Below are 54422 nucleotides of genomic sequence, written 5' to 3'. Positions count from 1 at the left end.
AAGCCGGTGGCCACCGAGAACACCAGGCTGCCTGCCACCGCCACGCCCAGAAAGCCCAGCGCCACCTTGCGCGGCCCATGCTGGTCCAGCCACGCGCCCAGCGGCAGCTGCGTGGCCGCAAAGCCCAGGAAATACCCGCCCGCCAGCAGCCCCAGGTCGCTGGCCTGCAGCGAAAACTCCTGTGCCAGCGTGGGCGCCAGCGTGGCCGTGACGGCACGCACCAGCGCCGACAGAAAGTACGCAAAGGCGAACGCCAGAAAGACCACCACGGCCGCGCGGCGCGGCAGCACGGCGTGCACGGCCGCGCTCATCGCGCCAGCTCCAGGCCCGCGAAGAACGGGTCCGCAAGCTCCGGCCGGGGCGTGCGGGTGTAGACCACTGCGTGGTACAGGCGCAGCTGCGCGCCGGCGGTGCGGGCAAACCACACGCCCTGCAGGAACACCGGCTTGCCGTCCGGGTGCGGCCCCTGGGCCACCGTGCGCACGGCCTCGGGCAGCACCAGCGTACCGGGCGGTGCATAGGGCGTGTCGGTGGCGGCCGCGGCCGCGCTGGCGCCCAGGTGGTCGAGCACGGCCGCGCGCCAGTGCCGCAGCGCCTGCCCCGCCCGCGCCGGGTCGGCCAGCGCGGCGTGCGAGACGGCGAACGTGGCGCCGTCGGCCTCGCAGCCGGCCATCGCCAGCTCGGCGGGCATCCCCGCCAGTTCGACCGTGCGCGTTGCATGGTCGGGCTTGCAGGGCAGGGTCACGGAGAGGTCCGCCCCGGGCAGGGGCACGGTTCGCCAGTTCAGCGCAGGGCTGCACCCCGCCAGCCACAGCAGCAGGGCCAGCGCCCCGGTGAAGGTCCAGTTCATCGGGCCATTATCGGCACAGCGGCGCTCCCGCCGTCGCGGGGGGCCGGGCCGTGCAGGCGGGCGTGGCCGCCCTCATCCGCCCTGCGGGCCTACTTTTGCGGCGAACTTTTGCGCCGCTGCCGAGTCCACCCTGCTGCAGCCTGGGCTGGCTTGCCCCAGGTCAAGACGCAACGCCCCCGCTCCGGCACAATGTCCGGCGGGGTGCAAGCTCCGGTTTCAGGACCTTTCTCGGATCAGTAGTCATGGCAATCAAACATTGGGCAGCGGGTGTGGCAGTGGCGGCTTTTGCGGCCGTGGGCGCCTACGTGTACCTGGGCACGGGCCGCTCCACAGCGCCTGAATCCACCTTCGTGCTGCTGGACGGCTCCAGCAAGACCACCGCCGACCTGCGGGGCAAGGTGACCCTGGTGAACTTCTGGGCTACCAGCTGCACCACCTGCGTGGCGGAGATGCCGGAGATCATCGCCACGTACAAGAAGTACCAGGGCAAGGGCTTTGACACCCTGGCCGTGGCCATGAGCTACGACCCGCCCAGCTACGTCGTCAACTTCGCCCAGACGCGCCAGCTGCCGTTCCAGGTGGCCATCGACAACACCGGCAACGTCGCCAAGGCCTGGGGCGACGTGCGCCTCACGCCCTCGACCTTCATCGTGAACAAGCGTGGCGAGATCGTGAAGAGCTACGTGGGCGCGCCCGACTTCCCCGAGCTGCACCAGCTCATCGAAAAGCTGCTGGCCGAGACCTGAGCCACCGCAACGCCACCCAAAAACAAAAGGCCGATTTCGTAAGAAGTCGGCCTTTTGCGTAGATGGGGCAAGCGCTGGCAGCTATGAAATTTGCAGATCCGCCAGGGCCACCGCGGCGGCCCTGATCGGCGGCGCAGCGCTGACGCTGCCCCAGCCCAGCCCAGCCCAGCCCGGGCTGGGCTGGGCGCCCCTTATTTGGCGCGGAAGTCGTCGTGGCAGGCCTTGCAGGAGCTTGCCGCGGCGCCGAAGGCGGTCTTCAGGTTGTCCAGGCTGCCGGTCTTGGCGGCGGCCGCCAGCTTCACCGACTCGGCCTCCAGCTTGTCCGCGTGGGCCTTGAACTTGGCCTGCTCCGTCCAGATGGCCGGCTGGGCCTTCGTGGGCGCGCCCTTGTCGGTGCCGGCGCCGAAGCCCGCCCAGGGCAGCTTGGCCATGGCGGCCACGATGTCTGCGTTCTCCTGCGCGGCCTTGGCGTCGAACGGGACGCGGCCGTTGGCCATGGCGCCGATGCGGCCGAAGTGCTGGCCCATCACGAACAGGGTGCTCTGGCGGTACTTGATGGCGTCTTCGGGCTTGGCAAACTGGGCCGAAGCCGGAGCTGCGGCGGCAAGGGTCAGGGCCGCGAGGGCGAATGTGGCAAGTGCTTTCATGGCGTGGTTCCTTCCTTCTTTCTCTTAGAACGTGTTGACGATCTTGGGCGAACGGTCACCGGACAGGACGGTGCCGGGCCGGCCGGGTGTCCGCCACGGGCGCGGCGGCCACGGCCGCGCTGCGGCCGGCTGCGCGCAAGTATGCCCGTTTGTCTTTGGGCCCGCCGGACCGCTGTGCCGCGCTCCCACCCGCCCCACACCCGCCGGCAGCGCCCCGGTGCTGGCGGGCGGGCACCGCGTGCCGCACAATGGCGCCCACCCTTTCACCCACCGTTTAGTCCACCCGCCCGGCACCGGCAAGGTGCCGGGCGGTGTGGGATTCCCCCCGTTCATTCCACGCCCCGTTTGCCATGACCTCCGCTCCCACACCCTCGCAACCGCAGCAGCTCGTCCGCGTCTGGGACCTGCCCACCCGCCTGTTCCACTGGACGCTCGCCGCCAGCGTGGTGGGCCTGGTGGTCACGGCCAAGGTGGGCGGCAATGCCATGGTCTGGCACTTCCGCCTGGGCTACGTGGTGCTGGCGCTGCTGGTGTTCCGGCTGGTGTGGGGGCTGGTGGGCGGGCGCTGGTCGCGCTTTGGCGCCTTCCTGTACTCGCCCGCCCGGCTGCTGCGCTACCTGCGCGGCACGGGAACGCCCGAGGACGCCGTCGGCCACAGCCCCCTGGGCGCGCTGTCGGTCTTCGGCCTCCTGGCCGTGCTGCTGGCGCAAGTGGGCACCGGCCTGCTCAGCGACGACGAAATCGCCTTTGCCGGCCCCCTCACCCGCTTTGTCTCCAATGCCGTGGTCAGCACCGCCACCACGTACCACAAGGACCTGGGCCAGTTCCTGGTCCTGGGCCTGGTGGCCCTGCACGTGCTGGCCATCATGTTCTACGCTGTGGCCCGCAAGCAGCGCCTGGTTCCCGCGATGTGGCATGGCCACAAGCCCGCCGCGCCCGGCACGCCCGCGGCTCGCGACGACATCGCCACACGGCTCGCTGCCCTGGGGGTGGGGCTGCTGTGCGGCGCGCTGGCCTGGTGGGTGTCCACGCTGGGCGCGCCAGCGTTCTGACGCGGGCAGGCGCTCAGGGCAGGCCACGGCCTTCGGCGCCGCACCGCACCGCACCGCATTTCACAGTCGCTACACTCCGGCTTCCGCGACGCCCCTCTGGAATCTTTCTTTTGGACAAGCCCTCTGTCACCCTGCGCTCGCCCTCGTCGTCCGACGAGATGCATGCGGTGCGCGACATCTTCCGCGAATATGCCGAGACGCTCGGCATCGACCTGTGCTTTCAGAACTTTGAAGCCGAGCTGGCCGGCCTGCCGGGCGAATACGCCCCGCCGCGCGGCGCCCTGCTGCTGGCCGAGGTGGAGGGCGCCGTGGCCGGCTGCTGTGCGCTGCGGCCCCTGGACAGCGCCGACTACCCCAACGCCAGCGAGATGAAGCGCCTGTACGTGCGCAAGGCGTTCCGCGGCTTCGGGCTGGGCCGCGAGCTGGCCGAAGCCATGCTCGACCGCGCCCGCCAGGCCGGCTATGCCTGCGTGCTGCTGGACACACTGGACGACATGGAGTCCGCCCGCGCCCTGTACACGGACCTCGGGTTCGAGGAAATCCCGCCCTACTACCACAACCCCATTGCGGGGGCGCACTACCTCAAGGTGGATATTTCTTGAGGCTTTTTGGGCTGCGGCGCCCGCCGGGCCAGCGCAAGCAGCTCCTTTTTTTATAGCAAATCAGAGACGCAGCCGGCGGCACCGGCTGCGGGAAGGTCTCAGCGCTCTCAGAACGTGCTTATGCCTTCTGCGCCTGTTGCAGCAGCGTGTCCGCGTCGCTCACTTCGAACTTGCCGGGGGCCTCGACGTTGAGGGTGACCACCTTGCCGTCCTTGACGAGCATCGAATAGCGGTTGCTGCGCAGGCCCATGCCCTTGCCGGTGAGGTCCAGGGTCAGGCCCGTGGCCTTGGCGAACGCCGCATCGCCGTCGGCCAGCATGCGCACCTTGCCATCGGTCTTCTGGTCGCGCGCCCAGGCGCCCATCACGAAAGCGTCGTTCACGCTCAGGCACCAGATCTCGTCAACGCCCGCGGCCTGGAAAGCCTCGGCCTGGTCGCGAAAGCCCGGCACGTGCTTGGCCGAGCAGGTGGGCGTGAAAGCGCCCGGCAGGGCAAACAGGGCAATCGTCTTGCCGGCAGCGGCCTTCTCCACAGGCACCGGGTTGGGGCCGATGCTGCAGCCCCCGCCCTCCACTTCCGAATATTCCATCAGGGTGGTGGCGGGCAGGGTATCTCCAACTTTGATCATGGCGGTGGCTCCTCAGGTCATGGTGAAAAAGAACAGGCCGGAAACCGCAGCGCAGGCACTCTGCCTGCACGGGGGGGTTTCCGGCCTACGTTGTCTTGGGGGGCGTTCCGCCCGCTTCCCGGTGCGGCGGTCCCGGGTTCTGCACGCAGCCCAGGGGCCGCTCCGCACGGCCTGCGGTCCAGGAACCGGCGCCGCGGCGGCGGAAACACCGCCCCAAAAACAAAAACGACCCACATTGTGGGTCGTTTTGAATGGGCCTTGCAGCCCAGGGGCTTGGCGGCCCGGCAGGCCGGCGCGGGTGCCGCACCGGATCGCCGAACCGGGCCGGTGCATCAGACCAGGCTGGCCTTTTGCACCAGGCGGGTCGCCACCCAGTTCTTGGTCTTGGACAGCGGACGGCTTTCCGTGATCTCGACCACGTCGCCCAGCTTGTACTCGCCGTTCTCATCGTGGGCGTGGTACTTGCTCGACTTGGCAACGATCTTGCCGTAGAGCTCGTGCTTCACACGGCGCTCGACCAGCACGGTCACAGTCTTGGCACGCTTGTCGCTGACCACCTTGCCAATCAAGGTGCGCTTGAGGGATTTTTTAGGTTCCGTCATGTGGGCTCCTTACTTGGCGGCTTGCTTTTCAGCAAGAATGGTCTTGGCACGGGCGATATCGCGGCGGGTGGTGCGCAGCGTGTTGGTGTTAGCCAGTTGCTGCGTAGCCTTCTGCATGCGCAGGCCGAAGTGGGCCTTTTGCAGAGCCTTGATTTCGGCTTGAATGCCGGCGACGTCTTTTTGGCGCAGTTCAGTAGTCTTCATTGCTTGTTCTCCTGAATTACGAGCCAAGGTGACGGCTGACGAACGTGGTGCGCAGCGGCAGCTTGGCGGCAGCCAGGCGGAACGCTTCACGGGCCAGTTCTTCGGGCACGCCGACGATTTCGAACACGATCTTGCCGGGCTGGATTTCGGCCACGTAGTACTCGGGGTTGCCCTTACCGTTACCCATACGCACTTCTGCGGGCTTGGTAGAGATTGGCTTGTCCGGGAACACGCGGATCCAGATACGGCCACCACGCTTGACGTGGCGCGAGATCGCACGGCGGGCAGCTTCGATCTGACGGGCAGTCAGGCGGCCACGGTCCGTGCACTTCAGGCCGAAGTCACCGAACGCAACGGAGGCACCCCGCGTTGCGACGCCGGTGTTACGGCCCTTTTGCTCCTTGCGGTATTTGCGGCGAGCAGGTTGCAGCATAGTTATTCTCCTTTACCGTCCGCTGCTGTAGCGGGCGCGGCGACCTTGCGTACGCGCTTAACGGCGGTGTTATCGGCGCCACCGGCTTCGGCGGGCTTGTCGCTGCCATCGGCCGGAGCGGCATTGCCACCCATCGGACGGCGGGCGCCACGGCCTGCACCGGCACGGTCGCCACCCGGGCGGCCGTCACGGCGAGGACCGCGAGGACGGCGCTCTTCGTCCGGGCGGGGGGTTTCCACGGCGGGCAGGTCATTGCGGCCCAGCGTGTCGCCCTTGTAGACCCACACCTTCACGCCGATCACACCGTAGGTGGTCTTGGCTTCGGAGGTGCCGTAGTCGATGTCGGCGCGCAGGGTGTGCAGGGGCACACGGCCTTCGCGGTACCACTCGGTACGTGCGATTTCGATGCCGTTCAGGCGGCCGGACGACATGATCTTGATGCCCTGGGCACCCAGACGCATGGCGTTCTGCATGGCGCGCTTCATGGCACGGCGGAACATGATCCGCTTTTCGAGCTGCTGCGTGATGCTGTCGGCGATCAGCTTGGCATCGATTTCGGGCTTGCGCACTTCTTCGATGTTCACTGCGACGGGCACGCCCAGGCGCGACGCGAGTTCCTTCTTCAGGTTCTCGATGTCCTCGCCCTTCTTGCCGATCACGACACCAGGACGTGCCGAGAAGATCGTGATGCGGGCGTTCTTGGCAGGACGCTCGATCAGGATGCGCGACACGGCGGCGTTCTTGAGCTTGGCCTTCAGGTACTCGCGCACCTTGATGTCTTCGGCCAGCATGCCGGCGAAGTCACGGTTGCTCGCGTACCAGCGGCTGGACCAGTTGCGGCTCACGGCCAGGCGGAAGCCGGTAGGATGGATTTTCTGTCCCATATTCTTCCCTATTGGCCTCAGTTGCCCACCGTCACGTACACATGGCACGTGGGCTTGCTGATGCGGTTGCCGCGGCCTTTGGCGCGCGCGGTGAAGCGCTTGAGCGTGGTGCCTTGCTCAACGTAGATGGTCTTGACGCGGAGTTCGTCAATGTCGGCACCGTCGTTGTGCTCGGCGTTGGCAATGGCCGACTCCAGCACCTTCTTGACGATACCGGCAGCTTTTTTCTGCGTGAACGTCAGGATGTTCAGGGCTTGGTCCACTTTCTTGCCGCGGATCAGATCGGCGACCAGACGGCCCTTGTCGACCGACAGACGAACGCCCCGGAGGACTGCACGTGTTTCAGACATGGTCGTTCCTTACTTCTTCGCTTTTTTGTCAGCGGGGTGACCCTTGAAGGTGCGCGTCAGGGCGAATTCGCCCAGCTTGTGGCCCACCATCTGGTCGGTAACGTAGACCGGCACGTGCTGCTTGCCGTTGTGCACGGCGATGGTCAGACCGATGAACTCGGGCAGAACCATGGAACGGCGCGACCAGGTCTTGACTGGCTTCTTGTCCTTGGTGGCGATGGCCTTCTCGACCTTGGCCAGCAAGTGATGGTCAACAAACGGACCCTTTTTGAGAGAACGAGTCATTTGCTACCCCTTACTTCTTGCGACGCGACACGATCATCGTCTGTGTGCGCTTGTTGTTACGGGTACGGTAGCCCTTCGTCAGGTTGCCCCATGGGTCAACAGCATGACGACCTTCACCGGTACGACCTTCACCACCACCGTGCGGGTGGTCGATCGGGTTCATGGCAACGCCGCGAACGGTCGGGCGGATACCCATCCAGCGCTTCACACCGGCCTTGCCCAGTTGGCGCAGGCTGTGTTCTTCGTTGGCGACTTCACCAATGGTGGCGCGGCACTCGATGTGGATCTTGCGCACTTCGCCGGAGCGCATACGCACCTGGGCGTACGTGCCTTCGCGGGCCAGCAGCGTGGCCGACGTGCCAGCGGAACGGGCGATCTGGGCACCGGCACCGGGCTTGAGCTCGATGCAGTGGATCGTCGAACCCACGGGAATGTTGCGGATCGGCAGCGTGTTGCCAGCGCGGATCGGGGCTTCCGAACCGGACAGCAGCGTTGCGCCGACTTCCAGGCCACGGGGAGCGATGATGTAGCGGCGCTCGCCGTCGGCATAGCACACCAGGGCGATGTGGGCCGTACGGTTCGGGTCGTACTCGATGCGCTCGACTTTCGCGGGGATGCCGTCCTTGTTGCGACGGAAATCCACCACGCGGTAGTGGTGCTTGTGGCCACCGCCCTTGTGGCGGGTGGTGATGTGACCGTTGTTGTTGCGGCCAGACTTCTGGTGCTGGGGTTCCAGCAGCGCAGCGTAGGCTTCGCCCTTGTACAGGTGGTCACGGGTAACCTTCACCACGGCACGTTGGCCGGGCGAGGTCGGTTTCATCTTGATAACGGCCATGATTAAGCAGCCTCCCCGGACAGGTTCAGCTCTTGACCTTCCTTCAGCGTCACATAGGCCTTGCGCACGTTGTCGCGGCGGCCCATGGTCTTGCCAAAGCGCTTGGTCTTGCCTTTGGTGTTCACCACAGAAACGCCCTTGACCTCAACCTTGAACATCAATTCCACGGCGGCCTTGATTTCGGGCTTGGTTGCGTTCTGCAGCACCTTGAACGTCACAGCATTGGACTTTTCGGCAACCATGGTGGCCTTTTCGGACACGATGGGAGCGACCAGCACTTGCATCAGACGGCCTTCGTCAAACTTGAGCGTGCTCATGCGAACATCTCCTTGAGTTTGTCGATCGCGCCCTTGGTGACGAGCACTTTCTTGTAACGCACCAGCGACACGGGATCGGCGTAACGCGGCTCGACGACGAGCACGTTCACCAGATTGCGCGAGGCCAGGTACAGGTTTTCGTCCACTTCATCGGCAATCACCATCACCGATTGCAGGTTCATCGCCTTGAACTTGTCGGCGAGCACCTTGGTCTTGGGCGAGTCGACCTTCAGGGAATCCACCACGGCCAGACGGCCTTCGCGGGCCAGCTGCGACAGGATCGCAGACATGCCGGCGCGGTACATCTTCTTGTTGATCTTCTGGCTGAAGTTTTCGTCAGGCAGGTTCGGGAAGATGCGGCCGCCCCCACGCCACAGCGGGGAGGACGTCATACCGGCACGTGCGTTACCCGTACCCTTTTGCTTGAAAGGCTTCTTGGTCGAGTGACGGACTTGCTCGCGGTCCTTCTGGGCGCGAGTGCCTTGGCGGGCGTTGGCCTGGTAGGCCACCACGATCTGGTGCACCAGATCTTCGTTGTATTCACGACCGAACACGGTCTCAGGAACATCCAGCTTGGACGCGCCCTGGCCCTGGTCATTCAGGAGTTCGAGCTGCATTAGTTCGCTCCCTTGGAAGCTTTGGCCTTGACGGCGGGACGCACGGTCACGAACCCACCCTTGGAGCCCGGAATCGCGCCCTTGATCAAGAGCAGTTGACGCGCTTCGTCGACGCGGATCACGTCGAGGTTTTGCGTGGTCTTGGTAACGTCGCCCAGGTGGCCCGTCATGCGCTTGCCGGGGAACACGCGACCGGGGTCTTGTGCCATACCAATCGAGCCGGGGACATTGTGCGAACGGCTGTTACCGTGCGATGCGCGCTGCGAGGACATGTTGTGGCGCTTGATCGTGCCGGCGTAGCCTTTACCGATCGAGGTACCTTGCACGTCGACCTTCTGGCCCACGGCGAACACGTCTGCCACGGGCACGGCGCTACCAGCGGCGTACTTGCCGGCGGTTTCAGCAGTGACGCGGAATTCCTGGATGATTTCACCGGCTTCCACACCTGCCTTGGCAAGGTGGCCGGCCTCGGGCTTGGTCACGCGCGATGCCTTGCGCGAACCGAACGTGACCTGCAGGGCCACGTAGCCATCGTTCTCTTGGGTTTTGACCTGGGTAACGCGGTTGTTGGACACATCCACCACCGTGACGGGCACTGCGTCCCCGTCATCGGTGAACAGACGCATCATGCCCACCTTGCGACCCAGCAACCCGAGGGAGTTGCTCAGACTCATTGGTTTTCTCCAAAACTCCCACCGCTGCGACTTCAATTGGCCTCAGCGTTTGCGCGCCAGCGCGTGAGAGAAGGTTGATATAAAACTCCACCCTCCGGTGTGCCTGCAGGCAGGCGCAAAGAAGGCGAAGCCCTAAAGTATAACGCGGACTGCTTTTTCAAGCAAGTCCGCGTTATGAACCCTGAAGGCGACCCTGGCGAGCCGGTCTTCAGGGGGTTGCCACAGAATTACTGCAGCTTGATTTCCACGTCGACGCCGGCGGGCAGGTCGAGCTTCATCAGGGCGTCCACCGTCTTGTCGGTAGGGTCCACGATGTCCATCAGGCGCTGGTGCGTGCGGATTTCGAACTGGTCGCGGCTGGTCTTGTTGACGTGCGGCGAACGCAGGATGTCGAAACGCTTCATGCGCGTGGGCAGGGGCACGGGGCCCTTGACGATGGCGCCGGTGCGCTTGGCGGTGTCGACGATCTCGGCAGCGGACTGGTCGATCAGCTTGTAGTCAAACGCCTTCAGGCGGATGCGGATTTTTTGCTTGGACATGGCGAGTTCCTTTTCTGCTTAAGAATTAAGCAATGATCTTGGCCACGACGCCAGCGCCCACGGTACGGCCGCCTTCGCGGATAGCGAAGCGCAGGCCTTCTTCCATGGCGATGGGGTTGATCAGCTTCACCGTGATGGACACGTTGTCGCCAGGCATCACCATTTCCTTGTCGGCCGGCAGCTCGATGGCACCCGTCACGTCGGTCGTGCGGAAGTAGAACTGGGGACGGTAGTTGTTGAAGAAGGGCGTGTGGCGGCCGCCTTCGTCCTTGCTCAGCACGTACACCTCAGCCGTGAAGTGGGTGTGGGGCTTGATGGAGCCGGGCTTGCACAGCACTTGGCCGCGCTCGACTTCTTCGCGCTTGGTGCCGCGCAGCAGCAGGCCCACGTTGTCGCCAGCCTGGCCTTGGTCCAGCAGCTTGCGGAACATTTCCACGCCGGTGCAGGTGGTCTTTTGCGTGTCGCGGATACCGACGATTTCAATTTCTTCGCCGACCTTGATGATGCCGCGTTCCACACGGCCCGTCACCACGGTGCCGCGGCCGGAGATGGAGAACACGTCTTCCACGGGCATCAGGAAGGCGCCGTCCACAGCGCGCTCGGGCGTGGGGATGTAGGTGTCCAGGGCTTCAGCCAGCTTCATGATGGCTTCTTCGCCCAGCTTGCCCTTGTCGCCTTCCAGGGCGAGCTTGGCGGAGCCGCGGATGATGGGGGTGGCGTCGCCAGGGAAGTCGTACTTGTCCAGCAGTTCGCGCACTTCCATTTCGACGAGTTCCAGCAGTTCTTCGTCGTCCACCATGTCGCACTTGTTCAGGAACACGATGATGTAGGGCACGCCCACTTGGCGGGCCAGCAGGATGTGCTCGCGGGTCTGGGGCATGGGGCCGTCAGCGGCGGAGCAGACCAGGATAGCGCCGTCCATCTGGGCAGCGCCGGTGATCATGTTCTTCACATAGTCGGCGTGGCCGGGGCAGTCCACGTGGGCGTAGTGGCGGTTTTGCGTTTCGTACTCGACGTGGGCGGTGTTGATGGTGATACCGCGGGCCTTTTCTTCAGGGGCCGCATCGATTTCGTCGTACTTCTTGGCTTCGCCGCCGAACTTGGCGGACAGCACCGTGGCGATCGCTGCCGTCAGCGTCGTCTTGCCATGGTCCACGTGGCCGATCGTGCCCACGTTCACGTGGGGCTTGGTACGTTCGAACTTACCTTTTGCCATTTCAATTCTCCAAAGAGCAATGCCTGTGTAGTGGTTTTACGTCTGCATCTGGTTGCTGATTCACTCCGCACAGGGAACAGAGTGGCACCGGATCGCAGACAAAACAAAGCCCGGGCCGCGAGGACCCGGGCAGAGCGTCAGCTTACTTGGCGCGGGCCGCCACGATGGCTTCGGCCACGTTCCGGGGAGCTTCGGCGTAGTGCTTGAACTCCATCGTGTACGTGGCACGGCCTTGCGACATGGAGCGCAGCGTGGTCGAGTAGCCAAACATTTCCGACAGCGGAACTTCAGCCTTGATGACCTTGCCGCCGCCGACCATGTCGTCCATGCCCTGCACCATGCCGCGACGGCTCGACAGGTCGCCCATCACGTTGCCGGCGTAGTCTTCGGGCGTTTCCACTTCCACGGCCATCATGGGCTCCAGGATCACGGGGTTCGCCTTGCGGGCGGCTTCCTTGAAACCGAAGATGGCGGCCATCTTGAACGCCTGTTCGGAAGAGTCCACATCGTGGTACGAACCGAAGGTCAGCGCGACCTTCACATCCACCACAGGGTAGCCGGCCAGCACGCCGCTGTTCAGCGCTTCTTCCACACCCTTTTGCACGGCAGGGATGTACTCGCGGGGCACCACCCCACCCTTGATTTCGTCCAGGAACTCGAAGCCCTTGCCGGCTTCGTTGGGCTCCAGGCGGAACACCACGTGACCGTACTGACCCTTACCACCGGACTGGCGCACGAACTTGCCGTCCACATCGGACACCGACTTGCGCACGGTTTCGCGGTACGCCACCTGGGGCTTGCCCACGTTGGCTTCCACGCCGAACTCGCGCTTCATGCGGTCCACGATGATTTCCAGGTGCAGCTCGCCCATGCCGGCGATGATGGTCTGGCCCGATTCTTCGTCGGTGTTCACGCGGAACGACGGATCTTCCGAAGCCAGGCGCTGCAGGGCGATGCCCATCTTTTCCTGGTCGGCCTTGGTCTTGGGCTCCACGGCCTGACGGATCACGGGCTCAGGGAACACCATGCGCTCCAGCGTCACGATGGCATCGGGATCGCACAGGGTTTCACCCGTGGTCACTTCCTTCAGACCCACGCAGGCGGCGATGTCGCCGGCGCGGATTTCGTCCACTTCCTGGCGCTCGTTGGCGTGCATCTGCACGATACGGCCGATACGCTCCTTCTTGCCCTTCACCGGGTTGTACACGGTGTCGCCCTTGGAGAGCACGCCGGAGTACACACGCACGAAGGTCAGCTGGCCCACGAACGGGTCGGTCATCAGCTTGAACGCGAGGGCGGAGAACTTCTCGTTGTCGTCGGCCTTGCGGCTGGTTTCCTTCTCGTCTTCGTCCGTGCCGGCCACGGGAGGAATGTCCACGGGCGAAGGCAGGTAGTCGATCACCGCGTCCAGCATGCGCTGTACACCCTTGTTCTTGAACGCCGTACCGCACAGCATGGGCTGGATTTCGGTGGCGATGGTGCGCGTACGCAGGCCGAGCTTGATCTCTTCCTCGGAGAGGTCGCCCTCTTCCAGGTACTTGTTCATCAGCTCTTCAGAGGCTTCAGCCGCAGCTTCCACCATCTTTTCGCGCCATTCCTTGGCCGATTCCACCAGGTCTGCAGGGATGTCCTGGTAGTCGAACTTCATGCCTTGCGAGGCTTCGTCCCAGATGATGGCCTTCATCTTGAGCAGGTCGACCACGCCCTTGAAGTTGTCTTCGGCACCGATAGGGATCACCACGGGCACGGGATTGGCCTTCAGGCGCAGCTTCATCTGGTCCACGACCTTGAAGAAGTTGGCACCGGTACGGTCCATCTTGTTCACGAAGGCCAGGCGGGGCACCTTGTACTTGTTGGCTTGGCGCCAGACGGTTTCCGATTGGGGCTGCACGCCACCCACGGCGCAGTACACCATGCAGGCGCCGTCCAGCACGCGCATGGAACGCTCCACTTCAATGGTGAAGTCCACGTGGCCGGGGGTGTCGATGATGTTGAAGCGGTGCTCGGGGTAGGACATGTCCATGCCCTTCCAGAAGCAGGTCGTGGCAGCCGACGTGATCGTGATGCCGCGCTCTTGCTCTTGCTCCATCCAGTCCATGGTGGCGGCGCCATCGTGCACTTCACCGATCTTGTGGTTCACACCGGTGTAGAACAGGATACGCTCGGTCGTCGTGGTCTTGCCGGCGTCAATGTGGGCCGAGATACCGATGTTGCGGTAGCGCTCGATGGGGGTCTTGCGAGCCATGGTGAGTCCTTGATGGGTCGTGTGATTCGGGGGACGGGGCGGCCATTGTGGGGCTGCCGTCCGTCAATTTTGTGACCGCCTCAATCGCCACAAGGCTGCAGGCACATGGGGCCGGCAGCCTTGCGCTTGGCGACGAAAACGATCGTCGATTTGCCGTGCTTAGAAGCGGAAGTGGCTGAACGCCTTGTTGGCTTCGGCCATGCGGTGCACTTCGTCACGCTTCTTCATGGCGCCGCCACGGCCTTCGGTGGCTTCCAGCAGCTCGTTGGCCAGGCGTTGGGCCATGGACTTCTCGCCGCGCTTGCGGGCGGCTTCCTTGATCCAGCGCATCGACAGGGCCAGGCGGCGCACGGGGCGCACTTCCACGGGCACCTGGTAGTTGGCACCGCCGACGCGGCGGGACTTCACTTCCACCATGGGCTTCACGTTGTTGATGGCAACGGTGAAGGCTTCCAGGGGGTCCTTGTCGGGGTGCTTCTTCTCGATCAGTTCCAGAGCGCCGTAAATGATGCGCTCGGCAACTGCCTTCTTGCCGCCTTCCATGATCACGTTCATGAATTTGGACAGCTCTACATTGCCGAACTTGGGATCCGGCAGGATTTCACGTTTGGGGACTTCGCGACGACGTGGCATTTTTTACCTCTATCTTTGCTTCAGTTGGCACCGTTTCCGGCACCGCGAGAGCCAATCCAGGACTCCCACTTACTCGACCCGCGCAGAACACCTGCGTTTGGGGTCACTACGCTGAACACCGCGCCACGCGGGGAACAGCACCGAAAAATTCTCAGACCGGCAGAAGATCCAGGGCTTACTTGGCCTTGGGCTTCTTCGCGCCGTACTTGGAGCGGGCCTGCTTGCGATCCTTCACGCCTTGCAGGTCCAGCGAACCGCGCACGATGTGGTAACGCACACCGGGCAAGTCCTTCACACGACCGCCGCGAACCAGCACCACGCTGTGTTCCTGCAGGTTGTGGCCTTCACCGCCGATGTAGGAGATCACCTCAAAACCGTTGGTCAGGCGCACCTTGGCAACCTTGCGCAGAGCGGAGTTAGGCTTCTTGGGCGTCGTGGTGTACACACGGGTGCACACGCCACGGCGCTGGGGAGAGTTTTCCATCGCGGGGCTCTTCGACTTGGTCTTTTCGACCTCGCGCCCCTGACGGACCAGTTGATTGATGGTTGGCATGAATACGTCCCTAAACGTGAATATGCTTCGTGAAAGCGAAAACGTGAAACCCTTCGGAAATTCCGAAAAGCCTTCTAATGTAGCAGCAAGGAGGTAAAGAGGCAAGCCGTGCGGCTTCGCCCCCTGGGAACCCTTGGTGCAAAGCAGAGCGCGCCCTGCGAAAGCGCGCGGTCAGTGCCCGGAGGACCGCCGCGCAAGGGCCGCGGCTCCCAGCCTGCCTGCGCAGGCGGTGGCGAGGTGCAGCCGCTTCTGGGGGATGCCCCTCACTTAATCCACAGCCGGATCGCGTCCCAGGCGCGGCCCAGGATGCCGGCCTGCGGCACTTCTTCAAGCGCCACCAGGGGCACTTCGGCCAGCGCTTGGTCGCCCAGCACCACTTTCAGCGAACCCACGGACTGGCCCTTGGTGAAGGGCGCAACCAGGGGATCCGGGCGCACGATCTGCGTGCTGATCTTGCCCGCGCTGCCGGAAGGAACCGCCACCACGATGGCATCGTCGCGGCCAATCTTGAGCACGCTTTCCGTGCCCTTCCAGACGGCGGGGGTGGCCACGGGCTTGCCGGCGTCGAAAAGCTTGACGGCCTCGAACGCGGTGTAGCCCCAGTTCAGCAGCTTCTGGCTTTCGTTGGCGCGGGCATTTTCGCTGGCGGCGCCCAGCACGATGGACAGCAGGCGGCGCGGACCCACGCCCGGGAACTCGCGCTTGGCCGTGGCCACCAGGCAATAGCCGGCGGCGGCGGTGTGGCCGGTCTTGAGGCCGTCCACGGTGGGGTCGCGGAACAGCAGGGTGTTGCGGTTGCTGCCGTTGGAGGCGGGCGTGCCGGGGTAGCTGTACTGCTTGGTGGCGTAGTAGTGCATGTACTCCGGGAAGTCCTTCATCAGCCGCGTGGCCAGCACGCTCAGGTCACGCGCCGTGGTGGTGTGGCCGGCTTCGGTCAGGCCTTCGGGATTCTTGTAGCTCGTGCCGTTCATGCCCAGGGCCTTGGCCTGGTCGTTCATGAGCTTGACGAAGTTCTCGGCCGTGCCGCCCACGCCCTCGGCCAGCGCCATGGTGGCGTCGTTGCCGGACTGGATGATCATGCCCTTGATGAGGTCTTCCACCGGCACCTGCATCTTGGGGTCGATGAACATGCGCGAGCCGGGCATCTTCCAGGCGCGCACGCTCACCGGCAGCTTCTGCTCCAGCGAGATCTTCTTGGCGCGCAGCGCGTCGAACACCAGATAGCCCGTCATGAGCTTGGTCAGCGAGGCCGGCTCCACCGGCGCGTCAATGTCCTTGGCGGCCAGCACCTGGCCAGCGGTCACATCCACCAGCATGTAGGTGCGCGCGGCGATTTCGGGGGGCTGGGGCGCCTGGGCATGGGCGCCAAAGGCCGCGGGGGCCACGGCAGCAAAGACGGCCAGGGTTCGCAGCACGGACAGGATTCGTTTCATGGGCAGGTGAAGGCAGCGGGGAGCCGTAGAGAAAGAAAAAAAGGAGGAGGGCGACGAGGGCAAAAAGGAACCCGCAAAGGCTGCAGGCGGGCCGGCGCAGCGCCGGGACTCGCCCGCTGGCGCGGTCCCGATCAGCCGCCGGGCTGCAGGTGGCGGACCACCAAGTTTTTCAGGAGCGGCAATTGTCCGTGAAAGAAATGCCCCCCTGCGGGGATAACGGTGACAGGCAGTATCTGGGGACGGGCCCAGTCCATGACGGCGGCCAGCGGCACGGTGTCGTCCTGCTCGCCATGGATCACCAGCGTACGCAGGTGGGCCTCTGCCGGCACGGGCGCCACGGTGAAGCGGCTGGCCGCGGTGCCGACCAGGACGGCGCGCTCTACACGGCCCTGGGGCCAGAGCGCCGCCAGCGCATGGCTGGTGACAAAGGCGCCGAAGGAAAAGCCGGCCAGCGCAATGCGCGGACCGGCAGCACCGCCCGGGGCCACCTGGTCCACGACGGCCAGCAGATCCCGCAGTTCCCCCCGGCCCTCATCGTGGGTGCCCGCCGTGCCGCCCACGCCCCGGAAGTTGAAGCGCACGGCCGTCCAGCCGCACTGCACAAAGGCGCGCGCCAGGGTCTGCACGACCTTGTTGTCCATGGTGCCACCAAACAGCGGATGGGGATGGGCGATGACGGCCACGCCGCGCGGGGCAGCGCCCTCGGCCAGCGCGGCGGCGTCACGCACGGCCTCGATGGCGCCTGCAGGGCCGGACAGGGTCAGGCGTTCGGTCTGGGCGTTCACGGAATTACTACCAAATCAATAGCTGCCAACACTTGATAGACAAGCGCCAGACGCCAAAAACACGAAAAACGCAAAAAAGCGAAAGAACTCGATGGAGCCGCTTTCAGCGCCCAAGTTCCGGCGGGGTGAGCAGCCGCTCCACCACCTGGCCGTTTTTCAGATGGGATTCGACGATTTCGTCGATGTCGGAGCTGTCCACGTAGGTGTACCAGACCGCCTCCGGGTACACCACGGCCACCGGCCCGCCGGCGCAGCGGTCCAGGCAGCCGGCCTTGTTCACGCGGACCTTGCCCGGTCCCGCCAGGCCGGCGGCCTTGACCTGGGCCTTGCAACGCTCGAAGCCTGCCTGGGCATTGTGGTGGGCGCAGCTGTCCTCGCCGTTGGTGCGCTCGTTCAGGCAGAAGAAGATGTGGCGCTGGTAGTAACCTGGCGCTTGGGAGGTATCGCTCATGCCGGCATTCTACGAACCCGGCCGGGCCGGCCCGGGCCACGCGCAGGCGCGGCGGCGGATTTTTCAGGCCGCGCGGTCGCGCCGGGATACCCGCAGCAGCACGTAGAGCAGCGCCGCATAGGGCCACAGCCAGCCCAGCCACTGGCCCAGCCCGTAGAAGCGAATAAAGCGGCCCTGCTCCCAGATCTGCAGGGTCTGGGCAAAATAGGCACTGGTCGGTGCCTGGTTAAGCAGCGCCAGGTGCCACGCCAGTGTGAGCAGCAGCACGGCCGCGCTGGCCCGCCGTGGCAGCGGCAGCAGCAGCAGCGCCAGGCCCAGCGCCGCCCACACGCCCACGCGGGTGGCAGGGCCCATCCACTCCCACGCGTGCACCGGCCCCCAGCTCAGCGCCGCCGACAGCGCCGTGAGCGTGACCCCCACGGCCACCACCGCCACGGCAAACAGGGCCCGGCGCCCCACCGACCGGATCACGCAGTACCCGAGCAGGCAGGGGGCCAGCAAGCCCAGCAGGACGCACAGCAACTCGCCGCTGGGCGACAGGGGATCGAAGGCGGTGTCCTGCAGGGGCAGCCACTCCAAGAACGGGGTGTCGGCCAGCACCTCGGTAAGCGCGGCCTCCAGCCGCTCCAGCACCTGCCCCAGGCCGAACGGCACCGCCGCCGGAAACAGCAGCGCCAGCGGCCACAGCGCCAGCAGCACGATGGCGCCGCTGGCGTCCTGCACGAACCACCGCCCGCGGAAATCGCTCCAGCGGTCGATGGCGCCCAGGCGTTCCAGCAGGGCCGCCGCCAGGGCGCCCAGCAGGGTGCCCGCGGTGTTCAGCAGCAGATCGAGGTTGGACGGCACGCGCCGGGGCAGGTAGATCTGCAGAAACTCCATGGACAGCGACAGCAGCATGCCCGCCAGCGTGGCCAGCAGCACCACGCCCCGCCCGCCGCCGGAGCGCAGCACGGCCAGCACCAGCAGGAAACCCAGGGGGGCATAGCCCGCCACGTTGACGGTGATATCGAACCCCGTCCAGTACGGGGGCGGCAGCGGTGCCAGCAGAAACACCAGCGGATCGATGCCCTGCGCCCGCCACCCGTCAAAGGGAAACAGGCTGGCAAAGACAATGAGCGCCGCGTAGATCAGCGCGAGGGGCCAGGCGGAGGTGCGGTGCATGGCTGGGTCACCTGCCCCCGCAGCGGCGGCCCCGCGGGCTGCGCCGCCAGATCACCGGACGCTGCGACACCACAGGCCCCCTTTTCGTTCAGAACGGCTTGACCACCACCAGGACCACGGCCGCCAGCAGCAGCAGCACCGGCACCTCGTTGAACCAGCGGAACCAGCCATGGGTGCGGCGGCTGGTGCCGTCGGCCAGCTTGCGCAGCATCACGCTGCACGCATGGTGGTAGCCGATCACCAGCACCACCACCGCCAGCTTGGCGTGCAGCCAGCCGTTGCCCGGGCCGCGGCCGATGCCATAGCCCAGCCACAGCCACAGGCCCAGCGCCACGGCGGGCACGGCCAGCAGCGTGGAGAACCGCAGGAGCTTGCGCGCCATCAGCAGCAGCCGGTCGCGTTCCGCGGCCGAGCCGGGCGCCACCATCGCCAGGTTGACAAAGATGCGCGGCAAATAGAACAGGCCGGCAAACCAACTGGCCACGAAAACAATGTGAAAGGCTTTTACCCAGAGCATGGGGCGCAGTTTAAGTGTCCCTGCCGCACGCTACGGCCGCGCCCAAAAAAAAGCCCGGCAAGACCGCCGGGCCGGGAAAGCCTGTTTTGCATCGCTGCAACCCGAGGCCCCGCTCAGGGAGGGAAAGCGGGGGGCGGCAGACCGCCCGCTGCCAATTTAGCACCGGCGCCAAAGTGTTACAAGCGGCATTGCCCGGGGGGCCGCGCAGTGCGTCCGGCCCCTGTCCAGCGCCCCTCCGGCACGTTCCGCCCCAGGGCGGCGCGCCCGCGCGGCCAGTGGCGCGCAGGGGGATAATCTTTGGCACCATGCATCTCCAAAGCCCCGCTCCTTTCCCCCAGAACCGCCCGCGCCGCCTGCGCCGCGATGCCTTCACTCGCAACCTGGTGCGCGAGCACGCCCTGTCGCCGCACGACCTGATCTACCCCGTGTTCGTGCACGAAGGCACGGGTCGGCGCGAGGCCGTGCCGTCCATGCCCGGCGTGGACCGCCTGAGCCTGGACCTGCTGCTGCCCGTGGCCGAGGACTGCGTGCAGCTGGGCATTCCGGTGCTGGCACTGTTCCCCTCGATCGAGACCGAACTCAAGGCGCCCGACGGCAAGGAAGCGCTGAACCCCGACGGCCTGATTCCGCGCGTGGTGCGCGCGCTCAAGAAGGAATTCCCCGACCTGGGCGTGCTGACCGACGTGGCGCTGGACCCCTACACCAGCCACGGCCAGGATGGCGTGCTGGACGCCACGGGCTACATCCTCAACGACGAGACCGTGGAAATCCTCACGGGCCAGGCGATGACGCACGCCGAGGCGGGCGTGGACATCGTCGCGCCCAGCGACATGATGGACGGCCGCATCGGCGCCATCCGCGAAGCGCTGGAGGTGCAGGGCCACATCCACACCCGCATCATGGCCTACAGCGCCAAGTACGCCAGCGCCTTCTACGGCCCCTTCCGCGACGCGGTGGGCACGCGCGGCGCCCTGGGCAAGGCCGACAAGAACGTCTACCAGATGGACCCGGGCAACAGCGACGAAGCCCTGCGCGAGGTGGCCATCGACATCGCCGAAGGCGCGGACATGGTCATGGTCAAGCCCGGCATGCCCTACCTGGACATCGTGCGGCGCGTGAAGGACGAGTTCAAGGTGCCGACCTTCGCCTACCAGGTGAGCGGCGAGTACGCCATGCTGAAGGCCGCTGCCGCCAACGGCTGGCTCGACCACGATGCCGTGATGATGGAAGCCCTGCTGGCCTTCAAGCGCGCGGGCGCCGACGGCGTGCTGACCTACTTCGCCCGCGACGCCGCACGCCTGCTCCTGAAACGATAGCCTCCAGCGCTTACCCCGTAAGCGCTAGAGGCACTTTTCATGCAAAACTGAGCGGCATGCGCATCTTCCACATCCACAGCGGCGGCGTCCAGGAACTCCACGCCCTGCCCCATCCGCTGCCGGCGCAGGGCTTCCTGTGGCTGGCGTGTGCGCGGCCGGCCTTTCAGTTGCGGCTGCCCGAGATCCAGCAGCACCTTCAGGCGTGGCTGGGGCTGCAGCTGGTGGATCTGCATGTGTCCGACCTGCTCAACGCCCACCTGCCGTCGCACTACGACTACACCTCGCAGTACGACCTGCTGGTCTTCCGCAGGCTGGGCGCCGGCGGCGGGGGCGGCCCAGGTGACGGCGGGGGCGCGGCCAGCCCGGCGGAGGGCGCTCCCGCCCCCGAAGGGCCCGCGCGGCGCAGCGGCCCGCCGGTGCTGCGCCGCATCGACACCAGCCCGGTCGGCTTCGCCGTGTTCGACAAGGTGCTGCTCACCGTGCACCCCACCGACTGCCTGGTGCGCGACGCCTACGCAGCGCGGCTGCTCGCCGCCCTGCCGGCCGCGCAGGGCGACGTGCGCGAGGGCCGCGCAAGCCCGGTGGCGGGCAGCCGGATCCCCACCAGCCCGGCGGACCTGATGCTGCGCATGGTCAACCTGATGGTGGACGGCTACCTGGACCTGCGCCGCGAACTCACCCGCCAGCTCGACCACTGGCAGACGGAGCTGCTCAAGCCCCGCGCCCGCTATGTGAACTGGACGTCGCTGCTGGAAGCCCGCCTGTCCCTGCACGGCCTGGACGAAACCTGCGAAGACCAGCGCAGCGCGGTGCAGGACTGGATCGACGCGCTGGAAACCTGGGACACCCCCGACACCCCGGCCGCGCTGCGCGAGCTGGACCTGCTCAAGGTGCGCAGCCGCGACGTGCTCGAACACATCGAACGCGTGGTGCACCACGTGCGCCGGCTGGAGCAAAGCACCGAAACCGCGGTGCAGATGCATTTCAGCGTGCAGAGCAACCGCACCAACGACATCATGCGCACGCTCACGGCGCTCACCGCCGTGTTCCTGCCGCTGAACCTCATCGCCGGCATCTTCGGCATGAATTTCGAGTTCCTGCCGCTCATCCACAAGTCCGACGGCTTCTGGTGGGCGCTGGGGTCCATGGGCCTGATTGCGCTGGCCCTGGTGCTGCTGTTCTGGCGCAAGCGCTACCTGGCGCGCACGGCGCGCTGAGGGCGCAGCGCTGGTCCAGGATGGGCAGCGCTGCCGACCGTGGCGAAGGCGGCACGGCGCCGGTGGCCGACAGCAGCACTGCAGCGCGTTGGTTGCTCAGGATCGCTTTCCACTCCTGCGCCTGCGGGCCAAAAAAGCCCCGGAGCCCAGAATGCCTGCGGCGGCAGCGCCAACACCCCCAAGCCCCACCGGCACTGCCACCGGTTTAGCCACAGGAGCAGGAGCAGGAGCAGGAGCAGGAGCAGGTGGCGGTGGCGGTGGCGGTGGCGGTGGCGGTGGCGGTGGCGGTGGCGGTGGCGGTGGCGGTGGCGGTGGCGGTGGCGGAGGCGGAGGCGGAGGCGGCGATACTGGAGCCGTGTCATCAAGACAAACCCTGGCTACTGCACTGCCCTGCAGGGTCAGTGTCAGCGAGCTGATCCACTGGCTTGCCGATATTTTCACTTTGCCAGAGCTACTTAGGTCCGGCGCGGAGATAATCGCACCGCCTTGCTGCTCCAGCTGGCCTGAACCAAATACAGTACTCGTTGGCAGCAATGGGGTTTGCACGATATCGGCATTTGTGAAGGGATACGGATTGCCGTCCAACGCCGCCGAGAAAGTATCACGAACAGGGTAGCTCCACGCTGGTTCCATCGAAGTCAAGTCCACCGTGATTGAACTCGCGAGAACTGGATGGTCGAAGGTATAGGTGCAGGAGCTCATCGAAATATCGGGCATCGATCCAAGCGCAACACCGTTAAAGCCATCCGGGAAAATACCAGGGAGAATCGCAGATCCCATCGGATTGTTAATGCCCGTGCTTGGATCATTATCACAGCCCGACACCGTGACTGCACCGTAAGCACCCGGGAGCGCAAGGCACTGCTGGGCTGCCATGGCTGCTTGCATTGCTGGCAGCACTAAACTCACCCAAACGGCGCATTTCGCTGGACGCAAACTCAATTTCATTTTCCCTGCCTATTTTTACAAACACCTAAAATATTGACAGAATATTTGCAAGGCGTTTGCAAACTAATGCAAATCAACGGCTAGCTTCTTGCGCACTTAATCAAACGCAGCTGTCTGGCGAACCCCGCCGGACAGCTGCTGGGTCGTGGCTGAGGCGCCGGTTGCACCGTGTTTTCCAGATGGGGGACAAGAGTTCGTCAATGCGGCGGGCGCGCGGCCGGCCTTTCGGCTGCGGCGGTGCGGAGTCTTTCCCACCCCGCCGGGGTGGGGCATCCCCGCGGGCGCGCGCCTAGGATGGCCGCACGAGAGCCCCATTCCCTAGGGATCCTCTTCACGAATCGTCGCGCCGTGTGCATCTGCGGCCTCGGGCGGTCTGTTGCGTTGCAAACGCCTCGCAATAGCACGGGCTATTGCTGCGTTTTGCGCCTTGCAGCCCCTCCCGATCCGCAGCACACACTTTCCGCTCGATTCGTGCAAAGCATCCCAAGGGGTCCGCGGCTTTGCCGCGCCCCCGCAGCCCCGCCCGCAAGCGCCATGCCCCACCCAGCCCGCATCCTTCTCGCCCTTGTTCTGGCGGTGTTCACCTGCCTGCCCGCCGCCGTGCTCGCCGCCACGGATCCCGAGGACGGGCCGGGCCTGGTGGAGCACCCGTCCATTGCGCGCTTTCCGGGGTTCTTCCTCTACAACGCCCAGCACCACGACTTCAACGAATTCCGCTTTGCCAGCCAGGGGTACGGCCCGGACGGCGAAAGCAGGGGCGACACCCGGGGCGGCGTGTTCTGGTACATGGATTTCTACCTGAAGGAGGGCGCGCGCCCACCCAGCGCCGTGGAGCTGCAGCGCAACTTCGACACGGCCTTTGTCCGGGCTGGTGCGGAGATCGTCCGCCGCAACCAGTCCGCGGAGGCGCCGCACAGCACCATCTACCGCCAGCCCCTGGCCGCCGGGTCCGAGCGCTGGATCCAGCTGACCCTGCACAACGCGGGGCAGCGCTACGAAATGCACGTCGTCGAGACGGCCGCCATGGCGCAGAAGCTGGAGTTCTCTGCCCGCGACATGGCGGACCGGCTCAAAGGCCAGGGGCGCCTGGCACTCCACGGCATCCAGTTTGAAACCGGCAAGGCGGTGATCCAGCCCGCGTCGCAGCCCCTGCTGCAGGAAGTGCGGCAGTTGCTACTGCAGGAGCCGCAGTGGCGGCTGTCCATCGAAGGGCACACGGACAACGTCGGCAGCGCCAGCGCCAATGCAGAGCTCTCGACCCGGCGTGCGCAAGCGGTGCTGGCCTACCTGGTCAGCCAGGGCATTGCCGCGCAGCGCCTGCAGGCCCGCGGCAAAGGCGACACGGCGCCGGTGGCCGACAACGGCACCGAAGCGGGCCGCGCCCGCAACCGCCGGGTGGAGCTGGTGCGTCTGCCCTGAAACCCCGCCCCGCCGCGCAGGCAGGCACACAGCGCGAAGTGCCTCTCAGCCCTGCCCCGCTTGACCGCAGCCCCCTGCACACCCGGCTGGGCAAGGCTTGAGGCATGTCAATGCGCCAGAAGTTGCAATTCGTAACATGCATTTCGCCGACCGCCACAAGCGGCGGCTGCGGCACCGGCCGCACCCTCAAAAATTCACGTGTTATGAATCAACTTGCCATTGGAAAACGCCTGTCCCTGGGTTTTGGATTGCTCCTGGCGCTGTCGCTGCTGGGTACCTTGCTGGGGGTCTGGCAGCTGCAGACGGCTTCCGCCTCCACCCAGGCCGTCATCGAACAACCGCTCGCCAAGGAGCGGCTCATCACCGACTGGTACCGCCTGATCCATACGGCCGTGCGCCGCACCACGGCCATCGCCAAGAGCAGCGACGCCGCGCTGGCCACCTATTTCGCTGACGAGCAGAAGCAATCGGCCGGCGCCACGACCGAGATCCAGAAAAAGGTGGAAGGCCTGATGCAGACCGACGCGGAGCATGTGCTGTTCAAGGAGATCAGCAGCCTGCGCAGCGACTACACCCAGGCGCGCGACGAGGTGATCCGCCTGCGCCGCGACGGCCAGGCCGACCAGGCGGACGCGCTGCTGGAGTCGCGCTTTGTTCCGGCCGCCAAGCAGTACATGTCGCGCGTGGAATCCCTGATGGAAATGCAGCGCAAGGCGCTGGACGAGTCCGCCACGCCCATCAAGGCCGCCAACGACAAGGCCCGCTACTGGCTGATCGCGCTGGGCGCCATCACCTGCGGGCTGGGCATGGTGCTGGCGGTGGCCATCACGCGCAGCATCACCCGCCCGCTGGGCGACTCGGTGGCGGTGGCCGGCACCATCGCCCAGGGCGACCTCACGGCGACCGTGGCCAGCACCAGCAATGACGAAACCGGCCAGCTGCTGCGCGCGCTGGGGGACATGCAGCACGCCCTGGGCACGGTGATCGGCCAGATCCGCGACGCGGGCGACGAGATTGCCAGCGCCAGCGACCAGATCGCCGGCGGCACGCAGGACCTGTCGTCCCGCACCGAGCACACCGCCGCCAACCTGCAGCAGACGGCATCGTCCATGGAGCAGTTCACGGCCACGGTGCAGCAGTCGGCCGAGGCCGCGCGCACGGCCAGCTCGCTGGCATCGTCCGCAGCGCAGGTGGCGTCGCAGGGCGGCCACCTGGTGGCGCAGGTGGTGGACACCATGGAAGACATCCACACCAGCTCGCGCCGCATTGCGGACATCATCGGCACCATTGACGGCATTGCCTTCCAGACCAACATCCTGGCGCTGAACGCGGCCGTGGAAGCCGCCCGCGCGGGCGAGCAGGGCCGGGGCTTTGCGGTGGTCGCGGGCGAAGTGCGCAGTCTCGCGCAGCGCAGTGCCGAAGCGGCCAAGGAGATCAAGGGCCTGATCTCCACCAGCGTCGAGAAGGTGGGCGCCGGCACGCAGCTGGTGCAGGACGCCGGCGCCGCCATGCAGAACATCGTGACCTCGGTGGAACGCGTGACGGAAGTGGTCGCCCAGATCGCGGCGAGTGCCCGCGAGCAGTCCGACGGCATCGCCATGGTCAACGGCGCCATCGCCCAGCTGGACCAGGCCACCCAGCAGAACGCAGCGCTGGTGGAGGAATCCGCGGCCGCCGCCCAGAGCCTGCGCGAGCAGGCTCACCGGCTGGCCCAGGCGGCCTCCAGCTTCAAGGTGCGCGACGGCCTGCAGCGGCGCCCCGCCGCCACCACGTCCGCGCGCGCCTTGCTTGCAGCCCCCTGACCCTCTCCGCCCGCCGCCCCGGGCGGTTGTGGCGCGCAAGGGTTATCGCTACAATTTGTAACTTCATCCCCAGCAAGGAACCGGACCATGATCTTTTTTCAGCGCTTTCTGCGAGCCGGTGCGCTCGCGACCCTGGCCGGCGCTCCCGTGCTGTCCTTCGCCCAGTCATCGAACGTCGTCGTGAGCTATGCGCCCCTGGCCACCAGCGTGCCTACCCTGGGCGAATGGGCCGCACTGGGCCTGGCGGCCCTCGTGGCCGCCGCAGCCCTGCGTGCGCTGCGCAAGCAGCAGGGCAGCCGCGTGGTGATGGGCCTGGCGCTGACCGCCGCCGGGCTGTTCGCGGCGATGCAAGGCAGCAGCCTGGTGGGCAACGCCGTGGCGTCCATCGCGTTCGAGATGGACAACCCCGCTGGCGGCACCGTGCAGCTGCCCATCGGCTACGGTGTGCAGCCCGTGACCAACACGTCGGGCGTGCCGCTGCGCGTCCTGTCGGTCACCCCCGACATGTCCCGCGATGACCCGGCCACCACCTGCCAGGCCAGCACGGTGCTGCCGCCCGGGGCCAGCTGCAACGTGCAGACCTTCGAACTCTGACGCAGCGGCCCCGGGAGGGGGGCTGCGCAACAGGGCACGCGGCGCTCAGGCCGCCAGCGCCAGCGCCAGGGGCTGACGGGCGCGAAACGCCCACTTGGGCCCGAGGCGAAAGGCCTCCAGCCTCCGCGACGAGGCGGTCGCGAAAAACAGGTCCTCCGACAGGCCCAAGCGCTCGAACACACGGCGCTGGCGCACCGAGCGGCGGCGCAAGTCCCCCTCGAAGGCGCTGCCATCGCCACGCGATTGCTCAAAAAAGGCGGCCGCGCGCGCCAGGTTCTGCAGAACCTGCGCGGTCAGCGCCGGCACCGCACGGGGAGCCGACAGGCGGGCCTGCGCGATGAACGGGTTCTGCCCCACGAGCAAGCCCCAGGGCCTTCGTCCCTCCACGGGATCCACGCTCAGGGCTTCGAGCTTGGTCAACCCGAAGTCGCGCGCCAGGGTCAGCCGCACGGCCAGCCACGGATCACTCTGGCGCACCTGCTCAATGGCCGCGCGCGCCGCGGACTCATCCCCCTCCAGAGGCAACACCAGCGAGCCCAGCAGGCGCTGCGCATGCGCGTCGCCCTGCCCTGCGGCCGCATGCAGCCACGCAATGGCCTGCTCCGACTCCGCCACTGAACCTGAGGAACGCAGCATCAGCGCTCCCAGCTTGCGCTGCGCCTGCGCCTGCCCCGCCACGGCCGCCTTCTCCAGGAAGAAGCGGGCCATCTGGGGGTTGGACACGGAGGAGCGGTGGTCTGCATGGGTCGCGTACAGAGCGAGCCATGCGTCGTCGCGGCCCGCATCGGCAGCGCGCAGCAACAGGGCCACTCCGTTGCGCAGGTTCAGCGAGGTGCTCAGGCGGGCGGGTGCCAGCGTGCCGCTGTCAATGCCGCACCGCGCGCGGCCGAGCAAGCTCGCTGCATCCCGGTCACCGCGCACGACGGCCAGCTCCAGGCTGGCCTCGATCTGCTCGGGTGCCAGCCCGCGCAGGGAATGGTTTTCCCGCTCCGCCCGCAGCACCGCGGCAACCACCAGGTCGGACAACGCATGCGTCAGCCGGGGAGCCACCATCAGCGCGACACGCAGGCAATCGACCAGCAGGTCCAGCCCCCCGTCGTCCTGCGCGTGGCGGGCTGCCGCCACGGCCACCTGCACCACGTCCAGCGCGGCGCTGGAGCGGATGGCATCCACCACGGCCTCCAGCGCGCCATCCGAACGCGCCTTGCGCAGGGCCGCCATGACCTGGCACGCCTCCACATGGCCGTCCGCGGCAGCCATCTCCAGCCAGGCCTGCCCAGCCGCAACACGGCTTTGCCGCAGTGCCATCCACACGCCCAGCTTGAACTGCGCAGCAGGGCTGCCCGCGGCGGCGGCCCGGTTGAGCGCGTCTTCCTGCTTGAGTTTCAACAGCTCCTGCAGCGGCAGGCTCTCGGCGATGACGCGGGCCGTTTCCGGAAGGTCGCGGACGCTGGGATGCGAGAGGTACTCGATGCCCGTGGCCACATGGCGCGGGAATCCGTCGCCCCCCACCAGATAGCGCCGTCCGGCCTTGCTGCGGGCGACGGGATCGCCCTGCCGGGCCAGGGTCAGCAACTGAATGTCTTGTCTGCGCATGCTCGCTCTCTTGCATCTGTTGCGGGGGCGGCACACAAAGGCGGCCTTGGTGGCCCAACCCGGTCCGCACCCCTGCGATATCGATGGATGGAAAGGATAGAAATGCACGCATGACGGCAGGCTTGCGGGAACATGACATTCCTGTAATGCGCGAATGCAGGAGGCCGGAACGAAAAAAGGCCCGCTCCCCTGGAGGGGGCGGGCCAAATGTTTAACCTTGGAAAAAATGCTGCCCATCCCTTGGGCAGCGGCGCGACGTCCCTTAGAAGGAGTGGCGCAGGCCGACGTCCAAGCCCTTGGAGTTGTCGCCCAGGCCGGTCTTCGCGCCGTTCAACGCCAGCGCGGCGCCGTTCTTGTTCTTCAAGTAGGCAAAGGTGGTGTACAGCGCGGTGCGCTTGGACAGGTTGTGCACGTAGCCCACGGCGAACTTGTTGGCCTGGACGTTGGTGTCCTGCACGGAGACGCGGGACCAGGACGCGCGGACCATGCCCACGCCGGCCACGGGGGCGGTCGCACCGATCATGTAGTAGCGGGCGTTCTCGTCGCGGCCCTTGGACCGGTCTTGGCCAGCCTCCACCAGCAGCCGGGCCACGCCGAAATCGTACGAGCCGCCCACGTTGGCATGCGTCACGTCGCCATAGGCACCCAGGCTGGACACCGAGCCATAGCTCACGCCCAGGTTGAGGGGGCCGTTCTCATAGCCGCCGCGCAGGCCGTAGCCGTTGCCGTCGCTGGCGCCGTTGGCGGCCTCGCCACGGTAGTACTGGACCTGGCCAAAGAACCCGCCCAGGTTCTTCGGCGTGAAGTACGACACCGCATTGTTGGTGCGGGTCTGCATCGCGTAGCCGTAGTTGGAACCCAGGGAGGTGGTCTTCAGCAGGGCGCCCACGCCGTTGTCGCCAAAGGCGTCGTAGATGTTGTTGTAGGTGGCGGTGAAATCCCGGCCCAGGCGGACTTCGCCCCAGTTGCTGCCCATCAGGCTGACCGTCGAGCGGCGGTTGAAGTTGAAGGTGTTGGAGACACCCGTACCGTCGTCGATGTTGTAGCCGGCTTCGAGCCAGAAGCCTGCGGCCAAGCCGCCGCCAAGGTCTTCGACGCCGCGGAAACCGATGCGGTTGGACGCCAGGCCGCCGCTGCCCACGCTGGTTCGGTTGGTTTCGCTACCGCGGCCGCTTTGCAACACCACGTCGGCCACGCCAAACAGCGTGACGGACGATTGTGCGTAAGAGGTGGCACCAGCTGCTGCGAGTACAGCCAGTGTGGCAAATTTTTTCATGGTCATCCTTCTAAAAGTGGGTTCAATCGGAATTCATGTCCCACGCCTTCATGGCAGGACATGGAGCAAGCGTAGGCACTGGCTCCCGCACTCCACAGGCCGGATGACGCAAGCACGGGGGGGACGCATGTACGCCCCCCGCGGTTTGAGCCCACACCGTTTTACACGTGCCACAACCCCGCACGGATTTGGGGCTATTCGGAGCCATTGGGTGCAATTTGCGGCGCATCCCCCCGCCGCAGCCGCTGCGTACTGCGCCGCCGTGGCAATTGCAGCGACCGCCGCGCCCGCGTGAGAAACCTCACAGACCCGTCCGTCCCCGCCGCGCAAGAATTTCCCCGGAACAACCAGCCCAACGGTGCGCACAAAGCGGGCCCGTGCCGGGCGCCATCTCCTCAACCGCTGCCACTGCCACTACCACTGCCATTCCAGCGTTCAAGCCCGCCGGGATTCCGCCACATGCGTCTCTTGTCCATTGAAGACGAACCTTCGACCTCGGCCTACCTGCACAAGGGATTGACGGAGCACGGCCATGTCGTGGACTCCGCATCCGACGGCGTGGAGGGCCTGCACCTGGCCAGTTCGGGCCACTATGACCTGATCCTGCTCGACGTGGGGCTGCCGGGCGCCAGTGGCTGGGAGGTGCTGCGCGGCATTCGCGCCCGGCGCCAGACCCCGGTGTTTTTCCTGTCGGGCCGCGACGACGTGGAAGACCGCGTCAAGGGGCTGCTGCTCGGTGCCGACGATTACCTGGTCAAGCCATTTGCCTTTTCCGAGCTGCTCGCGCGCATCCAGGTGGTCGCGCGCCGCAGCGTCCCGATGTCCGTTCCCGACGGGGTGCTGCGCGTGGGCGACCTGGAGGTCGATACCACCCGCCGGCGCGTGCGGCGTGCCACGCAGCGCATCGACCTCACCACCCAGGAGTTCGTTCTGCTGGACTACCTGGTGCGCCACGCGGGCGAGGTCATGTCACGCACCTTGATCGCGCAGAACGTGTGGGACATGCACTTTGACAGTGATACCAATGTCGTCGACGTCGCGGTGCGCCGCCTGCGGGCCAAGGTCGATGACCCCTTCACGGACAAGCTCATCCACACGGTCCGAGGGGTCGGCTATGTCCTCGAGCACCCGGGCGCCTGAGCCGGGGGCGGCACTCCCGCCAGCTGCGCCGGCCGCAGGGGGCCCGGCGCCCTGGCGCCTGGCGGCCCGCCTGCGCGGCTCCCTGGTGCTGAGAGCAGCGCTGGCGAACTCGCTGGTGGCGGCACTGGTCACCGCCATGGGCCTCTGGACGGCAGGGTTCCTCCTGGAGCAGGACCTGGAGGACCTGCGCCCGCTGCTGCTCAATACGGGCGACATGCTCGGGATTCCCGCGGCGGACCTGAGCGCGTGGCAGCACAGTTTCGCGGAACGCTTCTGGCGCATCGTCGCCATCACGCTCGGCGTGGCGGCACTGGCGGCCGGTGGGCTGGCATGGTGCACCTTGCAGCTCGTGCTGGCCCCGGCCTACCGGCTGGCCCACACGGCCAATCGCATCAGCGCCCGGGCCCTGGACGAACGGCTTCCGTCCCAGGGCCACCCGATCGAGCTGGAACCCGTGGCGCGGGCGTTCAACCACATGCTGGACCGGCTGGAGGACTCCTTCACCCGCCTCTCGGGCTTTTCGTCCGACGTGGCGCATGACCTGCGCGAGCCGATCCACCGCCTTCTGATCGCCGCCGAGGTCACGCTGTCCCGTCCGCGCAGCGCCGGCGAGTACCGCGCTGCGATCGAGGCCAGCATGCCGGTGTACGAGCGCATGGGCCGCCTGATCGAAAACATCCTGTTCCTGGCGCGCGCCGACAGCCAGCAGTCGGCCCTGCACGCCGCCCCGGTGCCGCTGGCGCAGCGGCTGCAAGCCATCGCGGCCTTCTTCGAGCTGCTGGCGCAGGAGCAAGGGGTGCAGCTGGCGCTGCAGGTTGCGCCCGGCGCCGTGGTCTGGGCCGATGACGCCCTGCTCACCCGCGCCACCGGCAATCTGCTGACCAACGCCATCCACCATGCGCGCAAGGGAAGCACCGTCGTGGTCTCTGCCGAAGTCTCCCCGGCAGGGGCCGGCTGCATCTCGGTCGCCAACGAGGGCGATCCGATCGCGCCCGAGCACCAGGCGCGGATCTTTGAACGCACGTACCGCGTCGGAAGCCCCTCTGCGGAAGCCGCGGCGGGTGCCGGCCTGGGCCTGGCCATTGTGAAGAGCGCCATGGAACTGCACGGAGGGTCCGCCACCGTGCGCAGCGCGCCCGGCCAGCCCACGGTGTTCACCCTGGCGTTTCCCGCCCCGCCGGCGCGCCACTCGCCGCCGCCTGCCGCCCCGGCCCCCGGCGATCCCACGGGCGGATAGGGGGCCGTGCTGCGGCCCGGAGCGGTGCGCGGAAGGCTGGCTCCAGATCAGGGCCGGGGCACGCCGAACAGCGCCGCAGCGTTGGCCCACGCAACCTTGTCCGCCACACCCGGGGGCAGGCTGCCCAGCCAGGTGCGGTAGCCCTGCATCAGGGTTTCGTAGTGCTGCCAGCGCTGGTTCACCCAGGTGTCCGATCCGATCACGAAGCGCGTGGGGTACTTGAGCAGCAAGGCGCGCCACGCAGGGCAGAGCTGGCCGTCGTCGCACACCAGGCCGGGACGGTACGAAAGTTCGCCCACCAGGCCGGGGTAGCGCGCCATCAGCGCGTCCACCCGCTCCACCGGCGCGCCGCCGATGCCGGTGTGGGCCCAGATGAGCCGCAGCTTCCGGCCCTGGGAGGGCGTGTGAGCCATCAGCAAATCGATAGCCGCATCGTCCACATGGGCCAGCACCACCAGGTCGCGCTCTTCGGCCAGGGTCATCAGCTTCTTGGCCACCGGGCCGTTGGCATTTGCGCTGTCGTACAGGTGGAATTCGCCAAGGCCCCGGTAGGGGCCGGAGCCCGTGCCGCGCGCCAGCTCGGCCAGCACCATCTCGTAGATGGTCTCGTCGGCAAACCAGCCCGTGTAGTCGGCGCGATTGCGGTACAGCCGCACAAAAGGCACCACGGCCACGCCCGCCGCGCGCACCTCGGGCAATGCGGCCAGCGCCAGCGATCCGGTGTTGGGCCGCGAATTGGCCACGATGGCGCGCACCCCCGATGCCTTCATGCGGGCCAGCACATCCGACGGCGGGTGCGGGCCCGCCTGGCCATCCCATGCCTCCTCGTTGTAGTGCAGGTGGGCATCGAACAGCGGGCCGGCATAGCCAGCAGCAAAGGCCTGCACCGCAAAAGCTATCAAAACAATAGCTGTCAGCGCTTTCCCCATAAGCGCTGCAGGCCAAAAACGCTGCGGACGAGCCATGACCGCCTGCGCCGCGTCAGCCGAGGTGCTTGTCGAAGAACGCCAGCGTGCGGTCCCGCGCCGCCATGGCGGCCGGCTCGTCGTAGCTGCCCCGCTGGTCGCAGTTGAAGCCGTGGTCGGCGTCGTAGAGATGGACTTCCACCTCGGGGTGGGCGCGGGCAAAGGCCTGCACGCTGTCCACCGGGATGAAGTGGTCGCGCTGGCCGAAGTGGGCCAGCACCGGCACGGTGGGGTGGCGCGCAGTCTCCTCGGGCGTGGTCATGCCGCCGCCGTAGTACGGCACGGCGGCCGACAGGCCCGTGAGCGTGCAGGCCGCGCGCCAGGTCAGCAGGCCGCCCCAGCAAAAGCCCACGATGCCCACCTTGCGGCCGCTTTGCGCGGCTGCGTAGTCGATGGCGGCCTGGATGTCGGCCATCACGCCCGGTGCCGGCAGCGCCTCGACCGCCGACTTGAGCGCCATGCCCGCCTTCATGTCCTCGGCGCTGTAGCCCCTCTCCACGCCGGGCTGCACGCGGTGGAAGGTGGACGGCGCCACGGCCAGATAGCCGCGCGCGGCAAAGCGGTCGGCCACGGCGCGGATGTGCGAGTTCACGCCGAAGATCTCCTGCAGCACCACCACGGCGCCGCGCGGTGCCGTGTCGGGCTTTGCCACCCAGGCAGGAAAGGTGAAACCATCGCGAGATTGCAGATCGACAAACTGACCCATGGTGCGGCTCCTTGGTGAATGGGGACAACGGACGGTCTGGGCGGTTGCCATAACCTGTTCCAATGCGGCATTCTTGCAGGAGACCGCATTCCATGAAGAACAAGATCGCGTTAATCACCGGCGCCAGCCGTGGCATTGGCGCCGCCACCGCCGTGCGGGCCGCGCGCCAGGGCTGGGCGGTGGCCGTGAACTACCAGGGCAACCAGGCCGCCGCCGATGCGGTGGTGCAGCAGATCCGCGCGGGCGGCGGCACCGCCCTGGCCGTGCAGGCCGACGTGGCCGACGAGGCCCAGGTGCTGGCGATGTTCGCCACGGTGGACGCGCAGCTCGGCCGCATCACCGCGCTGGTGAACAACGCGGGCGTAGTGGACGTGCCCGCCCGCGTGGAGGACATGAGCACCGCACGGCTGCGCCGCATGTTCGACATCAACGTGATCGGCAGCATCGTCTGCGCCCGCGAGGCCGTGCGCCGCATGAGCACCCGGCACGGCGGCGCGGGCGGCAGCATCGTCAACGTCTCCAGCGCCGCCGCGCGGCTGGGCGCGGCAGGCCAGTACGTGGACTACGCCGCAGCCAAGGGCGCCATCGACACCTTCACCGTGGGCCTGGCGCGCGAGGTGGCGGCCGAGGGCATCCGCGTGAACGCCGTGCGCCCGGGCCTGATCGAGACCGACATCCACGCCAGCGGCGGCCTGCCCGACCGCGTGCGCGACCTGGCCCCCCAGGTGCCCATGCAGCGCGGCGGCACGGCCGAGGAAGTGGCCGAGGCCATCGTCTGGCTGATGTCGGATGCGTCGCCGTACACCACCATGTCCCTGCTCGACGTATCCGGAGGAAGGTAATGAAACACCCCCTGAGTCGCTTCGCGCCTCCGTGCGTCCGCCGGAGACGGCCGCTCTTCGGCCGCGTCCAAGCCTGCGCAGGCAGGCTCGGAGCCGCGGCCCTCAGCCCCTCTCTCGCTTCGCGGGAGGGGAACGACGCCCTCACTGCGGGGCGGCCCTTGCTCGGCGTCACTGGCTGCTGGCAGCGCCGGTTTCAAAGTCTGGGGGTCGTGGTCAACGCCATGGAGAATTGATATGGATCTGAAACCCCTCATCACCCTGCTGGCCATCGTGAACCCGCTGGCCATCGTACCGTTCTTCATCCACTACACCCAGGGCTTTTCGTACGCGCAGCGCCGGCGCACCATCCAGGTGGCCAGCTTCAGCGTGTTCTGCGTGATCGCGGCCTGCGCGCTGCTGGGCCTGCAGATCCTGGACTTCTTCAACATCTCGCTGCAAAGCTTCCAGGTGGGCGGCGGCATGCTGCTGCTCATCAGCGCGATGAACATGCTCAACGCCCAGCCCGCCGAGGCCAAGCCCACCACCAACGAGTACGAGGAAGGCGCCGAGAAAGCCGCCGCCGGCAGCAGCATTGCCGTGGTGCCGCTCACCATTCCCTTGCTCACCGGCCCCGCCAGCATGTCCACCGTGGTGATCTATGCCGACCGGGCGCAGACCTTCTGGCAGCACGCCGCGCTGGTGGGTTACGGCGTGGTCATCGCGCTGGCCACCGCCGTGTGCTTTGCCCTGGCCGACCCGATCGCCCGGGTGCTGGGCAAGACCGGCATCAACGTGATGACCCGGCTCATGGGCCTGATCCTGGCCGCGCTGGCGGTGGAGGTGATGGCGGACGGGCTGGGCAAGCTGTTCCCCATCCTCGTCGCGCGCTGACCGCCCATGTCCGCCCGCCTGTTGCTGCTCGAAGACGACCCCGCCATCGCCCGCACGGTGGCCTATGCGCTGGAGCGCGACGGCCTGGCCGTGACGCACAGCCTGCTGGTGCATGACGCGCGCCAGCAGCTGCGGCGCACGCGCTTTGACCTGCTGGTGCTGGACGTGGGACTGCCCGACGGCAGCGGGCTCGACCTGCTGCGCGACGTGCGCGGCGCGGCGCAGACCGTGGCGATCCCGGTGCTCATGCTCAGCGCCCACGGCGAAGAGATCGACCGCGTGCTGGGCCTGGAGCTGGGCGCCGACGACTACCTGACCAAGCCCTTCAGCCCGCGCGAGCTGGCCGCGCGCGTGAAGGCGCTGCTGCGCCGCACGGGCCACGGCAACGGCCACGCCAGCCCGGCGCCCGCTGCCGCGCCGCTGTTCCACGACGACGAGCCCGGCCAGCGCATCAGCCTGCGCGGCCAGGCCCTGCCGCTGACGCGGCGCGAATACCGCCTGCTGTCCCACCTGCTGCGCGGCGCAGGCCGCATCCATTCGCGCGAGGCCCTGCTCGCTGCCGCGTGGGGCGACGACAGCGAGAGCACCGACCGTACGGTGGACACCCACATCAAGACCCTGCGCGCCAAGTTGCGCGAGGTGGACCCGGAGCGCGAGTACATCAGCACGCACCGGGGCATGGGGTATTGCCTGGATGTGTAAGAACCTGTCTACGGCCCTTTGACGGGGGCCGTTGCCCCGCCCTGGGAGCCGTCAGAACCGATGGCGGATCGACAGCGACAGGCTGTTGACGTCCTTGCCGGGCGATGCCGCCACACCCCCCAGGAAACCGTTGCCGCCCAGCATGTCCTGCGACGTGTTCTTGTTGTTCAGGTGGGTGAGCACGGCGTTCAGGTCGGTCCGCCTGGAAAGGGTGTACGTATAGGCCACGCCGTACGACGAGCGGTCGGCGTTGAACGGGCGTTTGTCGTTCATGCTGTTGTAGGCCACGGCCACCGTGTGCACGCCCCGGGTGAGGCGGTAGCCGATCTGGAACAGGCGCGCATCTTGCCGGAAGCCCTGGACAAAGGCGTTTTGCACCAGACCGGCAAATGGCGCCGTGGCCGGATTGGCCGAGAGGCCGGCGGCGATGCCGGACAGGTCGGTCGGGTGGTTGTCCTTGATGGTGCTGAATTGGCCCGCCAGCGTGCCGGGACCGATGTCCACCGTGGCCCCCAGGACGGCGGTCGTCAGCGACTTCTCGCCCAGCTCATTGTTGCGGGTGTTGTAGCCGCCGCCGAACGCGTAGCCGTCGCCCTGGTACGTGGCCATGACGCCCCACAGCCGCCGCGCGCTCGCACGTCCGGCGACCTCGCCTGCGGCGTACATCGCCGTGGCGGTCACTCCGCCCTGCTGCAGCCCGTACTGCAGCGAGTTGCTCACGCGAATGTCGAACGAAGCCGGGATGGCCACCAACTGCCCCAGCGCCAGGCTGGACTCGGTCTTCATCACGTCGAAGTAGGCCGTGGCCAGGTAGCCGGGTGTGTATTGCCGGCCGAACGTGAAGGCGCCGTACGGCGTGACCAGGCCCGTGAAGATCTGCCTGTCAAAGAAGTTGTTGCCCAAATTCACGCCCACGGAATTGCCGATTTGCGAGGCCACGGCGGCCACCGCGGGCTGCAGCGCTGCTGGCAGCCCCAGGTAGCTGGCGTTGCTGAGCCGGTCGGGCAGCTTGCCCTGGGAAATGGGGCGGCTGCCGAGCGCCCCGGTGTCCGCTTCCAGGCGAGACTCCAGCGTGAAGACGGCGCGGTAGCCGCCACCCAGGTCTTCATTTCCCTTGAACCCGAGGCGCGAGCCTTGCATGTTGCCGCTGGTCAGGCGGGTTGCAGAGCCGCCAGGGGCTCCGGTGACGTGCTGAATACCCACGTCGACAATGCCGTACATCGTGACGCTGCTGGTGCCGGTCGCGCTTTGCGCCATGCCCAACGACGAAAAGCAGCCGAGCACGGCTGCCGATAAGAGGCGCGTTTTCCGCATATCTTGTCTCCTGTTGTTGCTTGCAGTGGGAAATGAATGCCCACGCCACTTCGCGGGCAGTTCGGAACCGAGACTAGGCGGCAGGCCCCCCATAGCCACAGGGCCAGGCGCGGACCGCGGGCCCCTTGCGGGCGCCCCGGCCTGTTTCCGGGAGAAACCGTTGCACCGTTCCAACTTCCGGCGGCCCCCGCCGCAGGGCCGCACCGGACGGGGTTGCACCTGCGTGCGCACCAAGGCCCGACGCGCACGCCGCCCCTGGGGCTGCTGCGGCTATATTGCTGAAGAGAGTCCCCAGCCCCATGCGCCTCGGTATCCGCCTGCTGTTCGCCTTCTTCCTCATCAACGGCATCGCCGCGTTCTTTGTGCTGCGCGTGTTCATGGCCGAGATCAAGCCCAGCGTGCGCGAGGTGATGGAGGACATGATGGTGGACACCGCCAACATCCTGGCCGAGCTGGCCAGCGAGGACCTGGCCAGCGGGCGGCTGGCGGCGGATGCCGGCAACAGCAGCGCCAGCCCGTTTGCGCAGCATGTGCGCCGCTATGCCACGCGGCCCATCGATGCCGCCATCTGGGGGGTTTCCAAGCAGTCCCTCGACTATCGGATCTACGTGACCGACACCACCGGGCGCGTGCTGTTCGACTCCGAAAACCGCGCCGTGGGCGCCGACTATTCGCGCTGGCGCGACGTGGCGCGCACGCTGCGCGGCGAGTACGGCGCGCGCTCCACCCGCGATGTGCAGGAGGACGACACCAGCGGCGTGATGCACGTGGCCGCGCCCATCTATGTGCAGGACCGGATCGCGGGCGTGCTCACGGTGGCCAAGCCCACGCGCACGGTGCAGCGCTTCATCGACCGCGCCGAGCGCAAGGTGTTCATGGGCGGGCTGCTGCTGCTGGCACTGTCGGCCGCCGTGGGCGTGGCCGTGACGCTGTGGATGGTATGGAACGTGCGGCGCCTGCGCGACTACGCCCTGAGCGTGCAGGGCCCGGCCGACGGCGAGGCGCTCGACCCTGCCTCGCCGCCCGCGCCAGCCCTGGCCGTGCCGCAGGTGCCCGGTGAACTGGGCGACCTGGCCCGCGCCATGGACCGCATGCGCGCGCGGCTGGAGGGGCGCGACTACATCGAGGGCTACGTGCGCGCCCTCACGCACGAGCTCAAGAGCCCCGTGGCCGCCATCCGCGGCGCGGGCGAGCTGCTGCAGGACGACCTGCCCGCCACCGACCGCGCCGAGTTCGCCCACCAGGTAGTGCAGCAAAGCGAGCGGCTGCAGCGCATCATCGACCGGCTGCTGGAGCTGTCCAAGCTGGAGCAGCGCCACCATGCCGAGGGCCGCGCCCCCGTGGCGCTGCAGGACTGCGCCGCGGCAGCCCTCGCCCAGACGCGCGCCCGCGCCGCCCAGCGCGGCATCACGCTGGCGTTGTCAGGCGCAGGCGCCAGCGGCCCGTGGGAGGCCGAGCTGGTCACGCTGGCCCTGACCAACCTGCTGGACAACGCCATCGACTTCGCCCCCGAAGGCAGCACCGTTCGGGTGGAGCTGGCCGGCACCACCGTGGCCGTGCAGGACGGCGGCCCCGGCGTGCCCGACTACGCGCTGCCGCGCCTGGGCGAGCGCTTCTTCACCACGGCGCGGCCGGGCGGCGAACGCAGCGGATCGGGCCTGGGGCTGGCCATCGTCCGGCGCGTGATGGCGCTGCATGGCGGCCAGATGGCGGTGCGCAACACGGCGCCCGGCCTGCGGGTGGAGCTGGCGTTTCCCGGCTGAGCCCCCGGACGGCCTCAGACCTGCCCGCCCGGCGCCACTTCACGCCCGCCTCACAAACTTCATAGCGCCCTCACACCCGGGGCCAACACTCGCCTCCCCAACATGCACTTGTGGAGGATCTCTTGTTCAAACACCCCCTGTTCACCAAGCTGGCCGCGCTGGGCGCGGTCGTCCTGCTCCTGATGGTCGGCCTGTCGATGATCGAGGGCGTCGTGCGCGACCGGCAGCGCTACCGCAGCCTCACCGCCCAGAGCGTGGCCGACAGCCTGGCCGGCCCGCAGACCCTGATGGGCCCCCTGATCCACAGCGCCTGCGTGGAAAGCTGGGACGAAGAGACCGGCAAGGGCGACGAGCGCCGCATGGTGGAGCGCCGCCGCGAGTTCCGCCTGACGGCCATGCCCGAGCAGCTCAAGATCAGCACCGGCGCAGCCATGGAGGAGCGCGCACGCGGCCTGCACAAGGTGAACACCTACACCCTCAAGGCCCAGGTCGCGGCGCAGTGGGGCTCGCTGGCCGGGCTGGTGCCCCAAAGCACCCTGAAGAATTCGCGCATGCACTGCGGTGCCCCCATCGTGATGATGGCCGTGGGGGACGCTCGCGGCATCCGCACGGCGCAGTTCACGCTGGGTCCGCAGGCGCTGGCGCTCAAGCCCGGCACCTTCCACCCGGCCTACAGCCGGGGCCTGCACGCCGTGCTGCCCGAGTCGGTGCGCGGCAAGGCCGACGGCCTGGCCGCCACGCTGGACCTGGAGCTGGTGGGCACCGAGCGCCTGGCCATCGTGCCGCTGGGCGGCAACACCGAGGTGCTGATGACCAGCGGCTGGCCCCACCCCTCGTTTGCGGGGCGCTTCCTGCCGTCCGAGCGCGAGGTCAAGAAGACCGGGTTTGCGGCCACCTGGCGCCTGTCGTCGCTGGCCACCACGGCGCAGGCAGACATTGCCGAGGGCAAGCCCGTCTGCGCGGGCGGCCTGGACAACGATCCGCGGAGCCCCGAATACGGCACGGGCAGCGCCTCGCAAGGCGGCCCCTGCGCCGACAGCTTCAGCGTGGCGTTTGTGGACCCGGTGAACCCCTATTCGCTCAGCGACCGCGCCACCAAGTACGGAGTGCTGTTCATTGCGCTCACCTTCGTGGCCGTGGGCCTCTTCGAGTTGATGAAGAAACTCCGCGTCCACCCCGTGCAGTACCTGCTGGTGGGCAGCGCGCTGTGCAGCTTCTTCCTGCTGCTGGTGAGCCTGTCGGAGCACCTGCCGTTCGGCACCTCGTACGCCGTGGCCGCCAGCGCCTGCGTGCTGCTGCTGGCCTACTACGCCAGCCACATGCTGGGCGGCCTGACACGCGGCATTCCGCTGGGCGCGGGCATCGCGGTGCTGTACGGCCTGCTGTACCTGCTGCTGCAGCTGGAGCAGACGGCGCTGGTGGTCGGCTCCATCGCACTCTTCCTGGTGCTCGCCGCCGTCATGGTGCTCACGCGCAATGTGAACTGGTACGGGGTGTCGTCCCAGGGCGGCACGCCCCGGCGGCCGGGCGCGCCCGCCACGCCGCCCGCCGCCCGCCCGGAGGCCGCATGAGCGCCGCCGAGGCTCCATCGCTGGGGGCCCAGGCCTGGGCCCGGCACCTGGCAGGCCCCGCCCCGCAGCCGTCCGCGGCGGGCCTGACGGTGGCGGAAGCCGCACGGGTGCAACGCTACCGCGACCAGTTGGCGGCCGCCCTGCAGCGGCGGGACCGGGGCGCGCTGCACAGCGCCAAGCAGCAGGTGCTGGACGCGGCGTTCCGCCCCCGTGATCCGCACGCCGAGCCCGGCCCCGACTCGCCCGCCCTGCGCCGCGCGCTGCGCGACCTGTGCTGGCGCATGGCGGCCCTGCTGCTGCCACGCCGCCCGCTGGGCGACTGACGGCCACAGGCAACGACCATAAAAATACCTGATTAGTTACTTGTCTCAGATGCCACTCCATCCGTTCGGGCTGAGCCCGTCGAAGCCAGGGCTTGCAGCGTGCGTGCAAGGCTTCGACAGGCTCAGCCCGAACGGGTGGGGAAGAGGAAGCGTCTGAGGTAGGTTGCTAATCAGATAAAAATTGCACCCTGCGCTTGCTGGACAAGCGCAGGGTGCTATTAATAATCTAGCAAACCCGGGATGCTGCCCCGGCAGGCAAGCCGGTGACAGTGCCCCGGCCGCGCGGGCCAGCTCAGGCCGCCGCGGCTTCCTCGCGGGCCACGCTGGCGGGTCGGTCCTCGTCGGAGCAGCTGGCGCCGCCGCAGCCGTGGATCAGCTCGCCGGGCAGGGCATCGGGCGCATGCACGATGCCCGTGGCAGGATCAAAGCCCACGCGGCGCACGTGCAGGGCGAGGGCGGCGTCCATGCTCTGGGCGTGCTGGGGAAACCACAGGGCCAGTTCGCTGGCCATGATGCGCAGCGGCTTCAGGTCGCCCTGCTCGGCCCGCGCCGTGCCTTCGCGCATGACCTGCAGCACCACCTTGTGCTGCATGCTGTGGCAGTTGCCCGAGGCAAAGCGGGTGGAGGCCATCCACGCATCCTCCTGCGCGAAGTGGTGGTCCGTGTGGTCCACCAGGGCGCGCCAGGCGGGCAGCAGGGCGGCGTCATCCGCACGGTCCACCGCGGCCAGCAGGTCCACGAATTCCTGGTGGATGTCGTCCATCACCGGCAGGTCCAGGGCCAGTGCATCCGACCATTCGAGTTGAGCCATGGGCATCCCTTCGCGACAGCGAGACAAAAAACAGGGGGCGAGCTTAGGGCGGACGTTCTTCGCGCGTATTGACCCAGGTCAGCTCCCGCCGTGGCGGCGCGCCTGAGGGCGGGCGCAAAAAAGCCCCGCACGGGGCGGGGCGTGGCAGTTGCCGGGGCCGCACTGCGGCCGGGATCAGCTCTTGCCGTACATGCGCTTCATGTCGTCCACGCACTTGGACTTGGCGTCGCCCGACATGGCGTCGCAACGCTCCTTGGCGGCCTTGTAGGCGGCGTCGTTCTTCTCGGCGCTGGCGTCCTTGCGGGCCTCTGCCACGTCGGCGCTCTTGGCGGCGGCGCTGTCGGCGGGCTTGGCCTGGGCCTCGGCCACCTTGGCGTCTTCCTTGGCCTTCACGCGGGCAGCCTTGGCGTCCTTCACGCAGACGTCCTTGTCATTGCCCTTGAGGTCGTCGCACTTTTCCTTGGCCACGTCATAGGCGGCGTCGGCCTTGGCGTCTGCCACCTTGCGGGTGGCCTTGGCGCTGGGCTTGTGCTGGGCATCCAGCTCGGCCTTGGCCACGTCTTCGGCGCCCTTGGCCTCCTTCATGCAGACGTCCTTGGCGTTGTCCTTCAGGCCATCGCATTTTTGCTTGGCGGCCTTGTAGTCGGCGGAAATGCGGTCCTTGCCCGCCTTGTAGTCGGCATCGGTCATGGCCAGAGCAGAGGTGGCCAGCAGGCCGGCGGCGACAGAAGCCATCAGGGTGCGTGTGAATTGCATGGTGTTCTCCTCGGTGTACGAAATTACGAGTCCATCAGGGGTCCGCGCGGGCGGCGGGATCGCTGCGCCCGGCGGGGCCGCGTCTCAGTCGTTGAAGCGGAAGTCGGGGTGGCGGGCCTGCCAGTCGCGGAGCTGCTTTTCCGCTTCGTCGCGTGCAATGCCCTGGCGCTCTTGCAGCTTGCCCAGGAACTGTTCGCGCTTGCCGTCGATGACATCAAGGTCGTCGTTGGTGAGCTTGCCCCACTGCTCGATCATTTTTCCTTTGAACTGCTTCCAGTTGCCTTGGATGGTGTCTTCATTCATGGTGTGCATCCTCGAAAGTTTTCGCGCCAGCCATCCACCCGGAATGCGTGGAACAGGTGCTTGATGCGATGGGATGAACTCTAGAAACGGAGGGCGGCGCGGGCCGTAGTCCGGCCTGCGTTGCGCACGTCAGCACACGCCTACGGCGCGTGCCAGACAGACCGGCGCCCCCCTTTTCTCCCTGCCCAGTCCACAAATGTTGCAATTCCCCATCACCCCGCCAGCGTTACACCTGGCCTCTCCCTGAGAGTGGTTTCATTTGGTAACGTTTGTATTTCCGTAGGGGGATTTGCTGTGGTGAAGTGCGAAACGCGCCTCCCGACGGCGCCCTTTTTTCGATTCCCACGAGCCATGCAAACTACCCACGAGGAACCGCTCGCCGCGCCCGCGGCAGCCGCGGAATCTCCCGCCCCATCGTCTCCTTCCCAGCACGGGGCCATGCGCCCGGCCCCTGCCATCGTGCGCCCGGTGGCAGCCGGGGTGGCCGCCGCTGTCTCGCTGGCGGCCTGCGGCGGCGGGGGCGGCGACAGCCCTTCCACCGGCCCGGGCACGGGCGTCTCCCAGTCCGGCGCAGTGGGCACCTACCCGGCGCCCCAGACGGACCAGGAAGCGGCCCGCTTCCTGCTGCAGGCGCAGTTCTCCGCCTCGCCGGCCGAGATTGCGGCGCTGCGCTCCACCACGTATGCCGACTGGCTGGAAGCCCAGTTCAATGCGCCCCTGTCCCAGAGCGGATGGCAGTGGCTCAACGAGCATGGCTATGCCGACGTCAACAAGGACACCGGGTTCTACGACAACAGCTACCCCGGCGACTACATGATCTGGCACCAGCTGCTGCAGTCGCCGGACGGCCTGCGCAAGCGGGTGGCGCTGGCGCTGTCGGAGATCTGCGTGGTGTCGCTCTCGGGGCTGGACTTCAACTGGCGCAGCCACGCCATCGCCTGGTACTGGGACCAGCTCGTGTTCCAGGCCTTCGGCAACTACCGCAACCTGCTGCAGGACGTGACGCTGAACGCGGCCATGGGGTTCTACCTGAACACCCGCGGCAACCAGAAGGAAAACCCCGCCACCGGGCGCCAGCCCGATGAGAACTACGCGCGGGAGATCATGCAGCTCATGTCCATCGGGCTGGTGCTGCTCAACCCCGACGGCACGCCCCAGCGCGACGGGTCGGGCAAGCCCATCGACAGCTACAGCCAGAGCGACGTGACCAACCTCGCGCGGGTGTTCACCGGCTACGACTACGACCAGTCGCAGAACACGCCCACCACCGTGCCGGGCACGAACCGCACGGTCTCCAGCACCACGTTCACCCGGCTGCCCATGGTGCTGACCGAGTCGCGCCACTCCGCGCTGGCCGCCAGCTTCCTGGGCACCACCATCCCGGCGGGCACGCCAGGCGCAGAGGCCCTGCGCATCGCGCTGGACACGCTGTTCAACCACCCCAACGTGGGGCCGTTCATCGGCAAGCAGCTCATCCAGCGCCTGGTCACCAGCAACCCGTCGCCCGGCTATGTGGCGCGGGTGTCGGCCGCCTTTGCCAACAACGGCGCGGGGGTGCGCGGCGACCTGCGCGCGGTGGTCCGCGCCATCCTGCTCGACGACGAGGCCCGCTCGCCGGCGGGCCTCACGCAGCCGGGCTTCGGCAAGCTGCGCGAGCCCATGCTGCGCTTCGTGCAATGGGGCCGCACCTTCGGCCTGAACTCGACCTTCGGCACCTGGAAGATCGGCAACCTCAGCGACCCGGGGTCGCGCCTGGGCCAGAGCCCGCTGCGCTCGCCCTCGGTGTTCAACTTCTTCCGGCCCGGCTATGTGCCGCCGTCCACCGCGCTGGCGGCCACGGGCGCCGTGGCGCCGGAGTTCCAGCTGGTCAACGAGAGCAGCGTGGGCGGCTACCTGAACTTCATGCAGGGCGCCATCCGCAACGGCCTCTGGGTGAATGGCCCCGAGGTGCCCCACAACGCCAGCACGCCCAACAACGGCTTCGACATCAAGGCCGCCTACACGCAGGAGCTGGCCCTGGTGGCCGATGCGGACGCGCTGGTGGCCCGCATCAACCTGCTGATGTGCGCCGGCCAGCTCTCGGCCGCCACCGTCAAGCTCATCGCCGACGCGCTCAAGACCATCAACATCACCGCGGCCAGCACCGACAACGCCAAGCGCGACCGGGTGGCCGCCGCCGTGTTCCTGGTCATGGCCAGCGCCGAGTACCTCGTCCAGAAATGAACCCGGCCGGCAGCCCCGCCGGCCCGACCGCCCCCGAGAAGCCCCGCCATGCACTTGCTTCAACCCGAACTCCACTCCCGCCGCGCCTTCCTGCGGCGCTCCGCGCAGCTGGGCCTGGCAGGCACCGCCCTGCCCTTTGCCCTGAACCTGGCCGCCATGGGCGAAGCCGCCGCCTTTGCCGCGGACGACTACAAGGCCCTGGTCTGCGTGTTCCTCTACGGCGGCAACGACTACGCCAACACCGTGGTCACCTATGACGACGCCAGCTGGAGCCGCTACAGCGCCATCCGCGGCAGCATCGCCCTGCCCAAGGCGTCGCTCACGCCCACGCTGCTCAACCCCGCCACGCCGCTGCCCGGAGGCCGCCAGTACGCGCTGCACCCGGCCATGACGGGGCTCGCAGGCCTGTTCAACGCCGGCAAGGCCGCCGTGCAGCTCAACGTGGGGCCGCTGGTGGTGCCGCTCACGCGCGCCCAGTACAACAGCCCCGACCGCAAGGCCTTTCCGCTGCCGCCCAAGCTCTTCTCGCACAACGACCAGCAGTCGGTGTGGCAGTCGTCCTCGCCCGAGGGCTCCACCGTGGGCTGGGGCGGCAACATCGGCGACCTGGCGCTGTCGTCCAACGGCAACTCGCTGTTCACCTGCATCTCGGTCACGGGCAACGCGGTGTTCCTGTCGGGCGACTCGGCCCTGCAGTACCAGGTGAGCCCCTCGGGCGCCGTGGCGATCAACGGGGTGAAGAACAACGTGTACGGCTCCAGCGCCGTGCGGGGGGCCCTGACGGCGCTGATCCAGCAGCCCAGCGGCCACCTGCTGGAAAACGAATACACCCGCGTGACCGCGCGGGCCGTGGCCTCCGAAGGGCAGATCACCAGCGCGCTGGCCAGCACCACCCTGTCCACCGCCTTTCCCGCCAACAACCCGCTGGCGGACCAGCTCAAGATGGTGGCCCGCCTCATCGGGGCGCGCAACGGCCTGGGCAGCAAGCGCCAGGTGTTCATGGTGTCGCTGGGCGGGTTCGACCTGCACGACAACCTGATTGCCCAGCAGCCGGGCCTGCTGCAGCGCCTGAGCGACGCCCTGACCGCCTTCTACAGCGCCACGGTGGAACTGGGCGTGGCGGACAAGGTGACGGCCTTCACCGCGTCGGACTTCGGCCGCACGCTCAGCTCCAACGGCGACGGCTCCGACCACGGCTGGGGCAGCCACCACTTCGTGGTGGGCGGCGCCGTCAAGGGCAAGGCCTTCTACGGCAGTGCGCCGCCGGTCAGCGTGGGCAACACCGCCGCGCCGGAAGACCAGTGGCACGTGGGCCAGGGCCGGCTGCTGCCGTCCACCTCGGTGGACCAGTACGCCGCCACCCTGGCCAAGTGGTTCGGCGTGGCCGACGGCGAAATGGCCAGCGTGCTGCCTAACATCGGGCACTTCGGCGCCGCCGCCGGCCGGCCGGACTATCCGACCGACCTGGGGTTTCTGTAAAACCTGACACGCCCGCCGCCCGCCGGGCCCCAATAATCGGCGCATGAGCACATCCCCAGCCCCCACGGGGCGCCGCCCCCGGGTGGTCATCATCGGCTGCGGCTTCGGCGGCCTGGAGGCCGCGCGGGCCCTGCGCCCTGCGGCGGTGGACGTGACGGTGGTCGACAAGGCCAACCACCACCTGTTCCAGCCGCTGCTGTACCAGGTGGCCACGGCCGGCCTGTCCGCCCCCGCCATCGCGGCCCCCATCCGCCACCTGTTCCGCCACCAGCCCAACGCCACCGCGCTGCTCGGGGAGGTCGCGCGCGTGGACGTGGCCGCACGCACGGTGCACCTGCGGGACGGGCTCGCCCTTCCGTACGACCATCTCATCGTGGCGGCAGGCGCCACGCACAGCTACTTCGGCCGCGACGACTGGGCCGCCTGGGCGCCCGGTCTCAAGACGTTAGAGGACGCGTTCGAGATCCGCCGCCGCATCCTGCTGGCGTTCGAGGCCGCCGAGAAGGAGCCCGACCCCCAGCGGCGCGCGGACTGGCTCAACTTCGTGGTGGTGGGCGGCGGGCCGACCGGGGTCGAGATGGCGGGCACGCTGGCCGAGATCGCACGCCACACCCTGCCGGGCGAGTTCCGCCACATCGACCCGGCCAGCGCCAAGATCATCCTGCTGGAGGGCAGCCCGCGGGTGCTGCAGTCCATGCCCGAAACGCTGAGCCAGCGCGCCCGCGAGCAGCTGGAAAAGCTGGGCGTGGACGTGCGGGTGCAGGCCCGCGTCACCGCCATCGACGCAGAGGGTTTGATGGTCCAACCGCCCTCTGGCGCAGATGGGTCGGGCGCAATCAGCTATCAAATCAAGAGCAAATGCATCATCTGGGCGGCGGGCGTGGCGGCCTCGCCGCTGGGCCGCCAGTTGGCCGAGGCCACGGGCTGCACCACCGACCGTGCCGGCCGCGTCGTGGTCGAGCCCGACCTGGCACTGCCCGGCCACCCGGAGATCAGCGTCATCGGCGACCTGGCCGCCGCGCAGAGCCACATGCCGGGCCAGCCGCCCCGGCCCGTGCCCGGCGTGTCACCGGGCGCCAAGCAGATGGGCCGCGCGGCGGCGGCCAACCTTTTGCGGCGCCTGCAGGGCCAGCCCACGCAGCCGCTGCGCTACCGCGACTACGGCAACCTGGCCACCATCGGCCGCAATTCGGCGGTGGTGGACCTCACCTCGCCCGCCGGGCCGGTGCGGTTCTCAGGCTACTTTGCGTGGCTGTTCTGGCTGTTCGCGCACGTGTACTTTTTGATCGGCTTTCGCAACCGGCTGGTGGTGCTGATGGACTGGGCCTGGGCGTACTGGAGCTTTGCGCGCTCGGCCCGGGTGGTGGCGGGCATGGACGCGCCTGCCACGGCCCGCTCTGCCACCGGCACCGCCACCGCCACCAGCACCGGCACAGGGCCGCAGCGCTCCTGACGGGCCCGCGCCGGGCTGGCCTGGGCTGGGCTGCTACCCGCCCAGCTGCTCCAGCCAGGCCGCCAGCTCTTGCGCCACCTGGCCGGTGGCGTCGGCCAGCGCGGCCACGCCGCCGGCCGCGTCCGCCGTGCGCGCCGGGGTGCGGACGGTAAAGACGCGCTGGCCGCGCAGGGCCTCGCCGGCCGGCGTCAGGTCCACCACAGTGGCCCGCAGGCGCACCACGCCCGCGCTCTCGGTGGCGCTGGTGAACAGGTGGCTGAACTCCTCCAGCTCCACGCGCAGCACCAGCGGCAGCTTGCCGCCCCGGGCCGCGTCGCGCGCCTGCGCCGCGCCGTCGTCGGCCTTGAGCACGGCCCGGCGCTGGCCCAGGTGCTCGCGCAGGCGCTGCTGCACCAGCTGCGCGGGCGGCTGGCTCCAGCGGGCCTGGCTGTAGGGGCGCAGCTGCTGGGCGTCGGAATAGGCCAGCCGGTACAGCACGGCGTTGCTGCCCTCGGGCAGGCCGGGGGCGTCCACATCGGCCAGCGCCAGCGGCGGCAAGGGGGCGCGGCGGTCGGTGGGCGCGGGGGCCACCACGCCGGGGCCGAAGTCGTACAGCACCGGCCGCGTGGGCGGGCTGGGCAGGGCCGAGCAGCCCGCCAGGAGCAGCAATGCACCAAAAATGGCTGCAGCGCTTGATGGATAAGCGCGAGCAGCTATTCTTTTGATAGTTTTCATACAACTCCTCAAGGCCTCAAGGTGCAAAACCGGCTTCACCGGGGCCGGGGGGAATGCGGCCCGAGCCGTAGATGAACAGCTGCGGGTTGTCGGACACGCCGCCGGCGGTACGGCTGAGCTGCCGGGCCGCGCGCGAGGTGTCGTCGGCCGCACGGTTCATGCGGGGCAGCGTGGTGGTGCTGAACTGGTCGGCCGCGCGCGCCAGCGACTGCGTGCCCAGCGTGATCTGGTCGATGGCGCCGCCCTCGGCGTTCAGGCGCTGCGTGGTCTTGCCCAGGTCGGCCGCCAGGGTGGACACGTTGGTGCCCGCCTGCTGCAGAGTCTGCAGGGTCTTGCGCGCATCGCCGGCCAGCGGCGGCAGCGCGGCCAGGGCCGGGTCCAGCCGCTGGGCCACGGTGGCGTCCAGGCGCTGCGTCAGCGCGTTCACGCTGCCTGCGGCCTGGGCGATGTTGCCGAGCGCTTCGGAGAGCTTTTGCTGGTTGCCGTCGCCCAGCACCTGGTTGATGCGCCGCGTGGCCTCCTCCACCTGCGTGAGGATGGCCGGCGCCTGCTCGGCCAGCTTGCCAAAGGGCGAGGGCTTGAGCGGCAGGCGCGGCAAGCCGCTGGGGCCGGGGGGCAGCTCGGGGTAGGGCTTCTCGGCATCGTCCAGCAGGATGTGGGCAAGCCCGGTGACGCCCTGGTAGCCCAGCACGGCAAAGGTGGTGGCGCTGATGGGCGCCTGCTCGTTGACGGCGATGCGGATGAGCACGTTGCCGTTGACCTGCGGGTCGAAGCCGATGCGCGTGACCTTGCCCACGGCCACGCCCTTGTAGCGCACGGCGGCCTGGGGCTGCAGGCCGCCCACGCCGTCCTTGGTGGACAGCTCGTACAGCTCGTAGTTGGCGTCGTCGCGCGTGAGCCAGATGGCCAGCCCGGCGAGCATGGCGGCCACCACCAGCACGAAGATGCCTGCGGCCAGCGCGTGGGATTTGTTTTCCATCAGGGGGTTTCCTTGTCAGGCGGTGCCGCCGGTGCGGGCGCCATGGCCCGCTGGCCGCGTTCGCCCAGGAAGAAGTGTTCGATGAACGGATGCTGGAAATGCGCCACCTCGTGCGGCGCGCCGGTGACGATGACCTTCTTGTCGGCCAGCACGGCCACGCGCGTGCTCAGGGCGAACAGGGTGTCCAGGTCGTGCGTGACCATGACCACCGTGAGGCCCAGCGATGCGCGCAGCTCGCGCAGCAGGGCGCAGAAGTCGTCGGAGCTGCTCGGGTCCAGCCCGGCGGTGGGCTCGTCCAGCAGCAGCAGGGGCGGGTCCATGATGAGCGCCCGCGCCAGGGCCACGCGCTTGACCATGCCGCCCGACAGGTCGGCGGGCATGCGGGTGGCGTGCTCGGGCTTGAGCCCCACCATCTGCAGCTTGACCAGGGCCGCATCGCGCACCAGGTCGGGCGGCAGGGTGCCCTGCTCGCGCAGCGCAAAGGCCACGTTGTCCAGCACGTTGAAGGCCGAGAACAGCGCGCCGTGCTGGAACAGCATGCCCACGCGGCTGGCCGCGCCCTCGCGCCCCATCTCGGACGCCGGGCGCCCCAGCACCGTCACCGTGCCGCGCGCCGGCTTGGCCAGCCCCAGGATCTGCCGCAGCAGCACCGTCTTGCCCGTGCCCGAGCCCCCCACCAGCGACAGCATCTCGCCCCGCTGCACGCTGAAGTTCAGGTCCTGGTGCACGGTAAAAATTTCGTCGCCCTTGCCGAACTGCGTCCACAGCCCGCGCACATCCACGATGGGCGGCTCGCCCGGCGCCACGGCGATGTGCTCGGGCTTGGCGATGCGCTCAGCCATGGCTGGCTCCTCGTAGCCCAGATGCGTACACGGCCGTCGATACGGGCGCGCCCCAGCCCAGCGGCCGCCGCGCAAGGGCCGCCGCGCTGCGAAGGCAGCGCTGCGCTTGCGGGCGCTGGCGGCGTCCCCCTTCCCGAATCACGCAGTGATTCGAGAGAAGGGGGAAGGCGCGAAGCGCCACAGGGGGATGCCTCATATGCCTATATTCTTGAACGCGATCGCAAACAGCGCGTCCACGATGATGACCATGGTGATGGACGTGACCACCGACGCCGTGGTGCCCTCCCCCAGGCTTTGCGTGTTGGGCTTGACGCGCAGCCCCCAGTGGCAGCCGATGAGCGCGATGAAGGCGCCGAACACCACCGACTTGGCCATGGCCAGGCCCAGGTTGCCCACCTTGACGGCCGCCGGCAGGGCCTGCACGAAGTACGCGGGCGAGATGTCCATGGTGAGGTCGGCCGCCAGCATGCCGCCGGCCAGCGCGGCCAGCGTGGTCCACACGCTGATGAGCGGCATGGCCAGCGCCAGGGCCAGCGTGCGCGGCAGCACCAGGCGGAAGCTGTGCGGGATGCCCATGACGCGCATGGCGTCCAGCTCTTCCGTCACCCGCATCACCCCGATCTGCGCCGTGATGGCCGAGCCCGAGCGCCCCGCCACCAGGATGGCCGCCAGCATGGGCCCCAGCTCGCGGATGAGCGAGATGCCCAGGATGTTGACGATAAACGATTCGGCCCCGAACTGGCGCAGCTGCAGGCTCATCAGGTAGGCCAGCACCACGCCGATGAGGAACCCCACCAGCGCCGTGATGGGCAGCGCCGTGGCGCCCATGCGGTACAGGTGGCCCGACACGTCGCGCCACGGCCCCCGCCGCGGCTTGCGCGCCAGGCGGCCCAGGTCCAGCACCAGCTGGCCCACCATTTCGAGCACGTGGCGCGCGTGGTCCAGCCCGTGCAGCACCAGCACCCCCAGGTGGTCCGCCTGCTCGCCCAGCCGCCAGGGCTCGGTGGGCGGCGCCGCGCAGGTGAACTGGGCCACCCGCTCCAGCATGGTGCGCTGGGCCTCAGTGCAGGCCAGCTGGGCGGGCCAGGCGTGCTGCCAGTGGTTCCACAGCAGCTGCGCGCCCACATGGTCCAGCCACTGCAGCTCGCGCAGGTCCCACGCCAGCGCGGGGCCGGCCGGGTGGCCGCGCAGCTGGCCGACCACGGCCTTCCAGTGGACCTCGGTCCCCAGCTCGGCCGCGCCCCAGCGCCCACGCAGCTGCGCGCACGGCCCCTGGGGCGTGTCGGTGCGAACAATGCTGGGAGCGAGGTCGGTCATGGGCTGGGCGGCGCAGCACCCCGCCAGGCAGGACAAGGCAGGCGGGCAATGCGAGCGTGCATGGTAACGGAGCGCAACGGCTGCGGGCCGTCAGACAGCAGCCCGCCAAGCACAGCCGCAACGCCGCCGCGTGCAATTATTATCAAAATGGCCACTGGCGCAACACTGGCAAGCGCAAACAGCTATTAAAATTATAGCAACCAGGGGACTCCCTCTCGACAGGGCCGGCCCAACCCGCACAATGGCCCGCGACCGCGGCACAGCCCTTCGTCCCTTTTCCCCTTTCCTTCCCGGCCCATGAGCGACACCACGTTTGACACCATCATCATCGGCGGCGGCACGGCAGGCGCCCTGCTGGCCAACCGCCTGAGCGCCGACAGCGGCCACCGCGTGCTGCTCATCGAGGCCGGGCGCAAGGACGACTACCACTGGATCCACATCCCCGTGGGCTACCTGTACTGCATCGGCAACCCGCGCACCGACTGGCTCTACCACACCGAGCCCGACGCCGGCCTCAACGGCCGCCAGCTGCGCTACCCGCGCGGCAAGACGCTGGGCGGCTGCAGCAGCATCAACGGCATGATCTACATGCGCGGACAGGCCCGCGACTACGACCAGTGGGCCGAGCTGACCGGCGACGCCACCTGGCGCTGGGACAACACGCTGCCCTACTTCCGCCGCCACGAGGACCACTGGCGCCTGGACCGGCCCGAGGGCGCGAGCGAACACTTCAAGCGCCTGCACGGCAACAAGGCCACGGGCAGCACCGGCGAGTGGCGCGTGGAGAAGCAGCGCCTGCGCTGGGACGTGCTGGACGCCTTCGCCCAGGCCGCGCAGCAGGCGGGCATCCCCGCCACCGACGACTTCAACAGCGGCAGCAACGAGGGCGTGGGCTACTTCGAGGTGAACCAGAAAAGCGGCTGGCGCTGGAACACGGCCAAGGCCTTCCTGCGGCCCACCTGCTACGGCCGCCCCAACTTCGAGCTGTGGACCAGCGCGCACGCCACCAAGCTGGTGCTCGAAAAGCAGCCCGACGGCAGCACGCGCTGCACCGGCGTGCAGGTGTGGGACGGCCGCGAGATGGTCACGGCGCACGCCGCGGGCGAGGTCCTCCTGAGCGCAGGCGCCGTCAACTCGCCGCAGCTGCTGCAGCTCTCGGGCATCGGCCCCGCTGCGCTGCTGCGCCAGCACGGCATCAACGTGGCGGTGGACCTGCCGGGCGTGGGCGCCAACCTGCAGGACCACCTGCAGATCCGCGCGGTGTTCAAGGTGCAGGGCGTGACCACGCTCAACGCGCTGGCCAGCTCGCTCTGGGGCAAGGCCAAGATCGGGCTTGAATACGCGATGAAGCGCAGCGGCCCCATGAGCATGGCGCCGTCCCAACTGGGCGCCTTCACCCGCAGCAGCCCCGACCAGCCGTACCCGAACATCGAGTACCACGTGCAGCCGCTGTCGCTCGACGCCTTTGGCGACCCGCTGCACAGCTTTGCGGCGTTTACCGCCAGCGTGTGCAACCTCAACCCCACGAGCCGCGGCACGGTGCACATCAAGAGCGCCGACTTCCAGGCCGCGCCCGCCATCGCCCCCAACTACCTCAGCACGCCCGAGGACCGCCAGGTGGCCGCCGACAGCCTGCGCGTGACGCGCCGCATCGTGGCCCAGCCCGCGCTGGCCAAGTACCAGCCGCAGGAATGGAAGCCCGGCACGCAATTCCAGAGCGACGAGGACCTGGCGCGCCTGGCGGGCGACATCGCCACCACCATCTTCCACCCCGTGGGCACCACCAAGATGGGGCGCGACGACGACCCCATGGCCGTGCTGGACGCGCAGCTGCGGCTGCGCGACGGGCGCGGCGGCGTGGTGCGCGGCCTGCGGGTGGTGGACGCAGGGGCCATGCCCAGCATCACCAGCGGCAACACCAACTCCCCCACCCTGATGATTGCGGAGAAGGCGGCGGAGTGGATCCTGGCGGCGCGGCGCAGCGCAGCCTGAGCAGCGCCCGTGGCGGCATCCGCTGACGGGCCCGGCCGCACCCGTCAGCGGATGCCGCCCACGTAGCGCGGCGCCTCGGGCGCCGGCGTGGCCGCGGGGGCCGCAGGTGCTGCGCGCTGGCGCACCGCCTGCGCGGCGGCGTCCAGCAAGGGCCGGCGGGGCGCGGCCGCGGGCGTGGCCAGCAGCGCGTGCTCCAGCCGGTCGGCCCATTCCGCCAGCTCGGGGGCGTTGTCCTCGCGCGCACGCTGGCGCGCGAAGCGCACCACCTCCTGCGCGTATTCGGCGTTGGCCGCCATCCATTCGGTGTCGGTCACACGGCCGGTCTTGCGGCGCAGCAGCACGTGCAGATGGGCCGCAATGGCGAGCTTGTCGGGGTCGGACATGGTGAGCTCCTTGTCGCTGTGGGACAGACGCATCTGGCAAAACAAGCGTGCGGGCTAGCCACCCAGGCGCTCCCGGTGCTGCGCGATATCGAGGCCGGTCTGCTCGCTCTGCTCGTCCACGCGCAGGCCCATGGCGAAGTTGACCCCCCACAGCAGCACCGCCGTGACGGCCAGGCTGTACAAGGCCACGGCGCCGGTGCCCAGCGCCTGGGTCAGCAGGTCGCCCTGCACGCCGCCCACCGTGCGGCTGGCCAGCACGCCCGTGAGCAGCGAGCCCACGATGCCGCCGATGCCGTGCACGCCAAACACG

General features: G+C 68.0%; 58 protein-coding genes (2 of these 58 running past the window's edge). 20 read left to right on the top strand and 38 right to left on the bottom strand.

Annotated elements, in window-relative coordinates:
* Window positions 1–311: the 5' portion of an MFS transporter gene (locus ACOYR3_RS02560; RefSeq protein WP_422844950.1), read on the bottom strand. It extends 964 nt beyond the left edge of the window; only the first 311 of its 1275 coding nucleotides appear in the window; its start codon is at window positions 309–311; the stop codon falls past the left edge of the window.
* Window positions 308–850: a hypothetical protein gene (locus ACOYR3_RS02555; protein WP_422844949.1), complete on the bottom strand. Its 543-nt coding sequence runs from the start codon at window positions 848–850 to the stop codon at window positions 308–310. Before ACOYR3_RS02555 ends, ACOYR3_RS02560 begins: the two co-directional genes overlap by 4 nt.
* 242 nt (window positions 851–1092) lie before the next feature.
* On the opposite strand from ACOYR3_RS02555, the gene ACOYR3_RS02550 reads away from it, so the two are divergent.
* Entirely contained in the window at window positions 1093–1596 is a 504-nt protein-coding gene (locus ACOYR3_RS02550; protein ID WP_422844948.1) for a TlpA disulfide reductase family protein, read from the top strand.
* Between the two features lie 191 nt (window positions 1597–1787).
* Here ACOYR3_RS02550 and ACOYR3_RS02545 read toward each other — a convergent pair whose 3' ends face one another.
* Window positions 1788–2243 carry a c-type cytochrome gene (locus tag ACOYR3_RS02545; RefSeq protein ID WP_422844947.1) on the bottom strand — a complete coding sequence of 152 codons (456 nt, stop codon included), beginning with the start codon at window positions 2241–2243 and terminating at the stop codon, window positions 1788–1790.
* A 350-nt stretch (window positions 2244–2593) separates the two neighbouring features.
* On the opposite strand from ACOYR3_RS02545, the gene ACOYR3_RS02540 reads away from it, so the two are divergent.
* Window positions 2594–3295: a cytochrome b/b6 domain-containing protein gene (locus ACOYR3_RS02540; RefSeq protein WP_422844946.1), complete on the top strand. Its 702-nt coding sequence runs from the start codon at window positions 2594–2596 to the stop codon at window positions 3293–3295.
* A 110-nt stretch (window positions 3296–3405) separates the two neighbouring features.
* On the top strand, window positions 3406–3897 hold the full coding sequence (locus tag ACOYR3_RS02535; RefSeq protein WP_422844945.1) for a GNAT family N-acetyltransferase: 492 nt from the start codon (window positions 3406–3408) through the stop codon (window positions 3895–3897).
* Window positions 3898–4015: 118 nt separating this feature from the next.
* On the opposite strand, the gene ACOYR3_RS02530 is transcribed toward ACOYR3_RS02535, so the two are convergent.
* From ACOYR3_RS02530 to ACOYR3_RS02430, 21 genes are all read right to left on the bottom strand, one after another.
* Window positions 4016–4525, bottom strand: a complete 510-nt coding sequence (locus ACOYR3_RS02530; protein WP_422844944.1) for a peroxiredoxin — start codon at window positions 4523–4525, stop codon at window positions 4016–4018.
* Between the two features lie 332 nt (window positions 4526–4857).
* Entirely contained in the window at window positions 4858–5127 is a 270-nt protein-coding gene (gene rpsQ / locus ACOYR3_RS02525; protein ID WP_422844943.1) for a 30S ribosomal protein S17, read from the bottom strand.
* A 9-nt stretch (window positions 5128–5136) separates the two neighbouring features.
* Entirely contained in the window at window positions 5137–5331 is a 195-nt protein-coding gene (gene rpmC, locus ACOYR3_RS02520) for a 50S ribosomal protein L29 (protein WP_422844942.1), read from the bottom strand.
* Window positions 5332–5347: 16 nt separating this feature from the next.
* Window positions 5348–5764, bottom strand: coding sequence for a 50S ribosomal protein L16 (gene rplP / locus ACOYR3_RS02515; protein ID WP_069104473.1), 417 nt, complete (start codon window positions 5762–5764; stop codon window positions 5348–5350).
* A 2-nt stretch (window positions 5765–5766) separates the two neighbouring features.
* Window positions 5767–6648: a 30S ribosomal protein S3 gene (rpsC, locus tag ACOYR3_RS02510; RefSeq protein ID WP_291484047.1), complete on the bottom strand. Its 882-nt coding sequence runs from the start codon at window positions 6646–6648 to the stop codon at window positions 5767–5769.
* Window positions 6649–6665: 17 nt separating this feature from the next.
* Window positions 6666–6998 carry a 50S ribosomal protein L22 gene (gene rplV, locus ACOYR3_RS02505; protein WP_119967500.1) on the bottom strand — a complete coding sequence of 111 codons (333 nt, stop codon included), beginning with the start codon at window positions 6996–6998 and terminating at the stop codon, window positions 6666–6668.
* 9 nt (window positions 6999–7007) lie between these two features.
* Window positions 7008–7283: a 30S ribosomal protein S19 gene (gene rpsS / locus ACOYR3_RS02500; protein ID WP_003059413.1), complete on the bottom strand. Its 276-nt coding sequence runs from the start codon at window positions 7281–7283 to the stop codon at window positions 7008–7010.
* A gap of 10 nt (window positions 7284–7293) precedes the next feature.
* The gene (gene rplB, locus ACOYR3_RS02495) at window positions 7294–8118 is read right to left on the bottom strand and encodes a 50S ribosomal protein L2 (protein ID WP_422844941.1); all 825 of its coding nucleotides are present in this window, start codon (window positions 8116–8118) and stop codon (window positions 7294–7296) included.
* A gap of 2 nt (window positions 8119–8120) precedes the next feature.
* Complete coding sequence (gene rplW, locus ACOYR3_RS02490; protein WP_042429544.1) at window positions 8121–8435, bottom strand: 50S ribosomal protein L23; 315 nt, start codon at window positions 8433–8435, stop codon at window positions 8121–8123.
* The gene (gene rplD, locus ACOYR3_RS02485) at window positions 8432–9052 is read right to left on the bottom strand and encodes a 50S ribosomal protein L4 (protein WP_291484049.1); all 621 of its coding nucleotides are present in this window, start codon (window positions 9050–9052) and stop codon (window positions 8432–8434) included. Before rplD ends, rplW begins: the two co-directional genes overlap by 4 nt.
* Complete coding sequence (gene rplC, locus ACOYR3_RS02480) at window positions 9052–9726, bottom strand: 50S ribosomal protein L3 (RefSeq protein ID WP_422844940.1); 675 nt, start codon at window positions 9724–9726, stop codon at window positions 9052–9054. Before rplC ends, rplD begins: the two co-directional genes overlap by 1 nt.
* A gap of 227 nt (window positions 9727–9953) precedes the next feature.
* On the bottom strand, window positions 9954–10265 hold the full coding sequence (rpsJ, locus tag ACOYR3_RS02475; protein WP_003059431.1) for a 30S ribosomal protein S10: 312 nt from the start codon (window positions 10263–10265) through the stop codon (window positions 9954–9956).
* A gap of 25 nt (window positions 10266–10290) precedes the next feature.
* Window positions 10291–11481 (bottom strand): elongation factor Tu, encoded by a 1191-nt coding sequence (gene tuf, locus ACOYR3_RS02470; RefSeq protein ID WP_422844939.1) that lies wholly within the window; start codon window positions 11479–11481, stop codon window positions 10291–10293.
* 142 nt (window positions 11482–11623) lie between these two features.
* Window positions 11624–13726, bottom strand: coding sequence for an elongation factor G (fusA, locus tag ACOYR3_RS02465; protein WP_422844938.1), 2103 nt, complete (start codon window positions 13724–13726; stop codon window positions 11624–11626).
* A 159-nt stretch (window positions 13727–13885) separates the two neighbouring features.
* Window positions 13886–14359, bottom strand: a complete 474-nt coding sequence (gene rpsG / locus ACOYR3_RS02460; RefSeq protein ID WP_005798541.1) for a 30S ribosomal protein S7 — start codon at window positions 14357–14359, stop codon at window positions 13886–13888.
* Window positions 14360–14534: 175 nt separating this feature from the next.
* Window positions 14535–14912 (bottom strand): 30S ribosomal protein S12, encoded by a 378-nt coding sequence (gene rpsL / locus ACOYR3_RS02455; RefSeq protein WP_015012185.1) that lies wholly within the window; start codon window positions 14910–14912, stop codon window positions 14535–14537.
* A gap of 263 nt (window positions 14913–15175) precedes the next feature.
* Window positions 15176–16345, bottom strand: a complete 1170-nt coding sequence (locus ACOYR3_RS02450; protein WP_291485291.1) for a D-alanyl-D-alanine carboxypeptidase family protein — start codon at window positions 16343–16345, stop codon at window positions 15176–15178.
* A gap of 131 nt (window positions 16346–16476) precedes the next feature.
* A complete protein-coding gene (locus ACOYR3_RS02445) occupies window positions 16477–17130 on the bottom strand; it encodes an alpha/beta hydrolase (protein WP_422844937.1) in 654 nt (217 codons plus the stop codon).
* Window positions 17131–17233: 103 nt separating this feature from the next.
* Window positions 17234–17581 (bottom strand): (2Fe-2S) ferredoxin domain-containing protein, encoded by a 348-nt coding sequence (locus ACOYR3_RS02440; protein ID WP_422844936.1) that lies wholly within the window; start codon window positions 17579–17581, stop codon window positions 17234–17236.
* A 63-nt stretch (window positions 17582–17644) separates the two neighbouring features.
* Entirely contained in the window at window positions 17645–18742 is a 1098-nt protein-coding gene (locus ACOYR3_RS02435; RefSeq protein WP_422844935.1) for a VanZ family protein, read from the bottom strand.
* An 88-nt stretch (window positions 18743–18830) separates the two neighbouring features.
* Window positions 18831–19259, bottom strand: a complete 429-nt coding sequence (locus tag ACOYR3_RS02430; RefSeq protein WP_291485283.1) for a CopD family protein — start codon at window positions 19257–19259, stop codon at window positions 18831–18833.
* Between the two features lie 305 nt (window positions 19260–19564).
* On the opposite strand from ACOYR3_RS02430, the gene hemB reads away from it, so the two are divergent.
* The 5 genes from hemB (at window position 19565) to ACOYR3_RS02405 (ending at window position 26555) form a co-directional block, all read left to right on the top strand.
* On the top strand, window positions 19565–20575 hold the full coding sequence (hemB, locus tag ACOYR3_RS02425; protein ID WP_422844934.1) for a porphobilinogen synthase: 1011 nt from the start codon (window positions 19565–19567) through the stop codon (window positions 20573–20575).
* Window positions 20576–20631: 56 nt separating this feature from the next.
* Window positions 20632–21792 (top strand): magnesium transporter CorA family protein, encoded by a 1161-nt coding sequence (locus ACOYR3_RS02420; RefSeq protein ID WP_422844933.1) that lies wholly within the window; start codon window positions 20632–20634, stop codon window positions 21790–21792.
* Between the two features lie 1482 nt (window positions 21793–23274).
* Complete coding sequence (locus tag ACOYR3_RS02415; protein WP_422844932.1) at window positions 23275–24159, top strand: OmpA family protein; 885 nt, start codon at window positions 23275–23277, stop codon at window positions 24157–24159.
* A gap of 203 nt (window positions 24160–24362) precedes the next feature.
* Window positions 24363–25961, top strand: a complete 1599-nt coding sequence (locus ACOYR3_RS02410) for a methyl-accepting chemotaxis protein (protein ID WP_422844931.1) — start codon at window positions 24363–24365, stop codon at window positions 25959–25961.
* A gap of 87 nt (window positions 25962–26048) precedes the next feature.
* Window positions 26049–26555, top strand: a complete 507-nt coding sequence (locus ACOYR3_RS02405; RefSeq protein WP_422844930.1) for a midcut-by-XrtH protein — start codon at window positions 26049–26051, stop codon at window positions 26553–26555.
* 45 nt (window positions 26556–26600) lie between these two features.
* Here ACOYR3_RS02405 and ACOYR3_RS02400 read toward each other — a convergent pair whose 3' ends face one another.
* Window positions 26601–28151: a hypothetical protein gene (locus ACOYR3_RS02400; RefSeq protein ID WP_422844929.1), complete on the bottom strand. Its 1551-nt coding sequence runs from the start codon at window positions 28149–28151 to the stop codon at window positions 26601–26603.
* 262 nt (window positions 28152–28413) lie between these two features.
* Window positions 28414–29427 (bottom strand): porin, encoded by a 1014-nt coding sequence (locus ACOYR3_RS02395; RefSeq protein WP_422844928.1) that lies wholly within the window; start codon window positions 29425–29427, stop codon window positions 28414–28416.
* 459 nt (window positions 29428–29886) lie between these two features.
* On the opposite strand from ACOYR3_RS02395, the gene ACOYR3_RS02390 reads away from it, so the two are divergent.
* On the top strand, window positions 29887–30567 hold the full coding sequence (locus ACOYR3_RS02390) for a heavy metal response regulator transcription factor (RefSeq protein ID WP_422844927.1): 681 nt from the start codon (window positions 29887–29889) through the stop codon (window positions 30565–30567).
* Window positions 30542–31804, top strand: coding sequence for a heavy metal sensor histidine kinase (locus tag ACOYR3_RS02385; protein WP_422844926.1), 1263 nt, complete (start codon window positions 30542–30544; stop codon window positions 31802–31804). Before ACOYR3_RS02390 ends, ACOYR3_RS02385 begins: the two co-directional genes overlap by 26 nt.
* A 47-nt stretch (window positions 31805–31851) precedes the next feature.
* Here the strand turns inward: ACOYR3_RS02385 and ACOYR3_RS02380 are convergent, their stop codons facing one another.
* Together ACOYR3_RS02380 and ACOYR3_RS02375 are read right to left on the bottom strand one after the other, a co-directional pair.
* Complete coding sequence (locus ACOYR3_RS02380) at window positions 31852–32733, bottom strand: amidohydrolase family protein (protein ID WP_422844925.1); 882 nt, start codon at window positions 32731–32733, stop codon at window positions 31852–31854.
* 52 nt (window positions 32734–32785) lie between these two features.
* Window positions 32786–33475 (bottom strand): dienelactone hydrolase family protein, encoded by a 690-nt coding sequence (locus ACOYR3_RS02375; RefSeq protein WP_422844924.1) that lies wholly within the window; start codon window positions 33473–33475, stop codon window positions 32786–32788.
* A 92-nt stretch (window positions 33476–33567) separates the two neighbouring features.
* Between ACOYR3_RS02375 and ACOYR3_RS02370 the strand changes: the two genes are divergently transcribed.
* The 3 genes from ACOYR3_RS02370 (at window position 33568) to ACOYR3_RS02360 (ending at window position 35889) form a co-directional block, all read left to right on the top strand.
* Window positions 33568–34317, top strand: a complete 750-nt coding sequence (locus ACOYR3_RS02370; RefSeq protein ID WP_422844923.1) for an SDR family oxidoreductase — start codon at window positions 33568–33570, stop codon at window positions 34315–34317.
* A gap of 234 nt (window positions 34318–34551) precedes the next feature.
* Entirely contained in the window at window positions 34552–35187 is a 636-nt protein-coding gene (locus ACOYR3_RS02365; protein ID WP_422844922.1) for a MarC family protein, read from the top strand.
* Window positions 35188–35193: 6 nt separating this feature from the next.
* Window positions 35194–35889 (top strand): winged helix-turn-helix domain-containing protein, encoded by a 696-nt coding sequence (locus ACOYR3_RS02360; protein WP_422844921.1) that lies wholly within the window; start codon window positions 35194–35196, stop codon window positions 35887–35889.
* 51 nt (window positions 35890–35940) lie between these two features.
* Here ACOYR3_RS02360 and ACOYR3_RS02355 read toward each other — a convergent pair whose 3' ends face one another.
* On the bottom strand, window positions 35941–37203 hold the full coding sequence (locus ACOYR3_RS02355) for a porin (RefSeq protein ID WP_422844920.1): 1263 nt from the start codon (window positions 37201–37203) through the stop codon (window positions 35941–35943).
* Window positions 37204–37502: 299 nt separating this feature from the next.
* Here ACOYR3_RS02355 and creC point away from each other — a divergent pair, with 299 nt between their 5' ends.
* The 3 genes from creC (at window position 37503) to ACOYR3_RS02340 (ending at window position 40860) form a co-directional block, all read left to right on the top strand.
* Window positions 37503–38966, top strand: coding sequence for a two-component system sensor histidine kinase CreC (gene creC, locus ACOYR3_RS02350; RefSeq protein ID WP_422844919.1), 1464 nt, complete (start codon window positions 37503–37505; stop codon window positions 38964–38966).
* 122 nt (window positions 38967–39088) lie between these two features.
* On the top strand, window positions 39089–40537 hold the full coding sequence (gene creD / locus ACOYR3_RS02345; protein ID WP_422844918.1) for a cell envelope integrity protein CreD: 1449 nt from the start codon (window positions 39089–39091) through the stop codon (window positions 40535–40537).
* Entirely contained in the window at window positions 40534–40860 is a 327-nt protein-coding gene (locus tag ACOYR3_RS02340; RefSeq protein ID WP_422844917.1) for a hypothetical protein, read from the top strand. The genes creD and ACOYR3_RS02340 overlap by 4 nt, the downstream gene beginning before the upstream one ends.
* Before the next feature lie 292 nt (window positions 40861–41152).
* Here ACOYR3_RS02340 and ACOYR3_RS02335 read toward each other — a convergent pair whose 3' ends face one another.
* The 3 genes from ACOYR3_RS02335 to ACOYR3_RS02325 form a co-directional block, all read right to left on the bottom strand.
* Window positions 41153–41671: a hemerythrin domain-containing protein gene (locus tag ACOYR3_RS02335; RefSeq protein WP_422844916.1), complete on the bottom strand. Its 519-nt coding sequence runs from the start codon at window positions 41669–41671 to the stop codon at window positions 41153–41155.
* Between the two features lie 174 nt (window positions 41672–41845).
* Complete coding sequence (locus ACOYR3_RS02330; protein ID WP_422844915.1) at window positions 41846–42427, bottom strand: hypothetical protein; 582 nt, start codon at window positions 42425–42427, stop codon at window positions 41846–41848.
* Window positions 42428–42511: 84 nt separating this feature from the next.
* A complete protein-coding gene (locus ACOYR3_RS02325) occupies window positions 42512–42730 on the bottom strand; it encodes a CsbD family protein (RefSeq protein ID WP_422844914.1) in 219 nt (72 codons plus the stop codon).
* 351 nt (window positions 42731–43081) lie between these two features.
* Here ACOYR3_RS02325 and ACOYR3_RS02320 point away from each other — a divergent pair, with 351 nt between their 5' ends.
* Genes ACOYR3_RS02320 through ACOYR3_RS02310 form a run of 3 tightly spaced genes read left to right on the top strand, consistent with a single transcriptional unit; the run spans window position 43082 to window position 47885 of the window.
* Window positions 43082–44953, top strand: a complete 1872-nt coding sequence (locus ACOYR3_RS02320; RefSeq protein WP_422844913.1) for a DUF1800 domain-containing protein — start codon at window positions 43082–43084, stop codon at window positions 44951–44953.
* 48 nt (window positions 44954–45001) lie between these two features.
* Window positions 45002–46432 carry a DUF1501 domain-containing protein gene (locus ACOYR3_RS02315; RefSeq protein ID WP_422844912.1) on the top strand — a complete coding sequence of 477 codons (1431 nt, stop codon included), beginning with the start codon at window positions 45002–45004 and terminating at the stop codon, window positions 46430–46432.
* A 43-nt stretch (window positions 46433–46475) separates the two neighbouring features.
* Window positions 46476–47885, top strand: a complete 1410-nt coding sequence (locus ACOYR3_RS02310) for an NAD(P)/FAD-dependent oxidoreductase (protein ID WP_422844911.1) — start codon at window positions 46476–46478, stop codon at window positions 47883–47885.
* A gap of 33 nt (window positions 47886–47918) precedes the next feature.
* On the opposite strand, the gene ACOYR3_RS02305 is transcribed toward ACOYR3_RS02310, so the two are convergent.
* From ACOYR3_RS02305 to ACOYR3_RS02290, 4 genes are all read right to left on the bottom strand, one after another.
* On the bottom strand, window positions 47919–48599 hold the full coding sequence (locus ACOYR3_RS02305) for an ABC-type transport auxiliary lipoprotein family protein (RefSeq protein ID WP_422844910.1): 681 nt from the start codon (window positions 48597–48599) through the stop codon (window positions 47919–47921).
* A gap of 16 nt (window positions 48600–48615) precedes the next feature.
* Window positions 48616–49578 (bottom strand): MlaD family protein, encoded by a 963-nt coding sequence (locus tag ACOYR3_RS02300; RefSeq protein ID WP_422844909.1) that lies wholly within the window; start codon window positions 49576–49578, stop codon window positions 48616–48618.
* Window positions 49578–50420 carry an ABC transporter ATP-binding protein gene (locus ACOYR3_RS02295; protein ID WP_422844908.1) on the bottom strand — a complete coding sequence of 281 codons (843 nt, stop codon included), beginning with the start codon at window positions 50418–50420 and terminating at the stop codon, window positions 49578–49580. The genes ACOYR3_RS02300 and ACOYR3_RS02295 overlap by 1 nt, the downstream gene beginning before the upstream one ends.
* A 192-nt stretch (window positions 50421–50612) precedes the next feature.
* Window positions 50613–51737, bottom strand: a complete 1125-nt coding sequence (locus ACOYR3_RS02290) for an MlaE family ABC transporter permease (RefSeq protein WP_422844907.1) — start codon at window positions 51735–51737, stop codon at window positions 50613–50615.
* A 297-nt stretch (window positions 51738–52034) separates the two neighbouring features.
* Here ACOYR3_RS02290 and ACOYR3_RS02285 point away from each other — a divergent pair, with 297 nt between their 5' ends.
* On the top strand, window positions 52035–53729 hold the full coding sequence (locus tag ACOYR3_RS02285) for a GMC family oxidoreductase (protein WP_422844906.1): 1695 nt from the start codon (window positions 52035–52037) through the stop codon (window positions 53727–53729).
* Window positions 53730–53773: 44 nt separating this feature from the next.
* Here ACOYR3_RS02285 and ACOYR3_RS02280 read toward each other — a convergent pair whose 3' ends face one another.
* Window positions 53774–54112 (bottom strand): hypothetical protein, encoded by a 339-nt coding sequence (locus tag ACOYR3_RS02280; RefSeq protein ID WP_422844905.1) that lies wholly within the window; start codon window positions 54110–54112, stop codon window positions 53774–53776.
* 54 nt (window positions 54113–54166) lie between these two features.
* Window positions 54167–54422, bottom strand: the 3' end of a protein-coding gene (locus ACOYR3_RS02275; RefSeq protein ID WP_422844904.1) for an ammonium transporter. The gene runs 1094 nt beyond the window's last position; the window shows 256 of its 1350 coding nt (coding positions 1095–1350); its start codon lies beyond the right edge, outside the window; its stop codon occupies window positions 54167–54169.

Source organism: Acidovorax sp. M2(2025), from assembly GCF_049330835.1.
In the GTDB taxonomy this organism is placed as follows: domain Bacteria; phylum Pseudomonadota; class Gammaproteobacteria; order Burkholderiales; family Burkholderiaceae_C; genus Acidovorax.
This window is presented reverse-complemented; position numbering and strand designations above follow the sequence as displayed.

Bases quoted from the DNA above. Each gene is read 5' to 3' on its own strand.
- ACOYR3_RS02555 (WP_422844949.1), bottom strand. From the start codon at position 850: ATGAACTGGACCTTCACCGGGGCGCTGGCCCTGCTGCTGTGGCTGGCG.
- ACOYR3_RS02550 (WP_422844948.1), top strand. From the start codon at position 1,093: ATGGCAATCAAACATTGGGCAGCGGGTGTGGCAGTGGCGGCTTTTGCG.
- ACOYR3_RS02545 (WP_422844947.1), bottom strand. From the start codon at position 2,243: ATGAAAGCACTTGCCACATTCGCCCTCGCGGCCCTGACCCTTGCCGCC.
- ACOYR3_RS02540 (WP_422844946.1), top strand. From the start codon at position 2,594: ATGACCTCCGCTCCCACACCCTCGCAACCGCAGCAGCTCGTCCGCGTC.
- ACOYR3_RS02530 (WP_422844944.1), bottom strand. From the start codon at position 4,525: ATGATCAAAGTTGGAGATACCCTGCCCGCCACCACCCTGATGGAATAT.
- rpsQ (WP_422844943.1), bottom strand. From the start codon at position 5,127: ATGACGGAACCTAAAAAATCCCTCAAGCGCACCTTGATTGGCAAGGTG.
- rpmC (WP_422844942.1), bottom strand. From the start codon at position 5,331: ATGAAGACTACTGAACTGCGCCAAAAAGACGTCGCCGGCATTCAAGCC.
- rplP (WP_069104473.1), bottom strand. From the start codon at position 5,764: ATGCTGCAACCTGCTCGCCGCAAATACCGCAAGGAGCAAAAGGGCCGT.
- rpsC (WP_291484047.1), bottom strand. From the start codon at position 6,648: ATGGGACAGAAAATCCATCCTACCGGCTTCCGCCTGGCCGTGAGCCGC.
- rplV (WP_119967500.1), bottom strand. From the start codon at position 6,998: ATGTCTGAAACACGTGCAGTCCTCCGGGGCGTTCGTCTGTCGGTCGAC.
- rpsS (WP_003059413.1), bottom strand. From the start codon at position 7,283: ATGACTCGTTCTCTCAAAAAGGGTCCGTTTGTTGACCATCACTTGCTG.
- rplB (WP_422844941.1), bottom strand. From the start codon at position 8,118: ATGGCCGTTATCAAGATGAAACCGACCTCGCCCGGCCAACGTGCCGTG.
- rplW (WP_042429544.1), bottom strand. From the start codon at position 8,435: ATGAGCACGCTCAAGTTTGACGAAGGCCGTCTGATGCAAGTGCTGGTC.
- rplD (WP_291484049.1), bottom strand. From the start codon at position 9,052: ATGCAGCTCGAACTCCTGAATGACCAGGGCCAGGGCGCGTCCAAGCTG.
- rplC (WP_422844940.1), bottom strand. From the start codon at position 9,726: ATGAGTCTGAGCAACTCCCTCGGGTTGCTGGGTCGCAAGGTGGGCATG.
- rpsJ (WP_003059431.1), bottom strand. From the start codon at position 10,265: ATGTCCAAGCAAAAAATCCGCATCCGCCTGAAGGCGTTTGACTACAAG.
- tuf (WP_422844939.1), bottom strand. From the start codon at position 11,481: ATGGCAAAAGGTAAGTTCGAACGTACCAAGCCCCACGTGAACGTGGGC.
- fusA (WP_422844938.1), bottom strand. From the start codon at position 13,726: ATGGCTCGCAAGACCCCCATCGAGCGCTACCGCAACATCGGTATCTCG.
- rpsG (WP_005798541.1), bottom strand. From the start codon at position 14,359: ATGCCACGTCGTCGCGAAGTCCCCAAACGTGAAATCCTGCCGGATCCC.
- rpsL (WP_015012185.1), bottom strand. From the start codon at position 14,912: ATGCCAACCATCAATCAACTGGTCCGTCAGGGGCGCGAGGTCGAAAAG.
- ACOYR3_RS02450 (WP_291485291.1), bottom strand. From the start codon at position 16,345: ATGAAACGAATCCTGTCCGTGCTGCGAACCCTGGCCGTCTTTGCTGCC.
- ACOYR3_RS02440 (WP_422844936.1), bottom strand. From the start codon at position 17,581: ATGAGCGATACCTCCCAAGCGCCAGGTTACTACCAGCGCCACATCTTC.
- ACOYR3_RS02435 (WP_422844935.1), bottom strand. From the start codon at position 18,742: ATGCACCGCACCTCCGCCTGGCCCCTCGCGCTGATCTACGCGGCGCTC.
- ACOYR3_RS02430 (WP_291485283.1), bottom strand. From the start codon at position 19,259: ATGCTCTGGGTAAAAGCCTTTCACATTGTTTTCGTGGCCAGTTGGTTT.
- hemB (WP_422844934.1), top strand. From the start codon at position 19,565: ATGCATCTCCAAAGCCCCGCTCCTTTCCCCCAGAACCGCCCGCGCCGC.
- ACOYR3_RS02420 (WP_422844933.1), top strand. From the start codon at position 20,632: ATGCGCATCTTCCACATCCACAGCGGCGGCGTCCAGGAACTCCACGCC.
- ACOYR3_RS02415 (WP_422844932.1), top strand. From the start codon at position 23,275: ATGCCCCACCCAGCCCGCATCCTTCTCGCCCTTGTTCTGGCGGTGTTC.
- ACOYR3_RS02410 (WP_422844931.1), top strand. From the start codon at position 24,363: ATGAATCAACTTGCCATTGGAAAACGCCTGTCCCTGGGTTTTGGATTG.
- ACOYR3_RS02405 (WP_422844930.1), top strand. From the start codon at position 26,049: ATGATCTTTTTTCAGCGCTTTCTGCGAGCCGGTGCGCTCGCGACCCTG.
- ACOYR3_RS02400 (WP_422844929.1), bottom strand. From the start codon at position 28,151: ATGCGCAGACAAGACATTCAGTTGCTGACCCTGGCCCGGCAGGGCGAT.
- ACOYR3_RS02395 (WP_422844928.1), bottom strand. From the start codon at position 29,427: ATGAAAAAATTTGCCACACTGGCTGTACTCGCAGCAGCTGGTGCCACC.
- ACOYR3_RS02390 (WP_422844927.1), top strand. From the start codon at position 29,887: ATGCGTCTCTTGTCCATTGAAGACGAACCTTCGACCTCGGCCTACCTG.
- ACOYR3_RS02385 (WP_422844926.1), top strand. From the start codon at position 30,542: ATGTCCTCGAGCACCCGGGCGCCTGAGCCGGGGGCGGCACTCCCGCCA.
- ACOYR3_RS02380 (WP_422844925.1), bottom strand. From the start codon at position 32,733: ATGGGGAAAGCGCTGACAGCTATTGTTTTGATAGCTTTTGCGGTGCAG.
- ACOYR3_RS02375 (WP_422844924.1), bottom strand. From the start codon at position 33,475: ATGGGTCAGTTTGTCGATCTGCAATCTCGCGATGGTTTCACCTTTCCT.
- ACOYR3_RS02370 (WP_422844923.1), top strand. From the start codon at position 33,568: ATGAAGAACAAGATCGCGTTAATCACCGGCGCCAGCCGTGGCATTGGC.
- ACOYR3_RS02365 (WP_422844922.1), top strand. From the start codon at position 34,552: ATGGATCTGAAACCCCTCATCACCCTGCTGGCCATCGTGAACCCGCTG.
- ACOYR3_RS02360 (WP_422844921.1), top strand. From the start codon at position 35,194: ATGTCCGCCCGCCTGTTGCTGCTCGAAGACGACCCCGCCATCGCCCGC.
- ACOYR3_RS02355 (WP_422844920.1), bottom strand. From the start codon at position 37,203: ATGCGGAAAACGCGCCTCTTATCGGCAGCCGTGCTCGGCTGCTTTTCG.
- creC (WP_422844919.1), top strand. From the start codon at position 37,503: ATGCGCCTCGGTATCCGCCTGCTGTTCGCCTTCTTCCTCATCAACGGC.
- ACOYR3_RS02340 (WP_422844917.1), top strand. From the start codon at position 40,534: ATGAGCGCCGCCGAGGCTCCATCGCTGGGGGCCCAGGCCTGGGCCCGG.
- ACOYR3_RS02335 (WP_422844916.1), bottom strand. From the start codon at position 41,671: ATGGCTCAACTCGAATGGTCGGATGCACTGGCCCTGGACCTGCCGGTG.
- ACOYR3_RS02330 (WP_422844915.1), bottom strand. From the start codon at position 42,427: ATGCAATTCACACGCACCCTGATGGCTTCTGTCGCCGCCGGCCTGCTG.
- ACOYR3_RS02325 (WP_422844914.1), bottom strand. From the start codon at position 42,730: ATGAATGAAGACACCATCCAAGGCAACTGGAAGCAGTTCAAAGGAAAA.
- ACOYR3_RS02320 (WP_422844913.1), top strand. From the start codon at position 43,082: ATGCAAACTACCCACGAGGAACCGCTCGCCGCGCCCGCGGCAGCCGCG.
- ACOYR3_RS02315 (WP_422844912.1), top strand. From the start codon at position 45,002: ATGCACTTGCTTCAACCCGAACTCCACTCCCGCCGCGCCTTCCTGCGG.
- ACOYR3_RS02310 (WP_422844911.1), top strand. From the start codon at position 46,476: ATGAGCACATCCCCAGCCCCCACGGGGCGCCGCCCCCGGGTGGTCATC.
- ACOYR3_RS02305 (WP_422844910.1), bottom strand. From the start codon at position 48,599: ATGAAAACTATCAAAAGAATAGCTGCTCGCGCTTATCCATCAAGCGCT.
- ACOYR3_RS02300 (WP_422844909.1), bottom strand. From the start codon at position 49,578: ATGGAAAACAAATCCCACGCGCTGGCCGCAGGCATCTTCGTGCTGGTG.
- ACOYR3_RS02295 (WP_422844908.1), bottom strand. From the start codon at position 50,420: ATGGCTGAGCGCATCGCCAAGCCCGAGCACATCGCCGTGGCGCCGGGC.
- ACOYR3_RS02290 (WP_422844907.1), bottom strand. From the start codon at position 51,737: ATGACCGACCTCGCTCCCAGCATTGTTCGCACCGACACGCCCCAGGGG.
- ACOYR3_RS02285 (WP_422844906.1), top strand. From the start codon at position 52,035: ATGAGCGACACCACGTTTGACACCATCATCATCGGCGGCGGCACGGCA.
- ACOYR3_RS02280 (WP_422844905.1), bottom strand. From the start codon at position 54,112: ATGTCCGACCCCGACAAGCTCGCCATTGCGGCCCATCTGCACGTGCTG.